Source organism: Chitinophaga caseinilytica, assembly GCF_038396765.1.
Classification (GTDB): domain Bacteria; phylum Bacteroidota; class Bacteroidia; order Chitinophagales; family Chitinophagaceae; genus Chitinophaga; species Chitinophaga caseinilytica.
In genome coordinates, this window is record NZ_CP150096.1 from 5,182,177 (window position 1) to 5,239,847 (window position 57,671).

At 57.2% G+C, this 57,671-nt stretch carries 46 protein-coding genes and 1 pseudogene (2 of these 47 only partly in view); 18 read left to right on the forward strand and 29 right to left on the reverse strand.

Annotated elements, in window-relative coordinates; all coding sequences use genetic code 11:
* On the reverse strand, positions 1-391 hold the 5' portion of the coding sequence (locus WJU22_RS21305) for a serine hydrolase domain-containing protein (RefSeq protein ID WP_341840193.1). 767 nt of this gene lie to the left of the window's left edge; 391 of the gene's 1,158 nt are visible here — the first part of the coding sequence; its start codon is at positions 389-391; its stop codon lies beyond the left edge, outside the window.
* Positions 392-499: 108 nt separating this feature from the next.
* A complete protein-coding gene (locus WJU22_RS21310) occupies positions 500-946 on the reverse strand; it encodes an SRPBCC domain-containing protein (RefSeq protein ID WP_341840194.1) in 447 nt (148 codons plus the stop codon).
* A 287-nt stretch (positions 947-1,233) separates the two neighbouring features.
* Here WJU22_RS21310 and WJU22_RS21315 point away from each other — a divergent pair, with 287 nt between their 5' ends.
* Positions 1,234-1,983 (forward strand): acyl-CoA desaturase, encoded by a 750-nt coding sequence (locus tag WJU22_RS21315; protein ID WP_341840195.1) that lies wholly within the window; start codon positions 1,234-1,236, stop codon positions 1,981-1,983.
* A 33-nt stretch (positions 1,984-2,016) separates the two neighbouring features.
* Positions 2,017-2,289 carry an RNA-binding protein gene (locus tag WJU22_RS21320; RefSeq protein WP_341840196.1) on the forward strand — a complete coding sequence of 91 codons (273 nt, stop codon included), beginning with the start codon at positions 2,017-2,019 and terminating at the stop codon, positions 2,287-2,289.
* A gap of 86 nt (positions 2,290-2,375) precedes the next feature.
* On the opposite strand, the gene WJU22_RS21325 is transcribed toward WJU22_RS21320, so the two are convergent.
* The 9 genes from WJU22_RS21325 to WJU22_RS21365 all read right to left on the reverse strand — a co-directional run bounded on the left by WJU22_RS21325 (position 2,376) and on the right by WJU22_RS21365 (position 19,467).
* Positions 2,376-4,076 carry a GMC family oxidoreductase gene (locus WJU22_RS21325; RefSeq protein WP_341840197.1) on the reverse strand — a complete coding sequence of 567 codons (1,701 nt, stop codon included), beginning with the start codon at positions 4,074-4,076 and terminating at the stop codon, positions 2,376-2,378.
* A gap of 76 nt (positions 4,077-4,152) precedes the next feature.
* Positions 4,153-5,964, reverse strand: coding sequence for a hypothetical protein (locus WJU22_RS21330; protein WP_341840198.1), 1,812 nt, complete (start codon positions 5,962-5,964; stop codon positions 4,153-4,155).
* Between the two features lie 21 nt (positions 5,965-5,985).
* Complete coding sequence (locus WJU22_RS21335; RefSeq protein WP_341840199.1) at positions 5,986-7,743, reverse strand: RagB/SusD family nutrient uptake outer membrane protein; 1,758 nt, start codon at positions 7,741-7,743, stop codon at positions 5,986-5,988.
* Positions 7,744-7,776: 33 nt separating this feature from the next.
* The gene (locus WJU22_RS21340; RefSeq protein WP_341840200.1) at positions 7,777-10,884 is read right to left on the reverse strand and encodes a SusC/RagA family TonB-linked outer membrane protein; all 3,108 of its coding nucleotides are present in this window, start codon (positions 10,882-10,884) and stop codon (positions 7,777-7,779) included.
* A gap of 35 nt (positions 10,885-10,919) precedes the next feature.
* Entirely contained in the window at positions 10,920-12,815 is a 1,896-nt protein-coding gene (locus WJU22_RS21345; protein WP_341840201.1) for a RagB/SusD family nutrient uptake outer membrane protein, read from the reverse strand.
* A 19-nt stretch (positions 12,816-12,834) separates the two neighbouring features.
* Entirely contained in the window at positions 12,835-16,008 is a 3,174-nt protein-coding gene (locus WJU22_RS21350; RefSeq protein WP_341840202.1) for a TonB-dependent receptor, read from the reverse strand.
* A gap of 55 nt (positions 16,009-16,063) precedes the next feature.
* Positions 16,064-17,827 carry a hypothetical protein gene (locus WJU22_RS21355; RefSeq protein ID WP_341840203.1) on the reverse strand — a complete coding sequence of 588 codons (1,764 nt, stop codon included), beginning with the start codon at positions 17,825-17,827 and terminating at the stop codon, positions 16,064-16,066.
* 543 nt (positions 17,828-18,370) lie between these two features.
* Positions 18,371-18,976: a hypothetical protein gene (locus WJU22_RS21360; protein WP_341840204.1), complete on the reverse strand. Its 606-nt coding sequence runs from the start codon at positions 18,974-18,976 to the stop codon at positions 18,371-18,373.
* A 152-nt stretch (positions 18,977-19,128) separates the two neighbouring features.
* Positions 19,129-19,467, reverse strand: a complete 339-nt coding sequence (locus WJU22_RS21365; RefSeq protein WP_341840205.1) for a hypothetical protein — start codon at positions 19,465-19,467, stop codon at positions 19,129-19,131.
* 202 nt (positions 19,468-19,669) lie between these two features.
* Between WJU22_RS21365 and WJU22_RS21370 the strand changes: the two genes are divergently transcribed.
* The 7 genes and pseudogenes from WJU22_RS21370 (at position 19,670) to WJU22_RS21400 (ending at position 26,077) form a co-directional block, all read left to right on the forward strand.
* A complete protein-coding gene (locus tag WJU22_RS21370) occupies positions 19,670-21,067 on the forward strand; it encodes a hypothetical protein (RefSeq protein WP_341840206.1) in 1,398 nt (465 codons plus the stop codon).
* 90 nt (positions 21,068-21,157) lie between these two features.
* Entirely contained in the window at positions 21,158-21,895 is a 738-nt protein-coding gene (locus tag WJU22_RS21375; protein ID WP_341840207.1) for a class I SAM-dependent methyltransferase, read from the forward strand.
* 244 nt (positions 21,896-22,139) lie between these two features.
* Positions 22,140-23,339: an acyltransferase gene (locus tag WJU22_RS21380; RefSeq protein WP_341840208.1), complete on the forward strand. Its 1,200-nt coding sequence runs from the start codon at positions 22,140-22,142 to the stop codon at positions 23,337-23,339.
* Positions 23,340-23,360: 21 nt separating this feature from the next.
* A complete protein-coding gene (locus WJU22_RS21385; protein WP_341840209.1) occupies positions 23,361-24,368 on the forward strand; it encodes a sensor histidine kinase in 1,008 nt (335 codons plus the stop codon).
* Positions 24,365-24,637: pseudogene (locus WJU22_RS21390) on the forward strand (LytR/AlgR family response regulator transcription factor); the annotation flags it as partial. The gene WJU22_RS21385 and the pseudogene WJU22_RS21390, both read left to right, overlap by 4 nt.
* A 179-nt stretch (positions 24,638-24,816) precedes the next feature.
* Positions 24,817-25,068, forward strand: coding sequence for a LytTR family DNA-binding domain-containing protein (locus tag WJU22_RS21395; protein WP_341840210.1), 252 nt, complete (start codon positions 24,817-24,819; stop codon positions 25,066-25,068).
* A 199-nt stretch (positions 25,069-25,267) separates the two neighbouring features.
* Positions 25,268-26,077, forward strand: a complete 810-nt coding sequence (locus WJU22_RS21400) for a methyltransferase domain-containing protein (protein ID WP_341840211.1) — start codon at positions 25,268-25,270, stop codon at positions 26,075-26,077.
* Positions 26,078-26,090: 13 nt separating this feature from the next.
* On the opposite strand, the gene WJU22_RS21405 is transcribed toward WJU22_RS21400, so the two are convergent.
* Complete coding sequence (locus WJU22_RS21405) at positions 26,091-27,359, reverse strand: hypothetical protein (protein ID WP_341840212.1); 1,269 nt, start codon at positions 27,357-27,359, stop codon at positions 26,091-26,093.
* A gap of 155 nt (positions 27,360-27,514) precedes the next feature.
* Here WJU22_RS21405 and WJU22_RS21410 point away from each other — a divergent pair, with 155 nt between their 5' ends.
* Together WJU22_RS21410 and WJU22_RS21415 are read left to right on the forward strand one after the other, a co-directional pair.
* Positions 27,515-28,564, forward strand: coding sequence for a hypothetical protein (locus tag WJU22_RS21410; protein ID WP_341840213.1), 1,050 nt, complete (start codon positions 27,515-27,517; stop codon positions 28,562-28,564).
* Between the two features lie 111 nt (positions 28,565-28,675).
* Positions 28,676-28,990 (forward strand): DUF1905 domain-containing protein, encoded by a 315-nt coding sequence (locus WJU22_RS21415; protein WP_341840214.1) that lies wholly within the window; start codon positions 28,676-28,678, stop codon positions 28,988-28,990.
* A gap of 6 nt (positions 28,991-28,996) precedes the next feature.
* Here WJU22_RS21415 and WJU22_RS21420 read toward each other — a convergent pair whose 3' ends face one another.
* Positions 28,997-30,031 (reverse strand): linear amide C-N hydrolase, encoded by a 1,035-nt coding sequence (locus tag WJU22_RS21420; protein WP_341840215.1) that lies wholly within the window; start codon positions 30,029-30,031, stop codon positions 28,997-28,999.
* A 111-nt stretch (positions 30,032-30,142) separates the two neighbouring features.
* On the opposite strand from WJU22_RS21420, the gene WJU22_RS21425 reads away from it, so the two are divergent.
* Positions 30,143-30,514, forward strand: coding sequence for a DUF1801 domain-containing protein (locus tag WJU22_RS21425; protein WP_341840216.1), 372 nt, complete (start codon positions 30,143-30,145; stop codon positions 30,512-30,514).
* 3 nt (positions 30,515-30,517) lie between these two features.
* Here the strand turns inward: WJU22_RS21425 and WJU22_RS21430 are convergent, their stop codons facing one another.
* Positions 30,518-31,153 (reverse strand): (Fe-S)-binding protein, encoded by a 636-nt coding sequence (locus tag WJU22_RS21430; protein ID WP_341840217.1) that lies wholly within the window; start codon positions 31,151-31,153, stop codon positions 30,518-30,520.
* Complete coding sequence (locus WJU22_RS21435) at positions 31,042-33,345, reverse strand: FAD-binding and (Fe-S)-binding domain-containing protein (protein ID WP_341840218.1); 2,304 nt, start codon at positions 33,343-33,345, stop codon at positions 31,042-31,044. Before WJU22_RS21435 ends, WJU22_RS21430 begins: the two co-directional genes overlap by 112 nt.
* Positions 33,346-33,547: 202 nt before the next feature.
* On the opposite strand from WJU22_RS21435, the gene WJU22_RS21440 reads away from it, so the two are divergent.
* The 3 genes from WJU22_RS21440 to WJU22_RS21450 all read left to right on the forward strand — a co-directional run bounded on the left by WJU22_RS21440 (position 33,548) and on the right by WJU22_RS21450 (position 38,860).
* Positions 33,548-33,904 (forward strand): DUF3088 family protein, encoded by a 357-nt coding sequence (locus WJU22_RS21440; RefSeq protein ID WP_341840219.1) that lies wholly within the window; start codon positions 33,548-33,550, stop codon positions 33,902-33,904.
* Between the two features lie 81 nt (positions 33,905-33,985).
* Positions 33,986-36,424 carry an ABC transporter permease gene (locus tag WJU22_RS21445; RefSeq protein ID WP_341840220.1) on the forward strand — a complete coding sequence of 813 codons (2,439 nt, stop codon included), beginning with the start codon at positions 33,986-33,988 and terminating at the stop codon, positions 36,422-36,424.
* 24 nt (positions 36,425-36,448) lie between these two features.
* Positions 36,449-38,860 carry an ABC transporter permease gene (locus WJU22_RS21450; protein ID WP_341840221.1) on the forward strand — a complete coding sequence of 804 codons (2,412 nt, stop codon included), beginning with the start codon at positions 36,449-36,451 and terminating at the stop codon, positions 38,858-38,860.
* Between the two features lie 236 nt (positions 38,861-39,096).
* Here WJU22_RS21450 and WJU22_RS21455 read toward each other — a convergent pair whose 3' ends face one another.
* From WJU22_RS21455 to WJU22_RS21515, 13 genes are all read right to left on the reverse strand, one after another.
* Positions 39,097-39,900 carry an alpha/beta hydrolase gene (locus WJU22_RS21455; protein ID WP_341840222.1) on the reverse strand — a complete coding sequence of 268 codons (804 nt, stop codon included), beginning with the start codon at positions 39,898-39,900 and terminating at the stop codon, positions 39,097-39,099.
* Between the two features lie 21 nt (positions 39,901-39,921).
* Complete coding sequence (locus WJU22_RS21460; RefSeq protein ID WP_341840223.1) at positions 39,922-40,362, reverse strand: PepSY-like domain-containing protein; 441 nt, start codon at positions 40,360-40,362, stop codon at positions 39,922-39,924.
* A gap of 48 nt (positions 40,363-40,410) precedes the next feature.
* On the reverse strand, positions 40,411-41,025 hold the full coding sequence (locus WJU22_RS21465) for a class I SAM-dependent methyltransferase (protein WP_341840224.1): 615 nt from the start codon (positions 41,023-41,025) through the stop codon (positions 40,411-40,413).
* 23 nt (positions 41,026-41,048) lie between these two features.
* Entirely contained in the window at positions 41,049-42,302 is a 1,254-nt protein-coding gene (locus WJU22_RS21470) for an MFS transporter (RefSeq protein WP_341840225.1), read from the reverse strand.
* A 38-nt stretch (positions 42,303-42,340) separates the two neighbouring features.
* Positions 42,341-42,850: a hypothetical protein gene (locus tag WJU22_RS21475; RefSeq protein ID WP_341840226.1), complete on the reverse strand. Its 510-nt coding sequence runs from the start codon at positions 42,848-42,850 to the stop codon at positions 42,341-42,343.
* Positions 42,811-43,383 carry a hypothetical protein gene (locus WJU22_RS21480; RefSeq protein ID WP_341840227.1) on the reverse strand — a complete coding sequence of 191 codons (573 nt, stop codon included), beginning with the start codon at positions 43,381-43,383 and terminating at the stop codon, positions 42,811-42,813. Before WJU22_RS21480 ends, WJU22_RS21475 begins: the two co-directional genes overlap by 40 nt.
* Positions 43,384-43,446: 63 nt before the next feature.
* Positions 43,447-44,955: a LamG-like jellyroll fold domain-containing protein gene (locus WJU22_RS21485; RefSeq protein WP_341840228.1), complete on the reverse strand. Its 1,509-nt coding sequence runs from the start codon at positions 44,953-44,955 to the stop codon at positions 43,447-43,449.
* Positions 44,956-44,959: 4 nt separating this feature from the next.
* Entirely contained in the window at positions 44,960-45,922 is a 963-nt protein-coding gene (locus WJU22_RS21490; protein WP_341840229.1) for a dihydrodipicolinate synthase family protein, read from the reverse strand.
* 17 nt (positions 45,923-45,939) lie between these two features.
* The gene (locus WJU22_RS21495; protein WP_341840230.1) at positions 45,940-47,088 is read right to left on the reverse strand and encodes a sialidase family protein; all 1,149 of its coding nucleotides are present in this window, start codon (positions 47,086-47,088) and stop codon (positions 45,940-45,942) included.
* Between the two features lie 79 nt (positions 47,089-47,167).
* Positions 47,168-48,256 carry a sialidase family protein gene (locus WJU22_RS21500; protein WP_341840231.1) on the reverse strand — a complete coding sequence of 363 codons (1,089 nt, stop codon included), beginning with the start codon at positions 48,254-48,256 and terminating at the stop codon, positions 47,168-47,170.
* A 10-nt stretch (positions 48,257-48,266) separates the two neighbouring features.
* Complete coding sequence (locus tag WJU22_RS21505; RefSeq protein WP_341840232.1) at positions 48,267-49,745, reverse strand: RagB/SusD family nutrient uptake outer membrane protein; 1,479 nt, start codon at positions 49,743-49,745, stop codon at positions 48,267-48,269.
* Between the two features lie 25 nt (positions 49,746-49,770).
* Positions 49,771-53,118: a SusC/RagA family TonB-linked outer membrane protein gene (locus WJU22_RS21510; RefSeq protein ID WP_341840233.1), complete on the reverse strand. Its 3,348-nt coding sequence runs from the start codon at positions 53,116-53,118 to the stop codon at positions 49,771-49,773.
* 590 nt (positions 53,119-53,708) lie between these two features.
* Positions 53,709-54,389 carry a FadR/GntR family transcriptional regulator gene (locus WJU22_RS21515; RefSeq protein ID WP_341840234.1) on the reverse strand — a complete coding sequence of 227 codons (681 nt, stop codon included), beginning with the start codon at positions 54,387-54,389 and terminating at the stop codon, positions 53,709-53,711.
* 132 nt (positions 54,390-54,521) lie between these two features.
* On the opposite strand from WJU22_RS21515, the gene WJU22_RS21520 reads away from it, so the two are divergent.
* From WJU22_RS21520 to WJU22_RS21530, 3 genes are all read left to right on the forward strand, one after another.
* Positions 54,522-55,295, forward strand: coding sequence for a hypothetical protein (locus WJU22_RS21520; protein ID WP_341840235.1), 774 nt, complete (start codon positions 54,522-54,524; stop codon positions 55,293-55,295).
* Between the two features lie 65 nt (positions 55,296-55,360).
* Positions 55,361-55,552 carry a TonB family protein gene (locus tag WJU22_RS21525; RefSeq protein WP_341840236.1) on the forward strand — a complete coding sequence of 64 codons (192 nt, stop codon included), beginning with the start codon at positions 55,361-55,363 and terminating at the stop codon, positions 55,550-55,552.
* Positions 55,553-55,763: 211 nt separating this feature from the next.
* The gene (locus WJU22_RS21530; RefSeq protein WP_341840237.1) at positions 55,764-57,167 is read left to right on the forward strand and encodes a DUF4157 domain-containing protein; all 1,404 of its coding nucleotides are present in this window, start codon (positions 55,764-55,766) and stop codon (positions 57,165-57,167) included.
* Here WJU22_RS21530 and WJU22_RS21535 read toward each other — a convergent pair.
* Positions 57,164-57,671, reverse strand: partial view of a DUF4349 domain-containing protein gene (locus WJU22_RS21535; RefSeq protein WP_341840238.1) — the 3' portion only. 365 nt of this gene lie beyond the right edge of the window; only the last 508 of its 873 coding nucleotides appear in the window; the start codon falls outside the window, past its right edge; its stop codon occupies positions 57,164-57,166. The two genes, WJU22_RS21530 and WJU22_RS21535, sit on opposite strands and share 4 nt — an antisense overlap.

Genomic DNA, 57,671 nt, shown 5'->3' on the forward strand with positions numbered 1-57,671 from the left:
CCCAGCGCGCGCCGAGCTGAATGCCATATTTATTGATGGGATCGTTGATGGACAATTTGCCTTCGTACGCCAGTTGCATGAGGATCACCGCACCGAAGGTCTTCGTCACGGACGCCACCTGGTAATTGGTGTGCTCATCTGGCACGATGCCCCTGTCGATATCGGCGAAACCGAAGCCCTGGCTCCAGGCGAGCCTTCCGTTGGCCACAATGCCCACGCTGAGACCGGGGATGTGGTACCGCGTTCTGTACTGTTCGATTTTTTGGCGGAAGGAGGTCATGAATGCGGAATCCCCCAGGCGGGAAAGCCGGTCGTTGGCAGGCTGCTGTCCCGCCGCCGCGAGGGCGACGAAGAACAGCAACTGGATAGTCAGGATGGAACTGCGGAGCATACGGTCAATCTTTTTTGACGCAAACATCCGTATCCACCGCATGAATAACTACTCAAATCGCGATTTGATCGTTCAATTTGCGGGATTTGAGTTTAAATAGTATGCAGATCAGTTCTTTTCGGAAATTTCCTTCACCGCGGCCAAGGCCTTGGGCCACATGCCGGCGAACATTTCAGCGTATTCGCTTTTATCGTCGATGTCCATTTCGATGAGCAGGCGCGTGCCACCGTCGATATCCTGCAGCCGGTAGTTTTCATGTGCGCCGTTCCATTGCTGTACTTCGGGGCTCGTGGTGTCTTCCACGCCGCCCATGATGGTGCCGAGGTGCTCGATAGACATGAATTCGTTGGGGATGTTCTCCGCGATCCGGGAAACCATGCCATCGCCGTTACCGTCGGTGAACAGGGCGCGGCTGCCTTTTTTCCAGTCGGTCGTCACCTGGGAGTTTTCGTTGAAGGCTTTGGTCCATTGCGGATAGGTTTCAACGCCGAACAGCGTTTCCCATACTTTTTCGCGGGGCGCATGGATGTCGATCTGGTGTGTTTGCTTGTTCATGACTTTGGATTTTTTTGGGTGAATGGATACTGGATTCAGCACAACAAAGATGCCGAACAAGATCAAAACTGCCGCGGTGCGCTTACGACAAAAAAGGGGGGATTTTCGCCACAAGCGGGGATTGTGCTTTTCTTAACATAAAAAAACCTACCTTTAGGGCGATAGAAACTCACTGAATTCTCCTCTTATCACCGTCTCTTTTAGTGCTCTCTCTCTTTTCCTGACGGTCTTATCTTTTGAATTTGCTGCTTTTCACCGCATCCAATCATTAAACGGTAGGTTCAAAAATGCTTTTCATATTAATATTTTTCGTGCTGCATTGGTATTTGTCGCTGTTCTCTCAGACGTTTTTCCAACACAGATATGCTTCTCACCGCGCGTTCCACATGAACCGTTTCTGGGAGAAGTTCTTTCATATTTTCGCTTACCTCACACAGGGATCTTCGTACATGAGCCCCCGCGCCTATGCCATTATGCACCGTATGCATCATGCCTATACGGACACGGAGAAGGATCCGCATTCCCCGCAATATTCACCTAACGTGTTTGCCATGATGTGGCGCACCCGCCGTGTGTATCTCGATATCGTTGGAGATAAGACGGAAGTGGAAGAGCGCTTCCTGAAAGGGTTGCCGGAATGGCCGGCGTTCGACCGCTGGGCCGGCAGTGCTTACAGCCGCCTGTTATGGGTGGGTATTTACATTACCATCTTTGCCCTCTTGGCTACTTCGGCCTGGCTCTGGCTGTTACTACCGATCGTAATCGCCATGGGCGCCGTGCATGGGGCCATCATCAACTGGTTCGCGCATAAATACGGCTATCATAACTTCAAGCTGAAAAATACTTCCCGCAACCTGTTCAACCTCGATATTTTCATGCTGGGAGAATCTTATCATAACAATCATCATAAACGTCCTTCCTCCGTCAACTTCGGTTTTCGCTGGCACGAGCTAGACCCGGTATACCCGGTGATCAAGCTGCTGGCATGGCTGCGGGTGATCCGGCTTAACAAGCCGCAGCTGGTGGAAGCGCATTAATCTTTTTTCTTTTAATTCAAAAATAAGTTCACTATGAACCTGTATGTTTCCAATCTCATGTCGTCTCTGCGCGATGAAGACCTTTTCGATATTTTCTCCGCCTTTGGCCGTGTGGAATCCTGTAAAGTGATCGTTGATCGCTATACCGGTGTATCCCGCGGGTTCGGGTTCGTGGAAATGCCCGAGCGCCAGGAAGCCCTCGACGCCATCCGCGAGCTGGAAGGCCGCGACATCGAAGGCCGCCAGATCAGCGTATCCGAAGCCAAGCCCCGCGTAGACCGCGACCGCGGCGACCGTAGATACTAGCGCTTACTATTCCGAAGCAATAAAAAATCCCTTTGCCGCCAGCTCGTCTGGTAGCAAAGGGATTTTAGTTCGTATAACCTGCCCGGTCAGAGATTCCCTTTCTTCAGCTCCTCCACCGCATGGTTCGCCGCCCTGGCCGTGAGCGCCATGTACGTCAGCGAAGGGTTCTGGCAGGCGTTGGAAGTCATGCAGGCGCCATCTGTCACGAATACGTTCGGCGCGGCATGCACCTGGTTCCAGGCGTTGAGCACAGACGTTTTCGGATCGCGGCCCATGCAGGCAGTCCCCATTTCATGAATGGCCTGCCCCGGGAAAGAGTCGCGGTTGAAGGGTGTAACGTTTTTCAGTCCGGCCGCTTCCAGCATCGCTACAGCTTCCCCGTCCATATCCTTGCGCATTTTCTTTTCATTTTCCTTGAATTCGGCATCGAACTGCAGTACCGGCTGGCCCCAGGCGTCCTGCTTCGAGCGGTCGAGCACCACGCGGTTGTCGTAATAAGGAAGGCATTCGCCGAAGCTCATGAGCCCCATCTGCCAGGGGCCCGGCTCCGTCAGGTAATCTTTGAAAGCCGCGCCTACGCCCAGTTCCGCCACGCCCCTCGCCCAGTTGCCCCGTGCGCTGAAGCCGGTGTACTGGAACCCGCGGAGGTAATCGCGCTTGTCGCCATTGAGGTTCACGAACCGCGGGATGAAGAACCCCGCAGGCCGGCGGCCGTAATAATATTTATCGGCGAACTCTTCGGAAGTGCCGCTGGCGCCGGCGTGGAAGTGATGATCCATCAGGTAGCGCCCCACGATGTCATGATCGTTGCCCACGCCGTGCTGGAACCTCGTGGAAGTGGAATTCAGCAGTAAAAAAGTGCTCGCCATGGCCGAGGCGTTGAGGAACACGATTTTGGCGTAGTATTCCGTCATCTCCTTCGTGTGCTTGTCGATCACGCGGACGCCCGTGATTTTTTGCGCCTTTTCGTCCCAGATGAGGGAATTGACGATAGCATCAGGCCGGAGCGTGAGGTTACCGGTTTTGGCAGCTGCAGGCAATGTCGAGGAATTGCTGGAGAAATACGCACCGAAGGGGCAACCGCGATCGCAGAGGTTGCGGTATTGGCAGCTGCCGCGCTCGCCGATGGGCCGGGTCAGGTTGGCGGTGCGGAACATGGTCATCTTCCTGCCGGGGAACGCTGTTTCGATCCTTCCTTTCACGGCTTTTTCGAAGCAGTTCATTTCCATGGGCGGCTGGAAAACGCCGTCGGGCACCTGCGGGAGGCCTTCGGCCTGGCCGCTGATCCCGGCGAAAGCTTCCACATAGTCGTACCAGGGCGCAAGGTCTTTGTACCGGATCGGCCAATCGACCCCGATGCCTTCTTTGGCGTTGGCTTCGAAGTCTTGCTCCCCGAGCCGCAGGGAACCGCGCCCCCACATAATGGAACGCCCGCCCACGATGTCGGCCCGCGTCCAGTCGAAGCGTTTGGATTCCGTGTACGGGCTGTCCGTATCTTTTATCCAGTATTTGTCGTTGAACCCGGAGTACACCCGTTCGCGGGTGAGGTAGGGATGGTCTTTGACCTGGCCGGTCGTGAGCCGGCCGCGGTGCTCGATTTCCCAGGGGTCTTTCGTCGCGTTTTCGTAATCCTTGACGTGCTCGAATTGTTTACCGCGTTCCAGCACGAGGGTTTTCAGGCCTTTTTCACATAGTTCCTTCGCGGCCCATCCGCCGCTGATACCGGACCCCACCACGATGGCGTCGTAGGTATTGGCTGCTTTTGCTGTCAGATTCAGGTGGATCATCGTCGTATAGTTAGGTTTCTGCTTCCTAAACAACTAAAAATCCCCAAAAAATCCGCACCAGCCATCACATTTTTGGTTATTCATGCACATACCGCCAGGCGAAACGCGCGTTGGGCGCAGCGTCTCCGTTATCCAGCCAGCCGATGCCGCCAGCGCTCAGGGGAAAATTATCCGCCCATTTCAACTGCAATGCAAATTTGCCGCCTTTGATGCCCAGCATTTTCTTCGGGATCACCAGTTCCATTTCGTTGCCTCGCTGCCGGCATTTTATTTCACTGCCGGACGACCAGCCACCCGCGCCGGTAAAGCGTTGCAGCGTAGCTACGTTCGCGTTGTCCGGCTGGTGCTGAACGGTAAAGCCGAACCCCTCCCAGGTGGCGCCCTGCTGGCCTTCTACCTGCAGAAACAACCGCATCCAGTCGGGATCTGTGCGGGGCGACATACCCTCCGCCGTTCTCACGTAGCAGTAAATATTTTTCCCGTCGGATGCAACCGCCGCGGCGATGATGTCGTTCCTGCCGGTAACGTTCGTATATGACCGTATGCGGCCCCAGCCGGGATGATCGCGGTGCAGCACATCGCCCCGGTCGTCCGTATAATGCGTACCGGCATCCCTCCAATCCGAAAAATCCCCGTCCACCGTAATCTTATCCGCTCCCGTTGCCGCTTCCGGCTTGCGAACACCTTTGTATTGCCGGATGAACGACGCCAGCTGGTAATAATAATGATCGGCCGTGACGGCATTGGCCGGCTCCGCATCCCTGCTGAATTCCGCGTTGTAAAGGTCTACGAAAAACGTCTCCCCTTCTTTCGCTTTCTTCCCCAGAAAATCCTGTCCCGCGCTTCCGGCCTTGAACCGCATCGCCACCCATTCGTTCCAGCCCGTTACGAACACGAACTCAGGATCTACTTCCAGCGCGCGTTTCCATTGTTCTTCGAAATACAGTCCCTTTTCGGTGGAAGGTTTCTCCGGCTGTTTCCAGTTATGAAAACTCCGCCCGATGTTGGACACAGGATGTTCCGCCACGGCCACGCTGATCTGTTCCGGCCTGTTTTTCGACTCATGCCAGCCGTACGATTGCGGCGTATGATCGAGCCAGGTCCATTTGTCTTTCCCATCGCCGAACCATTTCTGCCCTTTGCTCCAGGCCCACGATTGCCGCACGCTGAAAAACGCGCCGATCTCCGGCGTCACCGCTTCCGGCGGACACAGCAGCAGGGGTTTGCCTTTCCAGTAAAACCACAGGTCTTTGAACAGTTCCTTTTTATAGATCGAATTGTAAATGTTCTGCACCGTTTGTTCCGGCGCGCTGTTCACGATAAACGCGATCGACGGTGCCGCTTCGCCTTCCGCCCGAAGTTTCCGGTACGTTTCCGCGATTTTGGTGACCTGCGGCAGGTAAATGGGCCCGTTGGTGACGTCGAAGATGATCACGTCGATGCCTGCGTCGGTAAGCATTTGCGCGTGTTTCCGGATGATCCACTCGTCGTCTGGCAGGTAATACCCGAAGTAAGGCTCGCCCCAATGGTGGAACGCGTGCACCGGGCCGTATTGCGGATTGGCGGGATTCGCTTTCAGCAATTCCGTGATGTCGTACGGGCTCACCGTATCTCCCGGCGATTTGGGGACCACGCCGCCGCCCGGGCCGCCGGCAACGTGCCGGTCGTAGCCGTGCGCGCCTTGCCAGATGAAATAGAAAATTCCCACGTACCGGTCTTTTTTCGGGGCGGGATAGCTCCCCGGCGCAAGGGTCCTTCCCAACCCGTCGGTAGCCGCCCATTCATCGGCCCGGTGCGGCGGAACGGCCACGGGCGTTGTGCCCTGCTGTGCAAAAACCGCCTGCGCGGCCATGATGGCGGCGCAGGCGGTGAAAATGATTTTATTCATGATGCGATTGCATGGTTTTCGTTATTCGTTCCATCCCGGGTTCTGCCAGTTCACGCCGGTCAATTCACGGATTTTGTCTGCCTCGCCCTGGTCGAGCGGGTACAGGAGGAACCGGTCTTCGTTAGAGGAGCGTGCGGTAAATTTAAATCGCTGGTAAGACAAAACATCGTTGACTTTCGTGATCCGCATGCCGGTCACGAACTGGTCTGTCTGTTGCAGGATTTTCCATCGCCGCACATCGAAGAATCGATGTTCCTCGAAAGCCAGTTCCACCGCGCGTTCGTTCCGGTATTTCTTCTCGAAGGCTTCCTTGTTCATGCCGGCCGGGAACGCTGGCATACCGGCCCTTGCGCGCACGGCGTTCACCGCTTCGCGGGCGCTCATGCTGAAAGCACCTACCGTCACCTTGGCATCCGGCCCTACGGCCTGGTTGGCGGCCTCGGCGAAGTTGAGGTACAGTTCTGCGAGGCGGATGAGGCGCACGGAGCCGTCGGCATTCGCGTTCTGGGCCGATTTCCAGTTGTTGAACTTGCGGATGTAGTAACCGGTGCGGGTGTTGCGCCGGTTATCTTCACTGATCCCTTCCGTGCCGCCAACGAACGTTTCGATCTTTTTTCCGGCGGGCTGATCGAGCCGGCGTACAGCGCCGTTGTACCAGATCGACGCATAAAACCTGGGATCGCGGCCGGTGTAGGGGTTTTGCGGATCGTATCCGGAAGCGGGATTGACGATGGGCACCAGCCTGTCGGCATCGCTGTAGCCGAGGATGGGCGCTTCGCCGTTGGCCATTTCGTACCGGTCGATCATCTCCTGTGTGGGATTGGGCCCGGATTTGGTCATGCTCGGCGTGCTGGGCAGGCCGGCGTTTTGCCACATGGCCATCTGGCCGCCAACGTGGTAGATGGTTTCCTTGTCGCGGGTGCGCATGTCGTTGGAAGTCGTGAAATGGTACAACGCGTACCCGTTCTGCGCGATGGCGGCATCGGGCACTTCGCTGAAGAGGCTATAGCCGTTGGAAAGACAAGCGCCCAGTGCTTCTCCGGTTGTGTTGGCAACATCCTGCCAGGAATATGAACCATCGTTCCATAACGGGCTCGCGGCATAGAGCATCGCCTGGGATTTGACGGCGTAAGCCACCGCCCGGGTCATGATGCCGTATTGGTTTTCGTAGATATCCCAGTTGAAGCCCGGCCGGCCGGGAGGTACCATCAGCGCCGAATCGCATTCCTTCACGATGAACGCTACCACTTCGGAGAACTTCGCGCGGCGGTCTTTCGAGAAATCGTACCCGATGGGCAAAGGTTTATCGAAAATGGGCACACCGCCGTACCGTTTGATGAGCTGGAAGTAATACAGTCCCCGCAGCGCATGGGCCTGCGCCACCCAGGAATTCCGTTCTTCCGGCGTAGCCACGATATTGGCGGAGCGGATGCCGCTGAGGAATACGTTCGTTTTGCGGATACCTTCGAACAGGCGCTGCCAGGGCTGCCCGTCGGACGATTGCCCCCCGTAGCTGGAGGCCGTTACATCGCCGGCGTACCAGGCGCGGTAGCGGGAATTGGCGGTGATATCGTCGCAATCCTGCGCTTCGTCGGTGAACGACGAGCGGTCTACATGCGGCCCGGGAACAAATCCGTAGCAGGAATTAAGGTACCCGCGCGTGTAGTCGTAATCGTTAAAAACTTCTCCCAGTGTGATGCGGCCGTCTTGCGGCAGGTCGAGCTGCTTGTTGCAGGCCAGGGCTGCGGCGGCGAGGAGGAATGGGAATATTTTTTTCATGCCGTTATTTTTAACATGTCAACGTCTCGGTGATTAGAATTGCAGCTGAACGGCCGCGTTATACACTTTGTACACGGGGAACGAGCCATAGCCGCCGCTTTCGGGGCCGAAGTCGGAAGTGGGGAGCTTATCCCAGGTGAGCAGGTTCTGCCCGCTGAGCATGACCTTCACTTTCTGCGCCGCGAGCCTCCGGGCCACGGATTCAGGCAACGTCCAGGCGATCTCGGCATTTTTGAGGCGGAGATAAGAACGGTCGTAGAAATAGAACGTGTTCGTTTCATGATTGACCGTTTTCACCATGGAAAGCGCGGGGTAATAAATCGGCTCCCCGGCGGCGAAACGCTCGGCCGTCCAGGCATTGCGGTGGAGCGAACCATACACGCCGTCGAACTCCGTTTCCCGGACGCCCAGTCCGGAGTAGGACGTAGCGTATTGCCCGGTGCCCTGGAACAGGAAGTTCAATTCCACCGAACGGAACTTCACCCCGCCGTTGATGGCGTATTGCTGCCGCGGCGTGTTGCCGTAACCCATGGGCGCTTTGTCTTTCTGGTCGATGATCTTGTCGCCGTTGAGATCGGCATAGCGCAGGTCTCCCGGGCGCGGGGTGCCGAAAGTATACGTCAGCCCGCTTTGCGTGATCTCGTCCTGCGAGTTGAAGTAGCCGTTGCCGTTGGAGCGGTCTACTACGTACCCGAATTCCGTTCCCAGCGAAAATCCTTCTTCCCAGTTGCGGTATGCGTAATCTACCTGGCGTTTGGCCTCGTTCCAGCTGATGATGGTATTTTTCGCCTGGGCGAACCATCCGCCCAGGTTGAAGCTCCAGTCGCGGTCCAGTTGTTTGTAGAAGGATGCGGTGATCTCGAATCCTTTATTTTCGAAAACGCCCATGTTCGTGCGGGGATAATTGCCTAACGGGATGCCCTGGTACTGGGGGATTTTGTTCACGGCGCCCACCACCATGTTCGTCATTTTTTCCTTGAACACGTCTGCCGTGATATGGACCATATTGAACAGTCCCAGGTCGATGCCGGCGTTTTGTTTGGTAGAAACTTCCGCACGGATGCCGGGGTTACCGACGAGGTTTTCGGTGATGTTGTACTGGAGGTAGCCGAGCGGGCCGCCGCCGCCGAACGTCACGTTATCGAGATAGGCGAACCGGGGCAATCCCGTTCTGTCGTTGGCCGTTTTACCCCAGGAGCCACGCAGCTTGAGGAGGCTCAGCCACTTCGCCCCTTCCATCCACCGCTCTCCCGTCAACAGCCAGGCCGCGGAAACCGCCGGCATACTGGTAAACCGCGCATCGCGGGCGTATTGCTCGGAGCCGGAACGGCCCAGATCGAGCTGCAGGAAATATTTATCGGCGTAACTGTAAGCCACTTCCCCGCCCAGGCTCAGCCGGTTGTACGGCAACATGCCCGGCGCGCCGTTGTCTGCCGTGGTAAGGTTCTGGAAATACCCGAACGCCACCGCGCCGATGTGGTGGCTGCCGAAATCGCGGCTGTAATCGAGCTGGCTGTGATACGTGAGGTGATAATAGTAACTGTGCGTTTTTCCGTATCCGAGCGGCGTATTCGTTTCACCGCCTTTCTTCTGGAACGCGAGCGTATCGCGCCGGTCGGTGCGCATCCAGCGTTCGTAGTTCTGGGTGGTGGAAAGACTGCCCACGGAATTGGTCTGGTAGGCGAAGGTGCCGGTGAGCGACAATCCCTTCGTCAACCACGACAGATCGGCTTCCACGCCCACCTGCGAGTTGATGTTTACCACGGTATGGCGGTAATACCCGGAACGGTTGAGCATGCCGTAGGTGGGCGATCCGATTTTGTCGGTCGTGATCACCTGGCCGCCTGCCGGGGAACTTTTGCCCGAGGGGTCGGTGATGGCGGGTGTGAGCGGCCCGTACACCGTTGGCGCCATCTGGAACAGGCTCGTATACACCGTGGCGTTACCGGAGCCGGGCGTGCGCTCGCGCTTGATGTTGCCGCTCAGGCGCAGGAAGGCTTTGATGTATTTGTGCAGGTTCATGTCGAGGTTAGACCGGTAGTTCACCCACACGTTGTTGGCGTCTGATTTGTATTTATCGGTATCGGTGTTCCATTGCCCGCCCTGGTGCATGACGTTCAGGTTCGAGAAATACTGCACGCGGTCGTTGCCGCCGGTCAGGCTTACATTCACCCGTTCCATCCGCGCAAAGTCGCGCATGTAGCGGTCGTACCAGTTGTTTTCCGGGTACAGGTTGCGGTCGGAGCCGGTGCGGAACCCTTCTATCTGCGTTTCATTGAATATCGCGAAATCGCCGCGGCCGTCGTTTTTCGCAGCCTGGTTGCGCATGGTGGCGTAGTCGTAGGAATTGTACCAGGTGGGCCGGGTGCTCACTTCCTGCAGCGACTGATCTAGCCGCACATCCACTTTCAACGGCCCCTTTTTCCCCCGCTTCGTTGTTACCACGATGATGCCGTTGGCGCCCTGGATGCCGTACAGGGCTTGTGCCGCCGCGTCTTTCAGCACGGAAACGGATTCGATTTCCGCGGCGGTGATGTATTCCAGCGTTTGCTGGCTGTTGTAGGAAACGAGCGTGCCGTCCATGATCACCAGCGGCCCCTGTTTGCGGGCGGAAGATAATCCGCGGATGAACATATCGGTACTGGCGCGCGAAAGTTCCGAGCCGGTTTCCTGTGTGAAAAGGCCCGGCAAGCGCCCGGCGAAGGTCATGCTGAGATTGGCGACCGGCGAGCGTTCCAGCTCTTCGCCCGATACGGTGGACACGGCCGCGGTGAGCGACCGGCGATTGGGAGAAGTATATCCGAGGAACACCGGCTCATCCAGCTGATGCACGTCTTTTTCCAGCACGATGTCCGTTTCGGTGCCAGGCTCCACGGTATCACGGCGGTAACCGCGCATCCAGGCGGTGAGGGTAGCCTGGGCCATATCTGCCGGTAAGGAAAACCGCCCGTTGGCGGCGGTGGAAGTGCCGGTGCGCCCGTCCAACGATTGAATGGTAACGCCTGCCAGCGGACGGCCCTGCGCGTCTGTCACGCGGCCGGTGCGGAAAACGCCTGCCTGCTGGGCCGAAGCGGGGATCGCAGCGGAGGCGAAGAGCGCCGCCATCGCCAGCGAAAGTATATGTTGATGTCGTTGTTGCATGTGATTGAGGTTTCAGTCAGAAAACGATCCCGCGCTTACCAGCCGGGGTTTTGCCAGTTTTGCCCGGTGATGGAGCGCAGGCGGTTGGCCTCGTCCAGCGGCAGGGGCAGGTACAGGAACTTCGTCGTATAGTTCTTCCGTTCCACTTCCCGTACCGGGCGGCGCTTGTAGGTGTACGTCCCGTTATCGTTGCGGGTGATCTCCATCGCCGTTACCCATTTGTCGGTTTTGGCGAGATCGCCGCCGGGGGCCGCCCATCGGCGCACATCGAAATACCGGTTCTCTTCCAGCGCCAGTTCCACTCTTCTTTCATTGCGGATGCGGGTGATGAGCTGTGTTTTGGACAGTGAGGCCGGCAGATCGGGCATGCCGGCGCGGGCGCGGATCTCGTTCACCGCGGTCCTCGCTTCGTCGAGCTTACCGGCTTCTGCCGCAGCTTCCGCAAAATTCAGTACCATTTCCCCGAGGCGGTACCATTTATGCGGGGCGCCGGCCACGCCGTTATCGTCGCCCGAAGTCGGGTACAGGAATTTGCGCTCGTAATAACCGGTGCGGGTAGCACTTCTCACCGACGCGTGAATGCCGGTAAAAGGCTCGCCCACGTAAGTCGTAATGATGCGCGTACGGTTCCCGATGCCGGCGGGATAGTTTTCCGGCGAAGCGGCCGTTTCCGCAAAGCCCCATCTCGCTTTCCGTTTGGAGCCGTTGTAGTAAATGGTGGCGTAGAAACGGGGATCGCGGTTGGCATACGGATTGGCCGCGTCGTACAGCGTATTGTCCGGGTTATAGTTGGGCTGGGTATGCTTTTCGTCGAGATAGGGATTGTCGAGGTTGAGGACGGGCTTTCCGTCGGAGGTCTCGTAGGCATCCACCAGCTCCTGGGTAGGACAGGTACCTGATTTGTACCCGTTCTGCGCCCCCACGCCGTCTACGTGATAGATGTTGCCGGTATTGCTCCTGTGCTGGTAAATGGTTTCCTTGTCGATGGGATTGTCCTGGTGCTTCATCGGCTGCGTGAAATATTCGTTGTACAGCGCGGTGTGCGGGTTGAGGTTTGGCCCGAGATAGGCGTCGGGAACGAGGTAGAGATGCGGCAGGTTCACTTTGTTGTACAGTTCGTACCCATTGGCGCGAAGGCTGGCGAGCGCCTGTTTGGTGACGTTGTAGGCCTCGTCCCAGTGGTTCTGCCCATTATTGTAGAGCGGACTGGCGGCGAACAGCATCATCCGGCTTTTGATGGCGGCGGCGAGGGCTTTGGTGAAGCGGCCGGCTTCCGCATCTACGGTGATGCGCCAGGGAATTTCGGGCGTAGCCAGGGCCGCATCGCAATCTTCCATGATGAACTTCGCCACTTCGTAATAGGTGGCTTTTTTCAGGTTGGAGAAATCGTCGGTGAATTTGTGCGGCGCTTTTTCGATGGGAACGGCCGGCCCGTACCAGAGCAGCAGCTCCGTGTAGTAAAACGCGCGGAGCAGTTGTGCTTCCCCTTTCCAGCGGCTGCGCTGCGCCGGATCATTGACCGTGGCGGTATCGATGCGGCTGAGGAAAAGATTGAGGTTGCCGATAGAATTCCAGTAACGGTTCCAGTAGTTGCCGTTGTTCTGGTCGATGCTGGCGGGATTGTCGACCGGATGTGCGCCGGGTGCGGCGTCGCCGTTATACATCCTTCCGGAAATGAGCGTGGGCTCGGCTTCGGCGTCGGTGTCCCAGGCATCGTCGCTGAGGTTGACGGGCCCGCGGGAGGTGAAGAAATATCCCAAACCCTTGCTGGGCACGTTGGCGTAGCAGGAATTGAGGAATGCCGCCACTTTATTGTTGTCGCTGAAGATTTCGTCCATAGTCAGCTTCCCGTCTGGCGCCATATCCAGCGCCTTGTTACAGGATATGGCCACTATGGCGCACATCAGCAGAAAGGCATATTTCGATTTCATGTTAGACAGGTTTGAATGATCAGAATGAGGTGTTGAAACCGACGCTGAACGTCCGGGTGATCGGGTATCCGATGGCGTTGTTCCCTTCCGGGTCCAGGTGCGTCATGACGAAGTTTTTGGACAGGGTCATGAGGTTCTGTCCACCTACATACACTCTTGCGGACTTCAACCCGATGGGGCTGATCCAGGATTTCGGGAGGTTGACGGCCACTTCCGCATTTTTCAGGCGGGTGAAAGCGCGGTCGGTAATGAAGAAATCGTTGGCGGTGAAGTTGGTGTTGGATTTGGTGCTGAGGGCGGGATAGGTGATCTTCTCCCCTGACGCGTACCGCTCTGGCGTCCAGGCGTTGCGGTGGAAGTCGAAGAACGTGCCTTGTTTGATGATCTCATACACCCCGTTGTCTGCATACCGGCCCGTGTATTTGCCCACGCCCTGGAAGAAAACGGTGACGTCGATCATTTTCCAGGTGGCGGCGAACGTAGCGCCCCAGGTGAATCCCGGGATATGGCTGTAGCGGAGCGGCTGCATGTCTTTATCGTTCACGACGCCGTCGCCGTTAAGGTCTTTGTAGATGAAATCCCCCACGCGCGGGCTCCCGAAGCCGTACGTCGTTTTCGACAGATAAGCGTCCAGCTCCTGCTGCGAATTGAAAAACCCGTTGCCGTTGCTGCGGTCAATTTCATATCCCCAATGCTGCCCCAGCATGTAGCCCGTGCGGCGCAGGCGGTAGGCGTAAGATTCGTCGTTGATGGCTTCGTCGACGAAGCGCACTTCGTTGCGGTTGGTGCCGTAGTTGCCGCGGAACTGCACGAACCAGTCGCGGTTCAGCTGCCGGTGATATTCCAGTTCGATTTCGAAGCCGCGGTTTTCGATCTCGCCCAGGTTCACTTTGGGGATATTGCCCAGCGGTACGCCCTGGATGGCGGGGATGGTACCGCGGGTGATGAGGATTTTGGTGCGGTCTTCGGTGAAGTAATCGAAGGTGATGCTGAGGTCGCGGAAGAGCTGGAGATCCAGGCCCACGTTCCGTTTCAGCGCCTCTTCCCATGTGATGTCCGGGTTGCCGAGGAGGCCCTGGCTCACGCCCTGGCCCAGGCCGAGGCTGCCCAGCGGCCCGCCGCCCATCGTGATATTGCTCTGGTACAGGAACCGCGCGCTGCCGATCTTGTCGTTCCCCACTTTACCATACGAGCCGCGCAGCTTCAGGTTGGTGATGATATCGTTCCCTTTCAGGAACCGTTCGTTGCTGATCACCCATCCCACGGAAGCCGCCGGAAAGAAACCGTACCGTTTGTTCGGCGCAAATTGCTCGGAGCCGTTGTAACCGGCGTTCAATTCCGCGAAATAACGGTTATCGTATCCATAAGTTGCTCTGGCGGAAATGCCGATCACGTTGAAAGGGATTTCGCCGCCGGTGGATTCCCAGTAATCCCGCTGCGCGAGCACCATCCCGGTAACGTCGTGCCGGCGGTTAAACTGGCGGGCGTAATTGATCCGCCCCTGCATGTTGATGTTGTAGCGGGAATCGGCGCCCTTGGCGAGCGACAACCGGTTTTGCCCCGTGCGTTTCACTGAATAGATCAGCTCGTCCGTTTCGTAATTGACCTGCGCCAGGTACAGCGGTTCCAGTTTGGCGCCCTGCATGGCCGTGGTGCCGCGGGAATCGAACGAGATCATGCCGCGCATGCTCAGGCCGGGCGTGATCAGCTTGCCGAGGTCCCACTCAAGGCCGAGCGAGCTGTTGAGATTGGAGCGCACTTCATGCCGGTAACCCTGCCGGTTCATCACTTCGAAAGCCGACCGGTCGAGATACCCGGGATCGATGATCGCCCCTTCCGCCACGCCGAAACCCGGCAGCGCCGTGGGCCCGGGCGTAATGGGAAGGATGGTCTGCGCCTGGTAGATGAGGTCGGTGATCATCCAGTCGGTACTGCTGCCGGGATAAACGCCTGCCGAAGGCATATTCACCCGTTCGATATAGCTGCCGATGTTCAGGAAGCTTTTCAGGGAATTGGTGATCTTGTAATCGAGGTTGGAACGGAAGCTCCAGCGGTCCATCTTCGCCGATGGGTCGTAACCCAGCTTCGATTTCGGTTCCACGTTGAGGTTGCCGCCCTGGTGGAGGTAGTTCGCATTGGCGAAATAGCTCACTTTGTCCGTGCCGCCACGGATCCCCATATTCACCCGCGTCTGCGGCGCAAATCGCTTGATGAGCTCGCGGTAATAGTCGTGATCGGGGTACATGTACCGGCGCACTTCCGCTTTCCTTTCATAATCCGGATCGTTGGGATCGAGCCCGGCGAGCGGGTTTTGGTATTTGGCGATCACTTCTTCGGAAAATGGTGGTGTAGTGATGCCGTCGTTCTTCGACGCTTCGTTGCGCATGCGCATGTAGTCGACCGAATGGAGCCGCGCGGGCTCGTGCGTGAACGATGCCCAGCTCTGATCTACGCTCAGGCTCAGTTCCGCCTTTCCGGGCAGGCCGCGTTTGGTGGTAATGAGAATAACGCCATTGGCGCCGCGCACCCCGAAAGCCGCGGTAGCCGATGCGTCTTTGAGAATGGTGATGGACGCTACTTCGTTGGGGTCGATGGTACGGATATTGTCCCGCGGAACATCGTCGATGAGGATGAGCGGGCTGGCGCCGTTGGTGGTGGCTACGCCGCGAAGGTACATCGTGGCATCGTCGCGGCCGGGCTGGCCGCCGGCAGACTGGATGGATGTAAGGCCGGGGAGTTTTCCCGCCAGGGCCACGGCCAGGCTGGCGGAGGTGGTCATCCGCAGATCTTCGGAAGTAATGGAAGATACCGCGCCGGTTACGGACAGTTTTTTCTGCTGGCCGTAACCTACCACTACCACTTCGTTGAGGCTTTCGTTGGAAGCGGCGAGGCGAACGGTGAGCCGTTCCCTTCCGTTGACCGGCACCTGCTGGCCTTTGTAGCCGAGGAAGCCGAATATCAGCACGGCATCCGGCGGAACGTTGAGGGAGAAACTCCCCAGTGCGTCCGTCTGCGTGCCGATGCCGGCGCCCGCCACGCGAACGGTGACCCCGGGCAGCGGCGTGGCGCCGGCGGAGTCGGAGACCGTTCCCTTAACGGTTATTTTGTTTTGCGACCGGGCCGGTAAGGCAAATAGCATCACCGCCAGGAACATACAGCATGTTACCCGGATTCGAGTATTCAGTTTCATCATGACGTGGACAGTTTTTTCTTTTACATGTTGTGGATTTGTTGACGATATACGTGGATCATTCAGAGAAAGCGTAATTGAAGCGGCCGGCGGGCGCTACGTCGCCGTTGACGAGGAAGTCCATGATGTTGCCTGATTCCTGCATATTGTCCGACCATTTGAACTGGAACCGCAGCGGCCCTTTGCCGAAGTGTTTCCTCGGGATGCGGACTTCCATCCGGTTGCCTTCATACCGGAATTCCACCTCCGCCGTTTTCTTCCAGTTCCAGCCGGCCACCGATTTTTCCAGGATGGCTTTTTTGCCCGGTGCGTTCCGGTTCAGGACGAGATCATATCCCTCCCAACCCGTTTTCGCATCGGCGTCCGTATCGATGAACAGGCGCATCCAGGCGGGATCGGTATGCGGCGTGATGGGCGCGGCCGTTTCGATGTAGAAGTACACGTTTTGCGCGTCGCGGGCCACGCGTGCGGCCACGAGATCGTTCCGACCGGTGTTGTTCGTGTAATGCATTCCCTTGAAACCGTCGGAATCGCGGTGCACCGTGCTGCCTTTGTGGGCGCGGAATCGGGGGGATACGCCTTCCCAGTCGGAAAAGTTGCCGTCGATTTGGATAGACTTCGGTGCGGAGGCTTTCTCTTCCGCGGGCATGCCTTTGAATTTGCGGATGTTGGCAATGAGCTGATAGTAATAGTTATCGCCATGGCCGCCTTTCATGGGCTCGATGTCTCTGCTGTGCTCGGTATCGAACTGGTCGGGGAATGCGTTGGGCTGTTGCTGCCAGACGTCGTACCGCCCGGCGATCCATTCGTTCCAGCCCGTTACGAAAACGAGCTCAACGTTCTGGCCGAGGGCGCGGTCCCACTGTTCCTGGAAGTTCAGTCCATATTTATGCGCGTCCGGCCTGGGGTCCTGGCCGTTTTTGTCGGTATAGCTGCGGCCGAACGAGCCGGGCATGTTCATGGCGCTGAGACCGTTGTGTTTGGTCCAGTTCTGCGACACGCCAACGGTCATCTGTTCGAAGCTGCCATCGCTGTTCTGCGCGAAACCGTGCTGGGGAAAGATTTCCAGCCAGCCCCAATGGTCCTTGCGCTGGGGGCCCTTATCGTAGACCGGTTGCCCGGGGCGGAAGGTGAAGAAGTTGCGTATTTCGGGATCGTCGATATTATCGGGGTATGCCATGATGAGGGGTTTCCCTTTCCACTGGAACCATAAATCCTTGTAGAGGCCTGGTTGATAGAGATCGCGGTAGATCTGCCGGATGGCGCTGAGCGTATGTTGGCTGGCGCCGAAGCCGAGCATGAACGCGATCTGCGGCGTGCGTACACCGTCTTTGCGGGCCTGGTCGAACACTTCGCAGAGGGCCATGTAGGCGGGTTTCCAGACGAGGTCGCCGTTGGTGCAATCGAACATGATCATATCAACGCCTGCGTCTGCGAGCATTTCGGCGTGTTTACGGATGACCCATTTGTCGGTATTGGTGTAAAATCCGAACAGGGGCTCGTTCCAGAAGTTCATGATGTTGGCGGGCCACTTCGGATGATGATAATCATGAAGGGCTTCCGGGTATTTTTGCAGGAACGCGGTGGTGTTGTTCGGTGCGAGGTGGGCCTGGTGGTAATGCCAGGTCCAGTAAAAAATACCGACGTACTTCCCTTTCTTTTCCGGGCCCGTTGCTGCGCTGACGGGGAGTTTCCGGCCGAGGGCGTCCGTTGCGGGCAGTGTGGCGGAATAGTTGCGTAAGGCATCCTGTGCGCGGAGCGGCTGCAGGAAAGACAATAGCAAACATAAACCGGCTGCGTGCCGGAGAGCGGATATATACATACTAAAAGAATAAGCAATAGTTGGTGACGCCCCTTTAGCTATTCAGGCGCACTGTTTTTCAAACGTGGCAAATCTGTACTCTGCTGATAAAATCCGGCGGCGACAGTTTTTGCGCGTGGTGATGCATGTCTTATGTAAGGGATCGCGATGCTGCCCCACCTGTCCTGCTTCGCTGCCAAACCATTGTCTACAGGGTTTCCGGGCCGTTTATTTTATTATCAAGTCCGCATCCGTCTCTTGCTGTCTACTCATTAACGAATCAATAATACTCGAATAATATTTTCCCTGCAACCTGCTCCATCCTGCCCTCCGTCCTGCACCGTCCTGCATGGAACGCCGGAACAGGCCATGGCAGCCGATCACGAATCAACGTGGGTAGAATTTTTTTTCGGGGGAAGGGAGATTATCGCCACGGGGCATGCGCGCGGTGGCGCGGCCGCAGGGTTCAGCGAAGGAGGAAAAACAGAGGAAATTAATTACGGGACAGCCTGTACGAATGCATCATCCATCCGAAATACTAACGGAAACAATTATACGAATGGCTTACTGCTGCGGGCCGGATTTCACGGCGCCGGGGAGGAAAGGCAGGTAGGATGCGGAAGGATCGGCGCCGGGCGCGTGAACGATGAGGCCGGTACAGAACATTTTCTGGTTGACTTCAAACGTGATCCCTTCCGGCGCGGTCAGTACCCGGATGGTGTCTGCACCTGCACGGTACCAGGCGGTTTGTTTCAGCTCGAAGCTGCGGGTGAGATCGGCCAGCGCGGCGCCGGTGCCGGCGTTCCCGGAAGTGCGGTAAGATGGATCGGTGGTGCGGAACATCCTGATGCGGGCGGTATCGTCTACGCCCATATTGCGCTCGGTGTACAGCGAAGTGAGGGCCCCATGTGTTTTCCAGATGGCCATCGCTTTGCCCATGGCGGCATCGCCGCTGTCGGGCTTTCCCATTTTCGTGAACGCAGGAGCGGCATCGGCGCCCAGTACGAACGCACCTGCGGAAACGCCGGGCTTCACGAGGCTGTCGGCCGGCACAACGTCTGCCGCAACGGAATCTTCCAGCGGGGGAACGGCATCGGCGTTGCTGGTGTCCGGGCCGGCATGGCAGGCGGCCACGAAGGCCATGGCAAAAATGGGAAGCAGGTTTTTCATGAAGGAAATAGCAGCAAGAATCCTGCCATCTCCAGCGTGACTTTCGGCGGAAATCGATGACGGCGGGCCCGTCCGGCAGATGCCGTTCCCCGGTGCGAACAGCTATAACGAATATATCCGCCAATAATTAGTGTATTTCCGGCAAGTGTGCGTCAATCCACGTTCCAGTTTTCCAGATCGTCTACTGGGTTGGGAAGCCGCCCTTCCAGCCATTCCAGGGCATGGGCCGGGGAAAATGCCCGCTCGGCAGATGCGATGATCCAGTACAGGAAATCTTCCGGTCCTCCATTCAAGTACGGCGGCGCGGACACGGGGTAGAACCGGGTCGGCAGCCGTTCATCGACCGACAGCCAATTGCATACATGCCCCAGTTCCTGCACTACATTCCAGGCCAGATCGTGCCTGACGTCCAGCGAAAATTTGATCCACCACGTGCCGTCACCTTCGGTACCGCTGGCGATTTCAGGGCGTACGGCAGGTATTCTTTTCATGAAATCCAGAAGCGTTTGCATAGCTGTGCAAATGATGAGTTTGCAATGTACGATACGGCTTTTCAACCTACAAACACCCCATCCGTTTCCCGGCTGCTGTAAAACCCCGTTTCAGGCAGGTTATCCTCCATTTGGGGGTTTGGCGTTTTCCATCCACGGCCCAACCCGGTAACTTCGCAAACGGAACCAAGCAATAACCCCTATGATCCGCTATGCAATCTGGGCATTAGCCCTCATCACCCTTGCAGCCTGCAAGAAAAAGTCTTCGACCGAAGCCCCCGGCCCCGGGACCCCGCCTCCGGCCGTCACAGGCAAACCCTTTACAACGTCCAAAGGCGCCGTTGCCGGCAACCCCACCACCGCCGTGATCAACGCCGCGGGAGGCAACCTCCATTCGCCGGGATCCGATATCTCCGTAAGCGTGCCCGCCGGCGCCGTAACCGGGAACCAGACCTTCAGCATCCAGGCTGTGTCTAACACCCTCCGGCCCGACAAACCACTGACCGCCTTCCGGCTCCTGCCCGAAGGCGTCAATTTCCAGCAACCCGTGACCGTGACGCTCCGCTACGACGACTTCGACCTTACCGACGGTGCCGAAGAGATGCTCATGCTCGCCTGGCAAGACAACAACGGCACCTGGCACCCGCTGCCCACCACGCTCAACAAAACGAACCACACCGTTTCCGCGAACGTGACGCACTTCTGCGACATCGCGTTCTACGAACAGTTCGAGCTGTTTGCCGCCAAAACCCGCGTGAAAGCAGGCGAAGAACTCCAATTCCGCCTGGGTGTGCAGGAAATCAGCGTCAACCAGGATTCCCTGCTGGCGCCGTTGCAGCACCGGATCGACGATAACGGCTTCGGCCGCGCCGTGGCCAGCAATTATTCCATGCTGCACGACAAATACGCCGCCCGCGCCACCGGCTGGAAAGTATCCAGCGGGCCGGGTGAGATCACCGTGCAGAAAAACCCCTTCAACCTCGACGGAAACGCCGTTTACAAAGCCCCCGCCACCGTAAACACCATCACCAACGCCGAAGTGGAAGTGACGCTGGAAGGGCTCCTCGGGCTGAAAGACCCCGCCGCGCCCAACGGCACCCGCAAACCCGAAAAGCTGGTGCTCCGCAAAAAATTCGAAGTGGAGCCCACCGGCAACGCCACCTTCATGAAAATCGAGGTCGATTACGAACAGGTAGCTCTCCACGCCCCGCAGGAACCCATGTACGCAGTGTGGGACGATGGCGAAGTGGCGGTTTTCGAGACCGGTGCGCCCAATAGCGTAAACTGCAAACTCGTGCTCACCAAGCCCCTTGCAGGAAGCTGGCCCTGCGGCGCCGTGGCAGGCAATGCCACAGAAGCTTCCGTGGAACTGCATTTCGACGCCACCCGGTTTGCGCTGTCGAGATATTGCAAGAAGACAGGCGGCGTCAGCACGGAACAATATTCCACCGGTAAATTGACGATCACCAAAGTCGGCAATGCGGGTGAACCCATTGAGGGCGTTTTCGAAGGGAAAGTGTATCAATCTATTAGTCCCACCGAATGCGCCTTCCAGGTGTTCCATCTGAAAGTGACGTTCCGCTTTTTGCGGTTTGCGTGATGTGAATGGTATTCGAATAGACGGCGGCTCCCGGTACGGGAGCCGTTTTTCGTTCCGGATGGTTTAACTTTAAGACAAATCGCGGTCACCATGCAACAGAATAAATACGACGATCCTGCATTTTTCCTCGAATACAGCCAGATGCCCCGTTCCGTTCACGGGCTCAACGCCGCGGGCGAATGGAGCGTTTTCCGCCGGATGCTGCCAGACCTGGAAGGGGCGCATGTGCTCGATCTCGGATGCGGGTTCGGATGGCATTGCCGGTACGTGCGGGAACAGGGCGCGGCTATGGTGACGGGGGTGGATATTTCGGAAAAGATGCTGGAAAAAGCCCGTCAAACCACCAACGACGCCGCCATTCAATATCTCCGGATGCCGATCGAAGACATCGGGTTTCCGGCGAACAGCTTCGAAGTGGTCTTCAGCTCGCTGGCATTGCATTATGTGGGGCCTTACACGGAAGTCTGCCGCAAGGTATTCAACTGCCTCAAGCCAGGCGGTGCATTCGTTTTCTCCTGCGAACATCCCGTGTTTACTGCGCTGCCGCAGCAGGACTGGTTCACGGACGACAACGGCGACCGGCTCCATTGGCCTTTAGACCGCTACCAGGACCAGGGCCTCCGCGAAACATCGTTCCTGGGCCATTCCGTCGTCAAATACCACCGCACCCTCGAAACGCTCCTGAACGGTTTGACGAACGCCGGTTTCCGGATACAATCCATCGCCGAGCCGCAGCCCGCGGCAGACGTCATCGCCCAATACCCCGAAATGATCGACGAAACCCGCCGGCCCATCTTCCTCCTCGTTTCCGCACAAAAACCCGGATAATGTGTTGCCCTTTTTACGGACCGGCGTATGCGTTTGCGACAAATAGGGTCACGTCCTAAAATAGGTTTACAGTATAGATACAGTAGGGACTTAGTAGGGATACCGTACTGTAACCGTACTGGAACAGTACCAGCTTCACATATTTATGCAGCGGCCTGCAGTTCGTCAATTCACAGCTGCCGGTGGTCAATCGGCGGAAACACCCAAACTTACGCTCCATTAAGTTTGTGGTAAATCCTCCCACATGGCCTCACACATCCGCCAAACCTACCTCGACTGGCTCCGCGTTTTCGCCATTTTCGGCGTATTGCTGTACCACGCTGCCCGTCCATTTATGGTCGACGATCCCTGGCATATCAATAACGCCACCAGCAGCGAAGTGCTGACAGAATTCGCGTTCTGGCTGAGCCGCTTCCGGATGCACCTGCTTTTCTTCATTTCCGGCGCGGTTACCTGGTACATGATGCGGCGGCGTACGGCCGGGGGTTTTGTGGCACTGCGTTTCCGGCGGCTGTTCATCCCGCTCGCCGTGGGCATGTTCCTCATCGTTCCCCCTCAGGTGTATATGGAGCGCGTGGAGCATGGCTTCAAAGGGAATTTCCTGGACTTCTACGGACAGGTGCTCCATTTCCAGCCATACCCCAAAGGCGATTTCAGCTGGCACCATCTCTGGTTCATCGCTTACCTTTTCCTGTACGACATCCTCCTGGCGCCGCTCTTCGCCTGGGCGGCCTCGCCGAAGGCCAAAGCATTCACCGAAAAACTGCGCTGGTTCGCGGCCGGAAAAAGGGTGTACCTGTTGATGCTGCCTTCGGTGATTTGGTTTTCCGCGATGGTAATGCGGTACCCCGGCACCAACGATCTCGTCCATGATTACTGCTACTTCCCTTACTGGATGCTGTTCGTGGTGGCAGGGTTCCTTTTTATGATGCAGCCCGCCCTGATGGACAGCCTCGAGCGCAACCGGCGCACCTCCCTTACGTTCGCGTTTGCGCTCCTGCTGGGGATCAATTACCTCCGCTGGAACGACATCGAGCTGGAAAACTGGCTGCCGGATTGGGAGACCAACCCGTTAACCTATCTCTATATCGCCCGCTGGCCGCTGCTGTCGTGGTGCTGGGTGATGGCGCTCACCGGTTACGGGAAGCGTTACCTCTCGCGCTGGCGCACAGTTCCGGATTATGTGAACCAGTCCGTCTACCCGTTTTACATCCTCCACCAAACCATCATCGTCATCATCGCGTTCTACGTCGTAAAAACGGGCGACACCATCGGGATGAAGTACCTTTTCATCACTATCACGTCCCTGCTGGCATCGGTGTTCATCATTCACCTGTTTATCCGGCCGTTTGCGTGGGTGCGGTTCCTGATGGGGATGAAAACCGGTGCGGTCAAAGAAAAGGCGGCGGCGCCGGAAGTGGCGCCCCTGCCGCAGGTATCCTGAATTTTGGTTAACTTGAAAGATATGAACGGTAAACGCTGGCGCTGGTTGTTCCCTCCCCTGTATGGGCTTTGCATTTACGCGAGCATCCGGCTGGTGAACGACGTAATTTCCGACACCCGTTTCTGGGAGCGGCACTGGAGCATCAATGCATGGGAAATTGCGACCTGCTTCACCGTGAGCTATGTGTATTTCTTCGTGCTCATGTGGCTGCTGCGCAAGCGCCTGAGCACCACCCGGCCCGCATCGCGCGAGCTGCTGGAAGCCGCGTTCTACATTGAGCTGATCTCCACTTTCACCCTCATGCCCCTCGCCGCATTCACGGACGATGGCTGCCAGTGGTACGACGTGGTGAACCTGTACCTCATCCCGCTGCTGTACTGGCTCCTGTTTTACGCCTTTGCGCGGGGGAACGCCTGGGTGCGGAAAAGCTACGAACAGCAACTGCTCATCGAGCAGATCAATAACGACCGGCTGCAAACGGAGCTAAGGTTCCTGAAAGCGCAATATCACCCGCATTTCCTTTTCAACGCGCTCAATACGGTGTATTTCCAGATGGATGACGATGTGCCCCAGGCCAAGCGGACCATCACCTCCCTTTCCGACCTCCTCCGCTACCAATTGTACGACCGCCAGCAAACCGTGCCCGTCCACCGCGAAATCCAGCACCTGGACGCCTACATCGGGTTGCAGCGCGAGCGGATGAACGCGCACCTGCGCCTGGAGGTCTATTTCAGCGATCAGCTCCGCGACCAGCCCGTTTATCCCCTCCTACTCCTGCCCCTCGTCGAAAACGCATTTAAATACGCCGGCGGCGATTACTGGATAAAGATCGAAGCCTTGCTGGAAAACGGGCAGCTCGTTTTCAAAGCCGCCAACGCCAAACCGCCCATCGCCACGGTGGTGAAAGACGGCGGCATCGGGCTGGAGAACCTCCGCAGAAGGCTCGCATTGCTGTATCCCGGCCGCCATTCCCTCGAAACCGACGATCAGCCCAACGCTTATTCCGTGACTTTAAAAATCGACGTATGAAGATCCGATGCGCCATCACCGACGATGAACCACAGGCCCGCAAAGGCCTCAAAGGATATGTGGAACAGGTGCCGTTCCTGGAGCTGGCCGGCGTTTGCGAAAACGCCATGGCCCTGAACGAGCTGCTGCGCACCACCGACGTAGATCTCGTTTTCCTCGACATCGAAATGCCCTACCTCAGCGGCATCGACCTGCTGAAAAGCCTCCAGCGCCCGCCGAAAGTCATATTCACGACGGCTTTCGAGCAATACGCGCTGAAAGGTTTTGAGCTGGAAGCCGTGGATTACCTCCTGAAGCCCGTAACCTTCGAAAGGTTCCTCAAAGCCGCGAACCGCGCGCACGATCTTTTTCCACACAGCCGGCAACACCTGCCGACGATCATCTTTTCATCCGGACAGACGACAAGTTCGTCCGCATTCAGTGGACGGACATTGTATATGTGGAAGGCATGGAAAACTACGTCCGCATCCATACCCTGCAAGGCACGCACATTACGCATGCCACGCTCAAATCCGTACTGGAGCACCTTCCCGACCCTCCTTTCCTGCAAACCCACAAATCCTACATCATCAACACGTCCAAAATAACCGGCATCGAAGGCAATGTCATCGAACTGGGAAAAATGCAGGTGCCGTTGTCGAGGTCGTTGCGGGATGCCGTGCTGGAGCGCCTGCTGCGCGACAGGTTGCTGAAGAAGTGAGCGTTCATACACATCCTAACTTACTACCATACCGCAATTCGGGCCGCCATTTGCCGATAATCTCCTATTTTTACGCCTTCCTTGCACTTTCAGCCATCACGTTCCTGGTGATGGCAGGCATCTGGATGATCAGTCGGCCACCCGGGCAGAAACCGGGTAATTTGCGGAAAACAGTGTAATTTGACGCAAACCCTTATTCATGAGTGATTCCGTAGCTACAGACAGGGCCCGTATGCCCGAAGGTACCAACTCCGTCCTCGACCGCAGGACCGTCGAAACAGACAACCGCAACCTCCTGCCGCTGCTGCGGCCCGGCCTCCGCGTGCTCGACGCCGGATGCGGGACAGGCGCCATCACGGCAGGGATCGCAGGGCGCGTTGCGCCCGGTGGCAGCGTTACAGGCATCGATACCGGCGAAACCCTCATCCAGCAAGCCCAACAGCAATTCGCCGGAGTACCCGGACTGCAATTCGAAATCGCCGACATCCACGACTACTCGCCCGCCGAAAAATACGATCTCGTTTCCGCCGCGCGCGTTTTGCAATGGCTGCCCAATCCGCTGCAAACGCTCCGTTGCATGAAGGAAGTCCTTCAGCCCGGCGGCATCGTTTCCATCCTCGACTACAACCACGAAAAAATATCCTGGGACCCCGCGCCGCCGCCATCCATGCGCCGGTTCTACGACGCGTTCCTCCAATGGCGCAAAGACGCGGGCTTCGATAACGGCATCGCCGACCGGCTGGTGCATCTCTTCCGCGAAGCCGGGTTCATCAACATCACCATCCAGCCCTTCCTCGAAACTTCCACCGCCGGCGAACCGCACTTCGAAGCCACCGCCGGCATCTGGACAAAAGTAGCCGCCACCCGCGGCGTGCAACTCGTCAACGACGGTTATATCACCGAAGAAGAGCGCCTTGCCGCGATCGCTGATTATAATGCCTGGCTCGCCGGACCGGGGAAATCCATGCAGCTGTATTTGCTCGCGGTAAGCGGGAAAAATCCGGAATGATGCGTTGCTTCCATTAAAACGTTTCCGTAAGCACCGGCGTACCGTCGGGCCGGGCGAACGCCACGGAGTCTACGGCGCCGGTACCATCGAAGCGGATGCTCAGGCCCACAAGATCGCCCGCGGTTTTGACGTACGTATGCCGGAAGGCTTCCTTGCCGTTCACGAACACCTTCGCCTGGCGGTTTTTCACTTCATACCGCAGCTTCACCCATTGGCTCACGTCGCAGCCCAGGCGCGAAAGATCGGCGTTGGTGGCCATGAACGACGTGTCGCCCACCATGAGGAACATTTCGCCTACGCAGCCCGGCTTCGCCAGGGGAACGATGTGCGCGCTTTCCGTGCCATGCAGCACGATCCTGATGCCGCCGCAGATCGCCGAGCCCTGCACGTATTCGTTGCGCAGCGTGGCTTCGAAAGTGAAATCGTCGGCGCTGAGGCCTTTCATATCTTCGATGTAGAACAGTTTGGTAACGGGCGGTTTGGGTTGAAGGGGGATGTTGCGGGCCTCCAGCTGCCGGGTCGTCAACCGCCAGGCGCCGTCATGGACCGTTTCGGCTTTCGAATAATATACCGGAACGGGATGGTCCTGCTCCACGGCCGTGAGCCATCCGCCGGAACGGATGAGCAGTTCCTGTTCCTTTACAATGTCTTTCCCCACGATGAGCTTGGCCTTGAAATGACCAGGATAATAGTAGATCGACGTATACACATTCCCGGTAGCCGGCACGGCCACGCGGCGGCGCGGGTCCCACGACTGCTGGAAAAATACCGAATCGTCGCCGGCGGCGCGGGCATCGTAATGGAACACGACGGAATTGGGGATCCCATCGGCCAGCGGCTCCATGGAAAAAGTATAAATTCCCCTCGCCCGCACCGGTTGGCCTTTCAGCCAGCGGATGCCCATCCAAATGCCCAACAGCACGAACAGGCAGCCGAGCCCGGCCCATAACAGCCTGTTGCTGCGCCGGGGCTCCGTCTCCCGCACAGGCAGTGCATTTTCTTCCGCCTCGCCATCCGAAAACTGCTGCTTCAGCTCCCGCCATCCGCCATGGCCGGCAAACCGCGCCAGGGTATTGAGCGTGGTGAGCGACGGCAGGCTGTCGTATTTCACTTTCCCCCACACCCGTTTGAGCGTGCTCACGCTGAGGAGCACACCCGTTTCCTCCTGGATCCGGGACGAAAGGGTCTCAAAATCTCCCCGCTGCCATTCGGCGCTCCGGCCCCAGCCCATCCGGGCTTCAATCTGCCGGCAACATTCCTGCAAAACCTCCTGGTTATTCACAATTGATAATCAATTAATTAAGTTCTTGGACCTGTTTTGAACGCGATTGATCCGAGGCTGCTCGGGTTGCATCTTTCGGGGAATCTATCTTGCCGGTAATCGCTATCCCAATATTACAAATTTCAACACATGCATCGTATCCTCCTTATTTTTCTTTGTCTCGCCGCGCAGGCCGCCGTTGCCGGAACACCGGTGCCGTTCGACTCCCCCGCTGGAAATTTTACGGTAAAACCACCGTCCCGGAAATCCGGATGGGCAAAAACGCGCTCCGCCTGAACCAGGGCAGTGCCGTGCTGGCCGACGCAAATTTCACGAACGGCACCATCAGTTTCGACATTTCCATCAAGCAAGCCCGCTACTTCCCCTCCATCCGGTTCCGCATTCAGGGGCAGGATGATTTCGAAGAGTTTTACATCCGGCCGCACCAAAGCGGCAACCCGGACGCCATGCAGTATATGCCGGTGTATAACGGCCTCGGCGGCTGGCAATTATACCATGGCCCGGGGTTTACGAATGCCGCGCCACTCCCGTTCGACCGCTGGCTGCACGTCACCATCGTGGTGAACGACCGGCAGGCAGAAGTATTTTTCGACGATAATCCCGAGCCCGTGCTTTTCATTTCCAAACTGAAACGCTCGCCGGCGGCGGGCATGATCGCCCTGACGAACCTCGCGCCGGAAGACGCCTGGTACGCCAACGTCAGCGTTACGCCGGAAAACGGACTGCCCATCAAAAGCAAGCCCCGCCCCGTTCCACCCCTTCCTGCAGGTACTATTGCGGGATGGGAAGTCTCGTCTCCCTTCCCCGAAAAACTGCTCGCCAGCGAAACCCGCCTCTCCTCCGCCCTTCATGCTACACTTTCCTGGGAAAAACTGGCCGCAGATGAAATGGGGACGGCAGACCTGTCGATCCTCCACCGCATATCCAAAGACACCAACACGGTATTCGTGAAAACAGTGATCCATGCCGACCGCGACACGGTCCGGAAATTCGCATTCGGGTTTTCGGACCGGGCGCGGCTGTTCCTGAACGGGAAACTGCTGTATGCCGGGGCAGATAATTTCATGTCGAGGGATTACCGGTTCCTGGGCACCATCGGCTATTTCGACGCGGTGTGGCTGGATCTGAAGAAAGGCCAGAATGAAGTGTGGATCGCGGTTTCGGAAGATTTCGGGGGATGGGGCGTGAAAGCCCGGCTGGAGTAACGGCAAAATCGCGGGCAGTGGCGCGATCAACCACGAGGATTGGCGCGTTCCGCCCGCGTTATAGTTCAGAAATGCGGTAATTTCGGAGGGAAGCGATAAAAAACTTTCGTCATGAAAAATACCGCATCTTCTTTCACCCAACCCGCTCCCAAAAAAGGGAAGATCGACGCCCGTTTTACCGGAAAACTGCTAAAAAGTGAGAACAAAGGCGGCTGGACGTACCTCGTCTGGCCGGATTCCGTTGCGTTCTTCGGTACGCGCGGACTGGTAAAGGTCAGCGGGAAGATAGACGGGCACCCGTTCCAGAGCGCCTTCATGGCGCTGGGGAACGGTACGCACAAACTACCGGTCAAAGCCGAACTGCGCGATGTGCTGGGCAAATCTGCCGGCGACACGGTGACCGTAGTGCTGGAAGCGCGCCGCTGACGCGGATCAAATTCCCATGAACTTGAACGGGCCGGATTTGACGAATTGCCTGCCCGCGTCTCCGGCGTAGGTTTCGTCTTTGGTAAGGGGCAGCTTGCGGACGGGAGAACCCGGCGAAAAATCCACTTTTTTCAAATCCACCCAGAATGTATTCGGCGTGCGGGTGGTCTCGAAATAATACACGAGGTTTTTGTGGTCGGAAACCGAGCGCCAGCGGGTAGAGGAAATGTTGGGCTGCCCCGGCGTCGAAATGCCCAGGGGCACGGAACAATTCCGGATCACGCTGAACACGCTGGCAACGGCTAACCGGGTATCGTCCGTTTTGGGGATGGCCTGCGCGTAGAACGAGGCGCGCACGAAGCGGTCGGCCGAGCGGTTGGTACCTGGCAGCATCACCGTGCCGCCGATCTCCTGCCAGTATTCGTTCAGCGCCAATTGTTTCTGGAAGATGGGAGAATTGGTCATCACGTTGTAATCGTGACTGTGGTGGATATCGAGTTTACCGTTGATGAACTGGAAAATAGCGTTATCGCCCGAAGGGTCAGACACCGACATATGCAGATTGGCGAGCCTGTCCATCCCCGGGATTTTATCGGTAACGATGACGAATGTTTCCGCGCGCATGGCATCCACACATTCCTTCACCGTCGCAAAATTATCGAGGAGGTACTGGCACCAGGCCGCGATGGAAAGGCCAGGCTTCGCTGCCGAAAACGGCGGGTACTGCGACTCCGCAAGAAAGAGCAGGTTAGCCACGAGCCCTTTTTCATTCATACCATCCGTCGTGGAAATATCGTACCCCGAAGCGATCACGCTGCCATATTTCGATGTCCATTTTACCGTGTTGGATCCCGTTTCACCGGTGCGCTGCATCCCCCGGGGAAAAATCCAGAGATTGGTTTGAATGTCTTCCTTCCAGTCCATCGACCGGGCCGTGAGCAACGTGCCGTTCAGTCCTTTGTACACCACACGGGTACAGGCATCCGCATCCGCCAGCGGCGTGGCCACGGCCAACAATCCCGCCATCATAAGGGTCCGCATAGAAAAAACCATATCGCGCTTTTTCCTATACAACAGCCCCAGCCCGCAAATGTTCAACCGCCGCTCATGGGAATACCTTAATTTACGCCCCGTAAACTTCCGGCCCGCCCCATGAAACAAGTCGACAACTACTTCCAAAGCCTTCCCGAACCGCAAAAAAGCTGCCTGCTGGCCGTGCATTCCATCATCATGTCGCAAGACCCGCACATTACCGCCGAATGGAAATACGCCATCCCCATGTATTGCTACAAAGGGAAAATGTTCTGCTACATCCGCGCCGACGCTAAAACACAAACGCCCTACATCGGCCTGGTGGAAGGCAACAGACTCGATTATCCGGGTCTCGTGCAGGGAAACCGCTCGCGGATGAAAGTCATGAACTTCGACCCGGAAGCCGACCTTCCCATCGAAATTTTGCAGGACATGCTGAACGAAGCTCTCGATTTTTACCGCAAAGGCATCATTCCCATTAAAAAGAAATAAGGATTAATCCACGCATTCGTCGAGCAGATAAACGATCGACTCATAATTTTTCCCCACGGCTTCCGACATGGCCATTTCACAGGTTTTGGCGCTGGAGTAATACCCGTCGTGGCAACCTCCCTTTACGTCTTCGGCTTCCGGGCGTGTGGCCGATGCCGTTAGTTCCGGGAAGAGGAATCCCCGGTCGCCGGCCATGCCGCAACAGCCTGCATTTACCGGTACCATCACGTTTTCCGCGAGCTGTTTCGCCACCTGCGTGAACTTGCTTTCGATGCCCATCTTCTGCAGCGAGCACACCGGATGCAGCGCGATGCTGGCTTTGCGGCGTTTCACGTCTACCCGGGGCAGCACTTCTTCCAGCAGGTATTCGATACTGTCGAGAATGCGCATGGCGTCGAACTTCGCCTTGTTTTCGGGCGTGAGCGCCGGGCGGCAGTCGCGCAGCGTATGGGTGCAAGACGTAATATCCAGTACCACCGCCGATTTGCCTTCCTGCGTCCATTTCCAGAGCTTTTCCACGGTGGCGTTCACGGTATGCGTGTAGGCGGGGCCGTAGCCTTTGGAGGAATAGATCTGTCCGCAGCAATTACCACCGATATCGTTGGGTTGTATGAGGGAAATGCCCGCTTTGCGGGACACGGAAGCGAAAGTATCGGTGATGTTCTTTTTCCTTTTTCGGAGCCGCCCATGATCCGGTTGATGCACGACGGGAAATACACCACCCGCGGCCCGTCGCCTTCGGCCACCGTGGCCGCCGGGGAAGGCTTCCAGCTGGAGGGCTTCAGGTGCGGGCTCCACAACGGCATGGCGGGTACCACCTTGCGCATGCCTTTGGTGAGGCCCGTCATGGCATGGTCCCCGAACACCGCGTTCACCGCAGACCCGGCTTTGAGGCCTACCCACACGGCTTTGGACACGAAGTTGAAATTCTTCGCTACCTGCAATGCCACTTTATTGGCGAACCCGCTGTGGTTCTCCCGGCGGAGGCGCTTCACGAGCATGCCGGTATTGATGTCTACCGGGCAGGCCACGGCGCAGAGGCCGTCTACCGCGCAGGTATCGAGCCCGTCGTATTGATATTCCTTCAGCAGTTGGCGGTAATCCTGCTTCCGGTTCTCATGTTTCAGCTTCACCAGCGCCCTGCGCACCACGATGCGGCGGCGCGGCGTGAGCGTGAGCTCGCGGCTGGGACATTTATATTCGCAGAACCCGCATTCCATGCACTTATCCACTTCTTCTTCCACCCTCGGCAGTTCTTTCAGGTTTCTGATATGCGCCTCTTTGTCGGCATTGATGAGCACGCCCGGATTGAGGAGGTTTTCGGGGTCGATGGCAGATTTCAGCGTCTTCATGACTTCGTAAATGCCCGGCCCCCACTCTGTTTCCACGAACGGCGCCATGTTGCGGCCTGTGCCGTGCTCGGCTTTCAGTGCGCCGTCGTACTTCCCGGCGATGAGCTGCACCACTTCGCGGATAAACCCGTCGTACCGCTGTATTTCGGCGGGCGTATCGAACGCCTGGGTCACCACGAAATGGATGTTCCCGTCTTTCGCATGTCCGAAAATGATGGCGTTTTCATACCCGTATTTCCCGAAAAGCACCTGCAGGTCGAGGATGGCGTCGCCCAGGCGGGCCACCGGCACGGCGATGTCTTCGAGGATCACGGTGGTGCCGCTCTGGCGCACGGCGCCTACCGACGGGAACATGCCTTTGCGGATTTTCCAGAGATAGGCCTGCTCCACGGGGTTTTCCGTGAAACTGGGCGGCACGATGAGGGAAATGGCGCCCGACACCGCGAGGAATTTCTCTTTTTTCGCTTTCAGTTCTTCCTGCGTATTGCCCTGGTACTCCACCAGCAGCGCCGCCGCCGGTTCAGGCAGCGTTTTCACCAGCTCCGGGATGCCGGGCAGGTGCTCTACGGAACGGAGAGACGCCCTGTCCATCAGTTCTACCGCCTCCGCACCTGATTCCGTGAGGGGAACGATGGCTTCACAGGCCGTATGGATGTCGGGGAAATACAGCAGCCCGGTGGATTTTTCCGGGTAATCGGGTACGGTGCGCATCACCGCTTCGGAAATAAAGCCCAGCGTACCTTCTGCGCCGATGAGCAGATGCGCCAGTATATCCAGCGGATCGTCGAAATCCACGAGTGCGTTCACGGAATAGCCGACGGTATTTTTAGTGCGGTATTTGGCCCGGATGCGCTCGCGGACCTGCTCGTTGTTGCGGACCTCGTCGCGCAGCTGCAATAAAGTATCATACAGTTCTGCGCATTGCTCGCGGAACCGTTGGTAATCATCGGGATTTTCGGTGGTGAAGGTCAAACCGTTGGGAAGGATGAAACGGATGAACTGCACGGTGTGATAGGAATTCTTGCTGACGCCGCAGCACATACCGCTGGCGTTGTTGGACAAGATGCCGCCCATCATGGCGGAGTTGATGCTGGCCGGATCGGGACCGATCTTTTTGCCGAACTGCCGGAGCCTTGCGTTCACGATGCCGCCGGTGATGCCGGGTTGCACGCGCACGGTGGCGCCGTCGTTCTCGATCTTCATCGACTGCCAATGCCGGCTGAGATCGGCCAGGATACCGTCTGTCACCGATTGGCCGGAAAGACTGGTGCCGGCGGCGCGGAAAGTGAGGGGGATGCGGTGCTGATGGGAAAAGCGGAACAAAGCTTTCACTTCGTCTTCGCCCACGGGCTGCACGACGGCTTTGGGTTCCAGGTGGTAAAATCCCGCATCTGCGGCGTACGACAGGATGTCGATCAATCTCGTTTTAATGCGATCTGCCGGGAGAATCGCTTCCAATGCGCGTCCGATAGCCTCCATTCCTTCAGGTTTGTTTCCGTGGTTGAAATAAAAACACCCCAAGGTACGGGTTTGGCGGAAAAATGCCAATGCCCGCGGCACGAAAGCGGCCTTTAGCCGGCAATTCCTTCACCCCGGCCGGCCGGACGTACAGTACAGCGCCGGGGATTTGGCGGAAGGCGGTCCCCACGGCTAATTTTCGGGGAAGAGACGTTAGACGACTATGATCCAATTATTTCTGTTGAGACCCGGCTACCGGGATGAAAACATCGATCCCGCCTGGCAAACCTGGTATTGCCCCGATTGCGCCTGGATCGAAGGTATCCTGCATTATTATCCTTCGCTGAGAGGCCGGATGGAGGTCATTTATGTAGACTTCCCCCGCCCCAGGCCCGCCCTGGAAGCCGTATTGGGGCCGCAGCACACCGCCTGTCCCGCGCTGGTGTTCAGTCCGGAAGAAGATCCCTGGCCATTGAGCGGGCAGTTCACTTACGCCGCGGGGCGTCATTTCACGAACGATAAAATGGTCATCGCCCGGTTTTTCGCGGAGAAATGGGGGATTTCGCTGCCGCATCCCTGACCGGGTGATTGTCCGCCGGTGTACGGCGATTGTCCGATTCCGGACACCTGCCACCATCGCCCTTCCGCGAAAAGCCCGTCTGTGCTGCATGTGGCGGATTGGCATGCCGCTTGCGCCCTGCCCGGCATGCTCAAGAATTACTTTCGGACGGCCTGGAGGAACCTGCTCAGGCATAAAAGCATCGCGGTCATCAACCTGGCCGGGCTCAGTATCGGTTTTACCTGCTGTATGCTGATTGCGCTGTACCTGCAGCATGAGTTGCGGTACGAGGATTTCCAGCAGAAGGGGGACCGTATCGCCCGGGTGCTCATGGAATACCAGTTCGGATCTGAAGGGCAGCCAACCAAAGGCGACTACACCAGCGTCCGGGTTGGACCGGTGCTCCAGCAAAACTTCCCGGAAGTGGAAACCACCGTCAGGATGAGCAAATGGCCGCAGATCGTGCGCCAGGGAGACAAAGTTCTCAACGAGCAGCAATTTCTGTTCGCCGATTCCACTTTTTTCCAGGTATTCTCTTTTCCGTTGCTGCAAGGCAACCCCAAAACCGCCCTCGCGGGGCCCAACAAGATCGTGCTCACAGAATCGGCCGCCAAAAAGTATTTCGGCAGCACGAACGTGCTGGGAAAAACGCTCATCGTAGGCACAAAGGCCCAGGCTTTGGAAATCACCGGGATTACGGCCGATTGCCCTTCCAATACGCAGATCCGGTATGATTTCCTCGCGTCTTTCCGGACCATGAACATTTCACCGGAGGGCGAATCCACTTACTGGAACGCCAATTACAATACGTATGTGCTGCTGAAAGATGCGGCTTCCTTCGCGCCGATGCAGGCCAAGATCGATCCTTTCATGAAAGAGGAGTCGAAACACTACGGTGCCACCATCCGGTTGTTCCTCGAGCCTTTCCGGAACATCCACCTGCATTCGGAATATGCGGCTTTCGAGCCGAACGGCAGCATCATGGCCGTTTATGTAATGGGCGCCGTGGCCCTGCTGATCCTCCTCATCGCCTGCTTCACCTATATCAACCTCAGTACCGCCCGCAGTATGGAAAGGGCGCGCGAAGTGGGCGTCCGTAAAGTGATGGGCGCCGGCCAGCACCAGCTTTTCGGGCAGTTCATGACCGAATCCGCCATGCTTTGCGCCGTGGCCGTAGGCGTTTCCGCGCTGCTGGCCGCCATCCTGCTCCCGGGTTTCAACAACCTGACGGGCAAAACGCTCTCGCTTACTTCTCTCCTTTCCGTCCCCTTCATTACCGCATCGCTGGGCGTTGCGCTGCTCGTCAGCCTCGCGGCCGGCAGCTATCCCGCACTCATCCTCACCGGCTACCAACCCGTGAAAGTGCTGAAAGGCGCCTTCCAGCGCACGAATTCCGGGCAATGGGTCCGCAAATCACTGATCACATTCCAGTTTGCCATATCGGTGTTCCTCATCGCCTGCACCTTCATCGTTCGTCAGCAATTAAAATTCATCCAGGAAAAGAAACTGGGGTACGACCGCGATCATATCCTCGTTTTGCCGCTCGACAACAAGATGCTGGACCAGTTCGACGCGCTCAAGCAATCCCTGAAATCCGGGCCGGGCGTGCAAGAAGTATCCCGATGCGTGCGTACGCCCATCGAAGGCGGCGGCGGGTACAACATGCGCTCCGCGCAGATGCCGGCAGACCAGCAGATGAACGTGACCGCCAACCCGGTAGACGAAGATTATATCCGCGCATCCGGCATGCGGCTCATCGCCGGGGAATCATTTTCCGCGCAAGACGTTAAAAATGCGGAAGACACATCGATACAGGACCGCTACCGGTTCGTACTCAACGAATCCGCGGTCAAACAACTGGGCTGGACGCCCGAGCAGGCCGTAGGCCAGCGTTTGTGGCTCGACGATTCGCGTCCCGGTTATGTAAAAGGTGTGGTGGCCGATTTCCATTTCGAATCGTTCCGCCATTCCATCCAGCCGTTTGTGCTCTTCCCACCGGACTGGTCGCAGAAAATGATCGTGAAGCTGGACGGGAACAACATGCAGCAAAGCATTTCCCACATCGAAGGCGTCTGGAAAAAAATGGCGCCGCACCGGCCGTTCGAATATACTTTCATGGACCAGGACTTCAACAATTTGTATGACGCCGAGATCAGGCTGGGCCGCAGCATGGACGTATTTGCCTTCGTGGCCGTGGTGCTCGCCTGCCTGGGGCTTTTCGGCCTGTCGGCATACACCGTTCGCCAGCGGTTCAAGGAAATCGGGATCCGGAAAGTACTGGGCGCTTCGGCAGGCAGCATTTTGCTGATGCTGTCGGGCGGGTTCGTGCGGCTGTCGCTCGTCGCCATTTGCGTAGGGCTTCCCCTGGCCTGGTGGGCGGCGGATTCCTGGCTGCAGGATTTCAGTTACCGGACGCCCGTCAGCTGGCTGCTTTTCGCCGCGGCGGGAGGTATCTTGATCGGTTTGACGATGCTCACGGTAGGCCTGCAGGCGCTCAAAGGCCTCGCAGCCAACCCTGTCAACAGCCTGCGATCCGAATAATGTTCCATCCCGCAACCATCCAATATGTTCGCTAATTACGTTAAAATAGCACAAAGGAACCTGGTCAAATACCGGTTCCATTCCATCCTCAACATTGCCGGCCTGGCAACGGGCATTGCGTTTGCCATGCTCGTGCTGGCGTACGTCTGGAGCGAGTTGCAGGTGAACCGGGATTTGAAGCACGCATCGCGCCAGCACATCCTGCTCAGTAAATGGAAAGATCCCAATTTCGGGTTCGAACTGGCGACCTTCGGGAATCTGCCGGTGGCTTTGAAGGAGGAATACCCCGGGCTGGTGGAAAATTATTACCGTTGGGACGGGGTGACGGGACAGGTGAATGTCGGCGAAAAGGCTTTCCGGGAAGGTTTGCAGATCGGCGACAGCTCGTTCCTGAAAATGTACGGGTTCAAAGTGCTTTCCGGCGATGTGGCCCATGCTTTGCAGGCGCCCACTTCCGCGGTGATCAATGCAGACATCGCCCGGAAATTCTTCGGAAAAACGGATGTGGCGGGCAGTACGATCGAGATTTCCAATTTTGCGGGAAAACGGCTGCAGTTCATGATCGATGCCGTGATCGAAACACCGGCGCAAAATACCGTTACCCGCCTCGATTCCCGCAACCAAAACGGCATTTACCTCCCTGCTTCCGCGATCACGTTTTTCGGAAGGGACATGAATAACTGGACGAGCCCCTACATCGTGGGCCTCGTGGAGCTCCGCGAAGGCGTAACCGCCGCCGACCTCGAGAAACCGCTCGCCGCGCTGCTGAAAACACATACAGACGCCGCCGTGGTGGCCAATCTCCGTGTGGAAGCCGTTCCCCTGACCGAATATTACCTCAACAGCGGCAACGGGCTCGTGCGCCGCATGCTGTATACGCTTTCCGGCATCGCGCTGTTCATCCTGCTGATGGCGATCGTCAATTTCGTGAACCTTTCGGTAAGCAGGGCTTCGTCGCGCCTGAAAGAGATCGGCGTACGGAAAGCGTTGGGCGGCCGGCGGAAACAGCTCATCTGGCAGTTCATGCTGGAATCGGCCATGCTCGTGGTAGCGGCGGCCGTGGTGGGCGCGGGCTTGTATTTTGCCCTGAAAGTGCCGTGCGGCCAATTGCTGGGCAAGGAATTGCCCGGTCTGGGCGACTTCCCCGCGTATTTCATCGCTTTCCCGCTGGCGCTCATCGTTTTCACGGGGCTCGCGGCGGGGCTGTATCCTGCATTCGTCTTGTCCGGCTTCCGGGTTACGGATGCCCTGAAAGGCAAGCTGAAAGCCACACACGAAAAAGTAGACCTCCGCAGATCGCTCGTCGGTTTTCAATATCTCACGGCGGCGGTGGTGCTCGTGGCGGCGTTTATCATCAGCCGGCAGGTGCAGCTGTTCTTCAGCGATGAATTGGGGTACGATAAAACCCGGCTCGTTTCGCTCCCGCTTCCCCGCGACTGGACGCCCGAAGGCCTCGCCCGGATGCAGAACGTCCGCGGACAGATGGCGCAATTGCCGGAGGTGCAATCGGCGGCCGTGTCTTTCGAAATCCCCGACGGCAACAATGGCGGCAGCATCAATGTGTATGGCGCGGGGAGGGATTCTGCAAATGCAGTTACCACTTTACAATTGTATACTGACGAATATTTCGCGCAGACCTACGGCATGTCTATGGCGGCGGGCAGGTTCTTTTCCGAAGCGGGGCAGCAATTCCCGCAGGGAACGATCGTCATCAACGAATCGCTGGCGCGCCTTTTCGGCTGGGAGGTTCCGCAATCCGCCGTCGGCCAACAGATCCGGGTGGCGGGTTTCAACGCGGTGCTGACGGTAGCCGGTGTGGTGAAGGATTTTCATTTTTCGTCGATGCAACAGGCGGTGCAACCCATCGTGTTCATCCATCCTTCGGCTACGAATATTTATAGGTATATGTCGCTGAAGCTCGCGCCCGGGAACGGGATCGCCGCGCAGATGCAGGCCGTTCGCGCGAAGTGGGAAGAACTGATGCCCGGAACGCCGTTCGAATACAAGTTTACCGACGACATGCTCGCGCGGATGTACGACACGGAGCTTCGGCTTAAATACGCCGCGTATGCCGCCACGGGGCTCGCTTTGGTGATCGTGCTGCTCGGAGTGACGGGCATGATTTCGTTCAGCATTCAAAAGCGCACGAAAGAGATCGGGGTGCGCAAGGTGCTGGGGGCATCCATCCCCGGGATCATCGGGCTGTTCGTGAAGGAATTCATGAAAGTGATCCTCCTGGCAATGCTGGTCGCCTTCCCTATCGCGTATTTCATCATGCATCAGTGGCTGAACGACTATACTTACCGCATCCATATTACACCATTGCCTTTCGTTATGGCATTCGTGTTGCTGGCGGGCACAACGGCCGTATTGATTTTCGTGCAAACGTTCCGTGCGGCGAATGCCAACCCTGTAAAGAGTTTGCGGACGGAGTGATGGATAATATTATCGGTGGATGCGATTTTTCATCCTGCAGATATTAACAAAACATCCGGTCAGTTTTGACCGGATGTTTTGTTTTGGGGGGCGAAGTAAAATTCCAATACGAATTTCCAAAGGTTGATGCTGCTTTAAGCAAGCCTACAATCTTAAAATGTCATTCCGATCACTGCGGATTTACCAAATTCATATTTCTTCAAACCTGATCGAAAACATGAAACCCGATCCGTGTATCATTTCCGTTTCCTGATTTCCTGCAGCATCAATGGATACGCGGGGCCGGGCATATTGCCGTGCTCATAGCCGTCGAATTCGTAGAGATGAGTGTTTTTGTGGCCGGCGAGCTGCATCATCCGTGCCCAGTAGGCGTTTTCTTCGTAGCGGCCCATCATTTCCTTTTCGCGGTCGCCGGTGTAGAGGAAAAGCGGCGGCGCGTCTGCACGAACGTGGTAAAGGGGCGCGAATGCGTCGATGATGGGCGTCAGTTCGGGGATTTTCCGTTCGTTCCTGACGGTAAAATGCGTGATGGCCTGGGAGCTGAAGGGGAAAAGTGCTGCGATGCGGTTGGCGTCTATGTTATAGCGGGCGAGCCATTGTTTGTCCAGCCCCACCATGGCCGTGAGGTACCCCCCGGCCGAATGTCCCGCCACGTAAATCCGGGAGGTATCGCCACCATATTCCGCCGCATGCCGGAAAGCGAAGGCCACCGCGGCCGCGGCGTCTTCGATATACGCCGGGCAATGCACCTTCGGGCTCAGGCGATAGTTCACCGCCATCACCACAACGCCCTGTTTCATGAGTTCTTTCGGGATGAATTTGTTGCCACCCGTGATCCCTCCGCCATGAAACCACACGATCACGGGGAGTTTCGCAGGGCGGGAAGGGTAATACACATCCAGCACACAGCGTTCCCGCATGTATGCGTCCTGCTCACCGGTGCGGTAAGGAATATTGTCTTTGCGCTGATATGAAAGGGTATCCTGTGCGGAAGCGGTAACGGCCAGCAACAGGAACAGGAAGGATAACAGGTGTTTCATGCGGGTTAAAATAGAAAATTATCACCACCAATCCGCGTTCTCGATCACCTTTCCTTCCTTGTCGAAAACAACTTTAAGATCGTCCGGCTTGCCGTCCAGCTCCACCTGGTAGAAAATCTCCTTGCCCCGGGTGATCATTTCGGCATCGTCGACCTTAAAGCCTTTGTATTGCGTGCGGATAGCGCGCGTCACCGGCGCCGGGAGCGCCCCGGAACGGACGTCGTACTTCCAGGCCAGGAGCTTGCCGTTGGCCTCGTACAGGGCTTTATGGTCTACCCGGTTCACATCGAAATCCGCCTGCACCCGGTCGCCTTGGCGATGCCACTCCACATCCTTGGCGGCGGGGAACTTCTTCTTGAAATTTTTCTCCACAACCGGAGGGATGGATTGCTGCACGCGGACGTCCTGCGCAAAGGCGCTTCCGGAAATGCACAACACCAACATCAGCAGTAATGACTTCATTATCAATCGATTTTATCAATATTAACAAAATCTGCCGGCAAAGGTTGCTCAGGCTGTTTTCGTGAAGATACAAAATCTGAAATCCTGCGTGGTGCCGAAAGGTGTGGTATGCACGTGTGTGAGGCATTCGTTTTTACGGAAATGCGGCGCGAAGGTTTCCGTCATTTTTGTTTCGGAATAGCGCGTCACCGGCAGTCCACTGCATTTTTCGGGGCCGGTTTCGGAAAAAGTACCGATGATGAGCGTGCCGGTTACGGAGCGACCGGCCGTTTCCACATATCGGGCGATCTGTTCGGGCGTGGTGAGGAAGTGGAATGCGGCCCTGTCGTGCCAGATATCGTACGATCCCCCTTCGAAGGCGTCGATGTCGGATGCGATCCATTTCACGCCGGCGCCCTTCTCCCCCAGCCGCGCTTTCGCTTTTTCCAGCGCCGCTGCGGAAATATCGAGCACCGTGATGTTGGTATACCCTTCTTCCAGCAACCAGTCGGTCAACCGGCTGTCGCCCCCGCCGATATCGATGATGGCCGCGTCTTTCCCGAGGCCCGTCTGCCGGATCAGCTCCAGCGAAAGTTCGGGCTTGTCCTGCGTCCAGCTCACGTCTTGCGGGCCTTTTTCACGGTATACCTTTTCCCAGTGCGACTGTTTTTGCGATTGGTCCATTTTCCGTTGATTGAACGGCAAAGTTACGGATTTGAAGCATCTGCAGTTTCGTCCTGAAAATCCCTGGATTTGGGTTTGAGGGTAACGAGGAGCATGATCACCGCGGCGAGGATCACGACAGACATGAGGGCGAAATCGCGCCCGAGGTTCCCCGCGTCGGTAGACCGGCCCAGCCAGCCTGTGATCAGCGCGCCGGAGAATACGCCGCCCATGTTCATGATCCCGTATGCCGTGGCGCGGTTGCGCGGACTTACGAACTGGCAGAGAATGGGCATGTTGTTGGCGTCGAACATTCCGAAGCCCGCGCCGAAAAAGAACGCCGCGGCCACGAGGAAGAACACCGAATTCCCGAGTCCCAGGAACAACAGCGCGGGAATGGTGAGCGATAGCCCGATGGCGCTGGTATACACGCGCCCCCGGAGGTTATGCTGCACCCAGCGGTCGCTCAGCATGCCGCCCGCCACCACGCCGATGAGCGACGAAGCCGCGATGGTAATGGTAGCCAGCGGGCCGGCTTCGCTCATGGGCACGCCCAAACTGCCGGAGAACAGCGTCGGCAGCCAGTTTTTAATGGCCCATCCGGGGATGCTGGGAATGGAAAAATACAGGAAGATGACCCAGAACGGCAGCAGGCCCAGCAGGCCTTTCAGCCCGCCGAACAAGGGTTTGCGCTGTCCGGAAACCGGACTGGCCTGCATTTCGGGCCTTTTTTCATGGAGGAAAGCCATCAGTACAACGGCATACGCGATGCCAATAAGCCCGAACCAGTGGAAAGTGGCCTGCCAGGAAGCCACCGCGGCGATGGTGGCGCCGAAGCCGCCGAGCGCCTGACCCATGTACAGGCCCGTCATATGAATACCCACGGCCAGCGATCGTGTTTTCCCGGTATGGTAATCCGCGATCATGGAAAGCGCCGCAGGAATGTAAAGCGCTTCGCTCACGCCCATGACCGCCCGCAATGCGTAGAGCTGCCAGAAATCGCCGGCATAGCCCATCAGCAGCGTTACGGCAGACCAAACGAAAAGACTTCCGGTGATGAGCCATTTACGGTTGAAGCGGTCGGCCGCGAGGCCCGACAGGGGCGACATCAACCCGTAAATCCACAGGAAAACCGCCATGAGCCTCCCGAAGTTGGTGGCACTTTCCAGCTCGTGGATGTCTATCTGGATGGCCGGGCGCATGGTAGACAGCATCTGCCGGTCGAGGTAATTGAGCAGCGCCACCAGCCAGAGGAGCGCCACAACGAGCCATGGGTAATATTTTGCGTTTTTCATCATTCCTGGTTCCGTGGATTTTTAAAACTAGTCAAATATTGTCACTCCGCCGTGCGAACGCGGGGCGTCCGCGTTCCCGGGCGAACTTCGCCGCCGGGCATCACCAGCAGGCCATTCCAGCGTGTGAGCGGCGTGGTTACGGGCGCCCAGAGGCTTTTATCCGGTTGGGCCGCAGCGTCGGCGAGGTGTTCAGTAGGGATGCGGCCACCGGGCGACCAGGCATCCTGCTCAGGATTATAAACATAGATGGAATCCGAAAACCCGGGATGGCGTTCGCGGAGCGTGGCGGCGTTGGCCGCGTCGGCACCATTGTCTCCCCCGAAAATCCGGATCGTACCTTGCTCGTCGGTAGCTGCGGGCGTGGGGGCGGCCACCGTTGGCGCCGGCATGGGCGCGCAGGATTTCCAGCCGTCTGCGGGACTGTAGCGCCAGGCGTCGGTGAGGTAGCTGCGCGCGCCGTTCTCGAGGCCCGCTCCACTGAAAACGAAGAACGATTCCCCCGAAACACCGGCTACTGCCAGCATCCGCGGCGCGCCGGGCCAGGTGGGCAATTGCTGCCAGTGTAATTTTTCAGGGGATGCGGAAAGGTCGAGCAGGAAGAAATCACTGGCGGCATCCATGCTTCCGGGCGAACGAAGCCCTCCGGCCACGTATATTTTTTCCCGGCCATCGCGCCGCAGGAATTGGCCAATGGAAAGGGCAACGGCGGAAAAGGGATCGTTTCCAGCGCACCGTTCTTCCAGCGGAGGAGGAACACATCTGCATAATGCCCTTCGGCATTGCTACCGCCGATGCACAACAGGCCGTCGTCAGTAGTGATGGAAACGCCGTAACCCAAAGGCCGCGGCAGTTTTCCGGCTTCCTTCCAGCCGCCATTCGCATCTTCCAGCACAAACACTTTATCGTACCAGGTTTTGACGCCGCCGTTCCAGGGCGTGCCACTGCCGGGGAAATTACTTCCTCCCGCCACCAGCAACGCACCGTTCGAAACACCGGCAAATGATCCCGCGAAACCCTTTTCGTCCGGGATGGCCGGCAGCGTATCCCAATGATACGCCGACCGGCCGGTTTCCGTTTTACGCATACTGCAACTTGTTGCCATACAACACATCGATATGATCAAAAGAAAGAGAGAATTTTTCATACGCTATAGTTGGTACAATGCCAGCACTTCCGCGTCTGTCAAAGCTTTGCGGTAGATGATGACATCGTCGAGCTGACCGGAGAAATAGCTGGAATTGGCCGCTGCCCCTTCCTGAAAGCCGATCTTGAAATCCTGTCCGTTAGACACCGTCCGTAATGCGGGCGCCGTGGCCGATCCAACTTTCACGCCATCTACGTACACCGCAGTGGTAGTACCGCTGCGCACGGCCACCACGTGATGCCACGCATCGTCGCTCACATTGCCCGCAGCGCCCAGGTTCACAAACGTGGAGCCGACGCCGTCTTCGATGCAGAACCGCATCCGGCGGTCGCTGGTATTGTCGTTGAGGCGTATCCAGGTCTGGTTGTCTTTGCTCCCGTTGCGCCCGGATTCCTGCCAGAGCATCATTTTGCTGTTCGAGCCGGTTTTCACCCAGAGAGAAACGGTATAATCATCCGCGCCGAAGTTCGTTGCGGCATGATCGGCGAGCAATACGCCGGAAGCGCCGTTGAACGTAGCTGAAAGCCCCGTTCCGCCGAACCGGTCCTGCCCGAAAGCGACGCCGCCGCCAACGGCCGACATGGCAATGCCGTTCGGCCCCGCATCGATCGCCGAATGGTTGAACGGAACGAAGGCCGACAAGTTGCCGGAGGGGATCACGAGCAGGAATTTGTCCATCGTTTTGACATGGGAATTGTAAGGATTGCTCACCTTGAGCGACACCTTATACCTTCCCGGCAGCGTGAACGTGAATTCCGGGTTTTGGTCGGTGGACGCATGCGCTTCGGGGCCGCTGATCGTCCATTCCCAACCGGTTACCGCGCCCATGGAAACGTCTTTCAACTTGATTTTCCCACCTGCGTACGTGGCGGGCTGATCGCTGGTGAAATCGGCGCTGATAGACGCGGGGTCCAGTATCCTGATGAAATTCTCTTTCACCACCTGGTCCGTAAACTGCGGATTGGATGCCGTGAGCGACACGCGGTAATAGCCCGTGTCGGCAAACTTCATTACCGGGTGCTGTTGCGTAGAACGCAGCGTGGCCCCGCCTTTCAGGGGCGTAAACTCCCAGGCCCAGGTCTGCGGCTTGCCGGCGCTGGTGTCTCTGAATTTTACGTCTTCGTGCTGGAAATAAACCGCGGCGGCCGTTTTGAAATCGGCACGCACGCGGTTGTAATCCACTTTGATATACGCTTTTCTGGTGATGGACTTTTGTGTATGGGCGTTCTTCACTTCCAGCGTCACTTCGTAAGTGCCGGGCTGGGAGTAGATCACTTTGGGGGCCGACAAAGTGGAGGATTCCGGCTGGCCGCCCTGGAAGTTCCACTGCCAGTGGGTTACGTATCCATCGGTAAAATCCTTGAACACGATGCTGTCTCCGGCGCTGATCTCCTGCTTGTCTGATTCGAACACCACTTCGCGGATCACGGTATCGTTGGGATCGTCGTCTTTCTTACAGGCGGCCATCAACAGGGCTGCGAGGCAAAAAAACAGGTAACGGGAATGTTTCATGTTGTTAGCTTTTGTGAGGGGAATGATGGCCGGCTGCGACGTTCCCGGGCAGGGAAGCCCCCGCGGCCCGCAACGTTTCGGCAAACCGGATGTCTTCGAGATACTGACGGATGTCTTCCGTCTGCAGCGGGCTCAATTGCGCCAGCGGCAACCTGCACGGCCCGAGGTCCGTACCGAGGATTTTCAGGATCGCTTTCTGCGTGGGAATGGCCGAAAACCGCCCCAGGCAACGGATCATCCGCACCGCTTCGTACTGCCACTTTTGCGCCCCGGCCATGTCTCCCGCTTCGAAACACGCCACCACCTTGCGGTAGAGCGGTGCGGCAAAGGTGTACGTGCTACCAATGGCGCCTTTCGCGCCAACGGCCAGCGCTGGCAGCAGCAATTCGTCGTACCCGAAAAGGATATCGAATTTGCCGTTGCCGTATTGCACGCATGCCTGGTATTCATGCAGGGTAGACGCGGTGTATTTGATGCCTGCGAGGTTGGGGATCGCGGGTTCCGCCAGTTGCAGGAACTCCAGCAAATCCATGGCCACGCCGGTGATGGCGGGAATGTGGTAATAGTAGAAAGGCATCTGCGGCGCCGCCGAAGCGATCTGCGCCATGCAATCCACGAGGTTTTGGGCAGACGATGGCTTGAAATAAAACGCGGCTACTGCCGAGATCGCGTCTGCACCGATGCGTTGCGCGTGCTCCGCAAGCTTGCGCGCTTCCGCGATGGCGGGGTGGCCAACGTGTACCAGCACCAGGCAACGCTTGTTCACGGCTTTCACATACGCTTCCGCGATCTGCATCCGCTCTTCGATCGTCAGGTTCGGCCCTTCGCCGTTGGTACCGCAGATGAAAACGCCCTTCACGCCATCGGCGATGAGCTGGTCTACCAGCGAAGGGATGCGGGTGAGGTCTGGCGAGCCGTCGGCATGGAACGAGCTGAATGTGGCGGCGATCAATCCTTGTATTCTCATGGTGTGGTGTGTCGGTTTTAACGGGTTATCCAATTGGTGTAAAATTTTTTGAGCACGAGGCTGTAATTCCAGCCTTTGTTGTCTTTCGTATTGGTTTCGTAAAGGCAATAGATAATGTTGCCGGGGCCGGCGGCCAGGTCGCTGTACCCGGCGGCACCGGGGTCGAGGACTTTGGAGACGGGCCAGGTCTGCCCGTTGTCGAACGAGGCCTTGGCCACGAGATTCTTCCGCGGATTTTTCTCGATGTCTTTACTGTCCGGGTTCACGAACACCAGCGCGTTCTTTCCGTTGGCAGACGAGACGCTGACGATGGAAGCCATACAGGTGGGATCGAAGAGCTCCTCCGCAAAGCGGACTTCGCTCCAGTCCGAAATCCCGTTGGCGCTGACGCTGAAAGCGCGGCGCTTCACGGCCGACGGGCTACGGATGCTCATGAGCACTTTCCCGTCGGGCAGTTGAACGGGCTGGCTTTCGTTGGGATTGGAAATGAGGGCGGAACTGTCGGCCACGATGGCGCCGCGCTCCCAGGTTTTGCCGTAATCATCGCTGTACACGGTGGTCATGCAGGAAGGATGATGGCTCCTGCGGGGCGTGAGCTTCCGGGAATCCGCCAGCCAAACGGCCGACAGCAGCCTTCCGTTCTTCAGCTGGATGCCGTGCCCCGGGCCGGGCGCCAGTACTTTCCAATCGTATTCGGGCTTGAAGCGGTCGAACACGGGCGTGATGTCCCGGGGTTTCGACCAGGACTGCCCGTCGTCTTCGGAAGAAATATAAAACGCGTCTTTATAATCTTTCTGGTAAAGCAGATGCACCGTCCCTCGATCGTCTACGATGGGAACGGGATTGCCCACCGGCCCTTGTTTGAAGCTATCGAGCACATGGATGGGGCTCCAGGTCTTCCCTTCGTCGGTGCTCCGGCGCAGCGCCAGGTGCATATCCGCCCAGTCGCTCGCCGTGCCGATGCGTGCTTCGCAGAAAGCGAGCAGGGTATGCTTTTTAGTGACCACCAGCGCGGGGATGCGCATGGAAGCGTACAATCCGCCCGGCTCAAAAACGACGTGCGTCTCCTCCGCCGGCGGCTGCGCCACGGGCCGCTGGGCGCTGCATGCCGCGAGCCCGATCATCGCCATGGCGGCCGCTATCGGTAAACTTCGGTTCATTCTCATATATCCGTTTCTTTATTTAATGTTGGAAAGTGCGACCGTCCGGAAAGCGATGCCGTTGAAATATTTCGCGAGCCCGCCTTCAAACAGCAGCCCGATTTTCGAATCGTCCAGCATCACGAGGTCGGAATAACCGGAAGGCCCTTCGAACACGAGGTTTTTCTTGTCCCATTTCGCCCCGTCGTCGCCGCTCATGCGAACGGTCATATTCGTGCGGGTGGTGGCGCCGGGGTTCGAAAAACAGCCGGTGGCTGCCTTTCACCATGGCCGACAGCAGGGAGCCCTGGCACACGGGGTCTGTCAGCATCGCTTCGTCGTATGCCGCGCCCCAGGTGAGGCCGCCGTCGCTGCTGATGCTGGCGAGGCGTTTGTAATCGTTGCCGCCTACGCGCATGTTGAGCATCAGTCTACCGTCAGACAATTCCGCCACGGTGCTTTCGTTCGGGTTGAGGCCGGAGATCTGCGGCACCTTGCCGCCCAGTTTCCAGGAAGCGCCGGCATCGTCGGAGTAAATTACGTGGGAATTCCCTCTTCGCCCCGCTCCCACTTCCATATAATCGCACGGCACCACCATCCGGTTTTTGTATTCGCCCTGTGTGATCTGGATGCCGTGGCACGGCCCGGTGGCGTACCAGCCCCATCCGGGGGCTTTTACGGTGGTGGTGATTTCCTTTGGCGCGTCCCAGGTATTGCCGTTGTCTGTGGACGATGTGAGGTACACGCGGCGGGTGTCTTTGCTGGTACCGGCGTTGATCTTGCCGATATCGTCGTGCCCGAAATTCCAGGTCATGAGCAGCCGGATGGTACCGGTATTGCGGTCTACCACGGGGGCCGGGTTGCCGCAGGTGTTGTCCGCATCGCTCCAGACCAACTGCAGCTTGCTCCAGGTTTTACCGGAATCGAGGGAGCGTTTCATGACGAGGTCGATATCGCCTTCATCGCTGCAATCGTTCTTCCGGCCTTCCGCGAACGCCAGCAGCTGGCCGTTGTTGGTCATAACGATGGCCGGGATGCGGAAACAGCTGTATCCTTCCGTTCCCTGCTGGAATACGTAGGGAAGCACGGTAGATGGCGGCTCGATCTTCGGGAAAACCTTCTCCTGCCCGTCGTTGCAGGCCAGCGCCATCGGTGCGATGCAAACGAGTGCCAGCAGCTTTTGTATATATTTCATCTGGATGATTTTATGGTTGATATCCTTCCGTTTGTTTGATGTTGGGATTGTTGGCGAGCACCGTGCTGTTGAGCGGCCAGAAAAGCGGCGTGGTCTTGCCGGCGAGGTTGGGCACATACTGGTAGATGTCCAGCGTACCGCCTTTGTGGAACCGCACGAGGTCGAACCAGCGCTTGTTCTCGAAGAACAGCTCGCGGCCGCGCTCGTTGAGGATTTCCTTTTCGAGGCTCAGCTTGTCCGTAGCGCCGGAATATACACCGGTTGCGGTACGGGCGCGCACTTTGTCGAGGTACAGTTTGGCGTTGGCGCCATCGTTCAGCGCGGCGTACGCTTCGGCTTTCAGGAGGAAAATATCGGCCAGTCGCCAGAGCACCACGTCGTTGTCAGACACGCGATCATCGAGGTACCTGGTGCCGGGGAGCTTGTTGATCCAGGCTACTTTCGGGCCGGTAGCCTGCATTTCCACCACCCAGGTGTCGCGGATGCGGACGTCGTTGGCGTTGGTGAACAACGCGCGGGAAGCCGGGCTGATCTGATAGGCGCCCTGGCCGTTGACGGAAGTGGCCGTCCAAGGAAGGGAATCCTTGTTGAGCGCGCCTTTGATGCCTTCTTCGAACGGTAGCGCATTTTTGGCGTAATTGCCGCCGGGCGTTTCGTCGCGGTGGTAATAAGCGGCCATGAGCACTTCCGGGTTATCGGCGGCGCGTTTGCCGGCTACGTCCGCGAAATCGGCGTTGAGGCGAACGCCGGTGGTTTCGATCTCGCTGATGGTTTCCACGGCCAGTTGCAATGCCGCATTCCCGCCGCCGAGCACTTTGGCTTTCCATAACAGGGCGTCTGCTTTCAGCGCCAGCACCGATCCGTAGGAGAAGCGATAGCGGGAAGGATAGGCGGTTTTGGAGAATTTGGAGGATGACCGGTACAGTTCCAGCGAAGCTTCCACATCGGCCAATACCTGCGTCATCACATCTGCTGCCGGTGAACGCGGCAACTGGGGCACATTTTCATCTACCACCGCTTCCAGCATGATGGGCGCATCGCCGATCACGCGCAGGAGGTGATAATAGAACCAGGCGCGCTGCGCGTAGGCTTCGGCCTGGATGGTCTTTTTCAGATCGGGATCGGAATTGAAAGGAAAGGGCTGTATTTTCTGCAGCAGCAGGTTGCAATGCCCGATGCCACGGTACCATTCGGCGTAGTTCACCGCGCCCGACGTGGGCGACAAAGTATGCGACCAGGCCACGGTAAACCGCGAGTTCAGCGCGGAAATCAGTTCCTCGCTCCGTTCCGTGCCGTAGGTGATGTTGTTGGCCAGACTGCGGACCACGGTGTAAATACCGATCACATTCGGTTCGAAATCGCCCTCATCGCGGAAATACACTTCATCCGTGATACTGGATTGCGGCTTCACTTCCAGGATGGCATCGCAACCGGAAAGGAGGAACGCGGCCGTGACGGCAGACCAGATTCGTATCGTCCATTTTTTCATAACTCTGTGTTAATTCGTTAAGCAATCAAAACTTCAGGTTGGCACCCAGCGAATACTGGCGCGGGCGCGGATAACCGCCCGGATCGAAGCCGCTGTACACCTCGGGATTGAGCCCTTTGTAAGCCGTCAGGTAGGCCACGTTGTACACGGAGGCATACACATTAAGGCCGGTGGAGCGGAACTTTTTCACCCAGGTGGAAGGGAGATCGTACGACAGCGTGATTTCCCGCAGCGCCAGGAAGTCGCCCTTCTGGAACATGACAGACACATCGGAATTGTAGCTGCTGTTGTTGCCGAGGCTCCCGTTGCGGAGGTAGTTGCGTTGCCCGAAATCGTAGTCGGCGAAAGAGAAGCGCGCATATTTGCGGCCCGCATCGCCCTGGTTCTTCCAGACGTTTTCTGCGAGCGCTTCGGAAGGCGCGCCTTCGTTGAACGCCCTGCCCTGCCCCATCGAGCGGGCCAGCGCGCCGTTGCTGATCATATGCCCCATGGCATAGTCCGCATTCACGCGGAGCGAAACGCCTTTATAGGAAAACGTGTTTTGTATCCCGCCGATCTTGTCGGGATTGCGGTAGCCGATGAACACCTGGTCTTTCATGTCGATGATGCCGTCGTTGTTCACATCCTCGAAAATGAAATCCCCGCCGCGCTTCCCGACGATGATGCCCTGCGGCGACGCCAGGTTGTCCTTGATCTTCGAGTTCCAGGCCGCCGCTTCCGCGTCTGTCGCGAAAACGCCGAGCACGTTGAAGGCATACACGCCGTAAGGCCGCTCGCCTTCCGCCAGTCCACCCGCTTCTACGAGCTGGCCCGTGGTTTTGTCGAACACCATATCGCCGCCCTGGCGGTTCTTCGCGCGGCCATTGTCCGGCAATTCGGCGATGGTGGTGCGGTTGAACGCGAAGGAGAAGTTCGTGTTCCAGCTGAAATCCTTGTTTTTGATGATATTGGCGCCGATTGCGATTTCGATGCCCCTGTTGCGGAGGGCGCCGTTGTTGTAGGCGATGGAGGTGAAGGGCGATTCCGACGGGAGGGGCTTGGAGGTGAGGCGGTCTTTCGTCAGCTTGTCATACACGTCTACGGAAAGATTGATCCTGTTCTTGAACAAACCCGCTTCCAGCGCAATGTCTGTCGTAACGGTAGACTCCCAACGCAGCCGCGGATTGGCCAACCCGGATCGCACTACGCCTGCATAAGTAGCGTATGCCACACCGGTATATTCACCGTAGGTGTCCACGATGCTCAGTCCGCTCAGCCCGGCCATGCCCCAGCTGGCGCGCAGTTTCAGGGCGCTCACGGTATTGCTGCTCCAGAAGTTCTCCCGGTCGATGTTCCAGCCGGCGGAAATGGAAGGGAACAGCGCGTACTTGTTTTCCGGCGCGAAGTTCGAGAAACCGTCGTACCGCAACGTGCCGCCCAGCATGTATTTCGCTTTGTAATCGTAACTGAACTGACCGAAAAGGCTCGCGGAGCGCGATTCTCCCAATGCCGTCCGGAAATCCGCCACGTTGGTGGTGGCGTTGCCGTTCACCGTCGTCAACGGCGGTTCGTCGATCGTGTAAATGTAATCCGTGATGGCCCTTTGCGAGCCCATATCCTTGGAGTGGTTGGTATTGCGGGTGAAGTTCATGCCCGCGAGCACCGTCAGCCGGTGATCTTTATTAAAATCCGTATCGTACTGCAACACCTGGTCGAGCATCAGTTGCCGGGAGTTGTTGGTGTAATCGTCTTTCCAGCGGCGCATGGATGGCTGGATCTCGTCCGGCGGTGTGGCCCTGCGCATCGTCAGTTCCTTGTAATCGTCGATCACGTAAGAAAGCGAAGGTTTCCAATGCAGGCCTTTGACAATGGTCAGATCGGCCGCCACGCGAGATACCACGCGTTCCGTAGACGTACGGATATCGTCGTATTCCAGCGTGTGGAAACGGTTGCGGACCGTCCAGTTCTCACCGGTGGTGGGCTTTCCATCGTCTTTGAACGTGCGGATCAGCGGTGTGATGCGGATCGCGCGGACCAGGTCGTTCTGGTACGCATCCACATAATTCGGTTTGGTAAACTGGTAGTTGACCATGAAATCCAGCCGGAGCCTGTCCGACGCCTGGTACCCGAAATTGCCCAGCGCGTTGTAACGCTTGTAGCGCGTGCCCACGAGGATGCCTTTCTGATCGGTATACCCCATCGAGAAGTTGTAATCGGCTTTATCGGTGCCGCCGGTCAGCGTCACGTTGTCGGTATTGGATAGCCCCGTGCCCCAGAGTTGTTGCTGGTATTGGTTATCGGCATACAGCAGTTTGGTGCCGGGATTGATGGGATCGTCCATCACGCGCCAGCCGCGCTGCAGCAGGTTGTCTACGTACGCCTGTCCTTCCACCTGCACGATATTGTCGTACAGCGCCGTGAGGTACATGCTTTTGCCGTAATCGCCGCGTTTGGTGAACGGGCGCGTGCCGGCCGAGAACCCGCCATTATATAAGAGGTTGTTCTTGTCGATGGCGTCGGAGGTATTGGCCACCGTTACACGGGCGAGCCGGAGATATTCTTCGGCGGAAAGGTAATCGTAATCCCGCGCCTGCGTTTCCCAGGTGCTGCGGTGCGACAGCGTAATGCTGCCCCGCGTGTTCATCTTCCCTCTTTTCGTTTTGATGACGATAACGCCGTTGGCGCCGCGCGCGCCGTAGATGGCGGTGGAAGCCGCGTCTTTCATCACCTGGAAAGATTCGATGTCTTCCGGGTTGATGTCGTTCATCGTGGAGCGGAAAACACCGTCCACTACGATGAGCGGGTTGCTGCCGTCAGACGAGCCGATAGACGCGCCGTTGTTATTGCCCAGCCCAGCGCCGTATACGTTGGGTTTGGTGCCGCCGCGGATGATGATGTTGGTGGCCCCGATGCCTGGTTGGCCCTGCGTGATGGGGATCGACACACCGGCGATTTTTCCTTGCATGGATTGTACCGGGTTGGGGTTGGGATTGTTCTTCAGTTCCGCTACGTCCAGTTTGGAAATGGCGGCGGTGTTTTTGCGGGTCGATTGCTCGGTGTAGCCGACGATGAGTACTTCGCCAAGTTGGGAGGATGTTTCAGCGAGGTCGACGTTGATCTCGTGGCGATTGCCCACTGTAATTTCTTTCAAGGCATAGTTCATCATTCTGAACACGAGCGTTTCCGTGGCGGCGGCCTGTAGTTTGAAGCGGCCGCTCCCGTCTGTAACGGTGCCCCGCGACGTGCCTTTGACGGACACGCTCACGCCGATCATGGGCTCGCGCGATGCGGAGTCGCGCACCATGCCCGTCACCGGCGGGTCGCCGGCCTGGCTGAACCCCGGCAATGCGGTCAGCAGCAGCAGGAAGCAGCAACATAATCTTAGCAATGTCATGTGTGGAAGTTTTGTGTACATGTGATTGAATGAAAAGTCCGCCCCGCCCCCGTTCTCACAGTGGCGGCAAATGCCAGGCCTTACCGCTCATTTACAGGCAGTACGGCCGCCGGGCGGCGGTGGTTGAATAAAATAATGGTGGGAGGACGCTACAGTTCCTCTAACGCTGGAATACAGTTGATCATAACGTTCATGTCCTATTTAGTAGTTATGTTCTACATATTAAAAGTAGGGATTTTTAACAAAATCTAAGTATTAATTTTTGTGAACGGTAAAAAAAGCGAAAAAAAGTCCGCCGGTTCCGGCGGACTTCCCATTATTTCGATTGGCTGAGCTGGTCGAGATGTGGTTGCAGGTGCGAAGCACACCGTCTTTAAACTCCTGTTGTCCTTTGGAGGACTTCCCATTATTTCGATTGGCTGAGCTGGTCGAGATGTGGTTGCAGGTGCGAAGCACACCGTCTTTAAACTCCTGTTGTCCTTTGGAGGACTTCCCATTATTTCGATTGGCGGAGCCGGTCGAGATGTGGTTGCAGGTGCGAAGCCATGCCGTCTTTAAACTCCTGGACGTCCTTTTGGGAGGACTTCCCATTATTTCGATTGGCGGAGCCGGTCGAGATGTGGCTGCAGGTGCGAAGCCATGCCGTCTTTAAACTCCTGGACACTTCCTTTTTTGAGGATGCGCACCAGGTCTTTGTGCGTGATCTTTCCGGACACGTATTGCTTGTTCTCCAGTTTCATCACATATCCGAAAACGGGGAGCAGCAAGGTCTGGAAGCGTTTCATCGTTTCGTTGCCGGTCATCTGGTACAACTTGCCGTGGAAGGCGATTTCGTTGTTGATCCGGAAGCTGTCGCCCTTGGTTTCGCGGGCAACGATGTCTTCCAGTTCGGCGATGTCTTGCGGGGTTTTGTGGATGAACAGCAGGTCGGCGATGCCCATTTCGAGAACGAGCCGCAGCTCGAAGAGGTCTTGCAGCGTAGATTCGTCGATGATCTCGGGCGTCAATACCTTTTCGAAGGTGCCCATGATATCGGGGTTGCTGATGACCATGCCCGTTTTCTTTTTCGTTTCGATGATGCCCAGCATCTTGAAGCGGCTGAGCGCTTCTCGGACCACGTTGCGGCTCACGCCCAGGGCGGCGGCCAGTTCCAGTTCCGTGGGAAGGGGGTCTCCGGGCTTGAAGTTCTCTTTGGCGAAATACTCGCGCAGGCTCACTTCTACGCGCTCAGCCATGGATTTGGCGGCAATCGGTTTGATACCGTTCAGCATAAATTTTGTTTTTGTACCACAAGTGAACAAATATACTCAATTGCCGGGGATTCTTATCGATAACGAAAAATTCTCCCGCGCCGAAAGGCCAGTTCATCCAATTGGATTAATTTGCAGCCTCTTCCAATATCTATGAAACGGATCTTACTGATTTTTGCCAGCTGCATCGCGCTGCAAGCGCAGGCACAGCAGCTTTCTCCCTCCACTTCCGACATGGCCGGGCTTTCCCGGGCCATCGGGCAGGATTTTCGGGAGCGTGACAGTTATACCGCCAAACAATTGAAACGGCAATTAAAAGGCGCCGAAGATAAAATCCCGAAAGCGGCAACAGATCTCGCCACTTTCATGGAACTGGCCACCGCCGCGTTCGAGATGTTCGGCAACCCGAAGAACCTCGCCGACTATCTCCGCGAAAACGGCATAGCCGATACCCTCGCTTCCCGCATTTCCGAATACGCTTTTTACCTGCATTCCCTCCGCCTGCCGGCCGATGCGAAACAGGCTTCCGGTTTTGGTTATGGCGTGAAGATGTACATGGATACCGCCCGCACGGGGTACTATATCGTTACCATCATGCAACCCCGGATCGAACTGCGGAAATACGCGGCAGGATCGGAACAACCCCTCCACGTCATTTCCGGCCGCCTTACCGGCAATGCCGTAGTACCCGATGTGCGCGATACTACGCTGCGCCTCTTCTTCCTCGATGGTGTTTTGGGTGAATACAATGGCAGCAACGTTGCGCAGGAATACTTCGAATGCAGTCCACAGGGCGCATTTACACTCTCCAACACCGTTTCCGCATTCGACGGCATCATCCCCGAAGATATCCCGACAGCGGTGGCGCAATTGCAGCACATCAAAAACGAGGAGCCTCCGTACTTTCCCGGGGGGATGCCGCACTGAACGAATACCTGCGGAAAAACACCCGTTACCCCGAAGCCGCGCGCAGAAAAGACGTAACGGCCAATATGACCGTATCGTTCGTGATCGGCCCCAATGGAAAGGTCAGCAATGCGAAAGTGATGGGCGAGCCGAGAGGTTACGGGCTCGATGAAGAAGCCCTGCGTGTCATCAACGCCATGCCCGACTGGCTGCCCGGCCGTCAGAACGGACAGAACGTGGCCGTCCAGTTCCGGATGCCGTTGCGTTTCGGGATTTAAGGATATTTAAGGACCGCGGGCGCCGCGGTCCTCTTTTTTGCCGGAACGGATCATTTGGCTTACATTTGGGTACATCAGCCCGGAGCAACCCGTCAGCAGATTTAACGAAACATCAGCCCCCAAAACACGAAACCCCGGCATTACCCTTCGCACATCGCAGACCGATAAAAATTTGATCACCGCCTCCGCCGGGGGCGCAACCTGTTTTGCCATGCGCAGCATCCGCCGCAATCCGAACAACAGTTCGCGGAAACCCTCCGCCCAGCCATCTTTCTTCAATCCGCCGCAGGCTTCATCTACCCAGCACAAACTGGCAGCAACAGCCGGAAAGGGTGAGCCCATCCCCGCCCCCACCCGCCATTTCATGGAAAACGCCTTCGGCGCCGATTTCTCCAACGTCCACATCCACACCGGCGCATCCGCCGCGGAACTGAACGGCGACGTGCAGGCCAAAGCCTTCACTTACGGAAGCGATATCTACTTCGACCATCAACAATACCAACCCCACACGCCCGAAGGCCAGCACCTCCTCGCCCACGAACTGACGCACGTCCTGCAACAGGGCAACACCGCCAAAAGGCGCATCCAGCGGGCGGATATCCATCACCGCAAACTCACCTGGGCCGATTTCACGGCAGACGTCCCCAAGAAAACGACCGGGTTCGAAGCCGCCACGAAATCGGACATCGAAGATTTCGACGTATCGAAATACCCTTTCAAAAAACTCACCGAAACGGAAAACGGCACCTCTTTCCAATCGGGCAAAACGGTGACCGATTGCGAGAAAGGAAAAGACAAAGACAAAAAAGCCGCCGAACATCCAGAAAAATACAAAGCCTATAAAGTGAACATCGAGGGCGATACGAGCAAGCTCAAAGTGAAAGCCTACATGCGGCAGGAAGAATCCTGGGCCAAAAAATGGCTGTACGACCCCAAAGAGCGCGAAGCCCACGCCGATACGTTCGTGCCCGCCTGCGAAAGCCAGTTCAACAAAAGCCAGACGTCTTCAGAAAAAGCGTGCGACAACGACGTGAAGGCCTGCGCCGCGGAAATGAAGAAAAAGAAGCTCGCTTCCTATAAAATCTACAACACCACCGTCACCGATCCGGCCGATTGCGGGAATATCAAGCCCAATTGCGTGAAAGACCGGATGAGCAGTGTCAAATATCAATGGAAAAACCATAACAACGTGAAAGTGGAAGCGTCTAAGCTCGGCGACTGCAAAACCTCGTTCAAGAAAGGCCTCATCAATACCGGTCTGGCGGATTCCAGCACATCGCTCCTCAACCACGAGCAGCGCCATTTCGACATCACGCACCAGGTGGCCGAAAAAATCAGCACCGAAATGCAGACCCTCGCCTCCTCGTTCGCCACGAAGGAAGTGGAAGCCTGCGGAAAAGGAAATGCGCTGGCCGCTGCCGAAAAGGAGCTGAAAAGCCAGCGCAAAAAGCTGTCAGACAAAATGAAAGCCATCCGCAAAACCCTCGGCACTTACCAGAAAAATTACGATAACGAAACCAATCACAGCAAGGTGGTGAAAGCGCAGGATTGGTGGAACCGCAATATCGACACGGGTTTGCCGAAATCGTCCGGGGTGAAGGACAAGTTCATCTAATCATTCCCCTTCACGATCTGCATGATCTTCAATTTGTCGATGATCAGCAGGAGGATGAAGGCCGATAATGTGGCGAAAAACACGATGCCCAGCAGGATGCAATAGTACTGGATCGTCCATTCCAGCGCCACTTTCACGCGTTGCAGGAAAGAAATCCCCTGTTTCGCTTTCCCCTCGTACATTGAGAATTTCACGGTACAGAATTCGTTGTCGGCATTGAAATCGCCCAGCTCCACGCCCAATTCCTGGAGTTTGGATTCTATCTCGAGGATTTTATCGTGCAGCGACACGAAATCGCCCACTTCGCCGCCCTTCGACTTCAGCTCCATCAGCGAAGTCCGCGTATTTTCCAGCGACGCTTTCCTGGCGTTCAGCTGCCGGAACTCGTTGGTCTTATCTTCCTTTACCACAGACATGGAACGGATTTCCCCGATCTTTCGGACTTCCGTGTAGAAAGAATCGAATGCTTCCGGCGCGATGCCGATGAGCAGGTGCAGTTCGCGT

Excerpts from the sequence above, each read along its gene's own strand:
- WJU22_RS21310 (WP_341840194.1), bottom strand. The coding sequence starts at position 946 with ATGAACAAGCAAACACACCAGATCGACATCCATGCGCCCCGCGAAAAA.
- WJU22_RS21315 (WP_341840195.1), top strand. The coding sequence starts at position 1,234 with ATGCTTTTCATATTAATATTTTTCGTGCTGCATTGGTATTTGTCGCTG.
- WJU22_RS21320 (WP_341840196.1), top strand. The coding sequence starts at position 2,017 with ATGAACCTGTATGTTTCCAATCTCATGTCGTCTCTGCGCGATGAAGAC.
- WJU22_RS21325 (WP_341840197.1), bottom strand. The coding sequence starts at position 4,076 with ATGATCCACCTGAATCTGACAGCAAAAGCAGCCAATACCTACGACGCC.
- WJU22_RS21330 (WP_341840198.1), bottom strand. The coding sequence starts at position 5,964 with ATGAATAAAATCATTTTCACCGCCTGCGCCGCCATCATGGCCGCGCAG.
- WJU22_RS21335 (WP_341840199.1), bottom strand. The coding sequence starts at position 7,743 with ATGAAAAAAATATTCCCATTCCTCCTCGCCGCCGCAGCCCTGGCCTGC.
- WJU22_RS21340 (WP_341840200.1), bottom strand. The coding sequence starts at position 10,884 with ATGCAACAACGACATCAACATATACTTTCGCTGGCGATGGCGGCGCTC.
- WJU22_RS21345 (WP_341840201.1), bottom strand. The coding sequence starts at position 12,815 with ATGAAATCGAAATATGCCTTTCTGCTGATGTGCGCCATAGTGGCCATA.
- WJU22_RS21350 (WP_341840202.1), bottom strand. The coding sequence starts at position 16,008 with ATGATGAAACTGAATACTCGAATCCGGGTAACATGCTGTATGTTCCTG.
- WJU22_RS21355 (WP_341840203.1), bottom strand. The coding sequence starts at position 17,827 with ATGTATATATCCGCTCTCCGGCACGCAGCCGGTTTATGTTTGCTATTG.
- WJU22_RS21360 (WP_341840204.1), bottom strand. The coding sequence starts at position 18,976 with ATGAAAAACCTGCTTCCCATTTTTGCCATGGCCTTCGTGGCCGCCTGC.
- WJU22_RS21365 (WP_341840205.1), bottom strand. The coding sequence starts at position 19,467 with ATGAAAAGAATACCTGCCGTACGCCCTGAAATCGCCAGCGGTACCGAA.
- WJU22_RS21370 (WP_341840206.1), top strand. The coding sequence starts at position 19,670 with ATGATCCGCTATGCAATCTGGGCATTAGCCCTCATCACCCTTGCAGCC.
- WJU22_RS21375 (WP_341840207.1), top strand. The coding sequence starts at position 21,158 with ATGCAACAGAATAAATACGACGATCCTGCATTTTTCCTCGAATACAGC.
- WJU22_RS21380 (WP_341840208.1), top strand. The coding sequence starts at position 22,140 with ATGGCCTCACACATCCGCCAAACCTACCTCGACTGGCTCCGCGTTTTC.
- WJU22_RS21385 (WP_341840209.1), top strand. The coding sequence starts at position 23,361 with ATGAACGGTAAACGCTGGCGCTGGTTGTTCCCTCCCCTGTATGGGCTT.
- WJU22_RS21395 (WP_341840210.1), top strand. The coding sequence starts at position 24,817 with ATGGAAAACTACGTCCGCATCCATACCCTGCAAGGCACGCACATTACG.
- WJU22_RS21400 (WP_341840211.1), top strand. The coding sequence starts at position 25,268 with ATGAGTGATTCCGTAGCTACAGACAGGGCCCGTATGCCCGAAGGTACC.
- WJU22_RS21415 (WP_341840214.1), top strand. The coding sequence starts at position 28,676 with ATGAAAAATACCGCATCTTCTTTCACCCAACCCGCTCCCAAAAAAGGG.
- WJU22_RS21420 (WP_341840215.1), bottom strand. The coding sequence starts at position 30,031 with ATGCGGACCCTTATGATGGCGGGATTGTTGGCCGTGGCCACGCCGCTG.
- WJU22_RS21425 (WP_341840216.1), top strand. The coding sequence starts at position 30,143 with ATGAAACAAGTCGACAACTACTTCCAAAGCCTTCCCGAACCGCAAAAA.
- WJU22_RS21435 (WP_341840218.1), bottom strand. The coding sequence starts at position 33,345 with ATGGAGGCTATCGGACGCGCATTGGAAGCGATTCTCCCGGCAGATCGC.
- WJU22_RS21440 (WP_341840219.1), top strand. The coding sequence starts at position 33,548 with ATGATCCAATTATTTCTGTTGAGACCCGGCTACCGGGATGAAAACATC.
- WJU22_RS21450 (WP_341840221.1), top strand. The coding sequence starts at position 36,449 with ATGTTCGCTAATTACGTTAAAATAGCACAAAGGAACCTGGTCAAATAC.
- WJU22_RS21455 (WP_341840222.1), bottom strand. The coding sequence starts at position 39,900 with ATGAAACACCTGTTATCCTTCCTGTTCCTGTTGCTGGCCGTTACCGCT.
- WJU22_RS21460 (WP_341840223.1), bottom strand. The coding sequence starts at position 40,362 with ATGAAGTCATTACTGCTGATGTTGGTGTTGTGCATTTCCGGAAGCGCC.
- WJU22_RS21465 (WP_341840224.1), bottom strand. The coding sequence starts at position 41,025 with ATGGACCAATCGCAAAAACAGTCGCACTGGGAAAAGGTATACCGTGAA.
- WJU22_RS21470 (WP_341840225.1), bottom strand. The coding sequence starts at position 42,302 with ATGATGAAAAACGCAAAATATTACCCATGGCTCGTTGTGGCGCTCCTC.
- WJU22_RS21480 (WP_341840227.1), bottom strand. The coding sequence starts at position 43,383 with ATGCGTAAAACGGAAACCGGCCGGTCGGCGTATCATTGGGATACGCTG.
- WJU22_RS21485 (WP_341840228.1), bottom strand. The coding sequence starts at position 44,955 with ATGAAACATTCCCGTTACCTGTTTTTTTGCCTCGCAGCCCTGTTGATG.
- WJU22_RS21490 (WP_341840229.1), bottom strand. The coding sequence starts at position 45,922 with ATGAGAATACAAGGATTGATCGCCGCCACATTCAGCTCGTTCCATGCC.
- WJU22_RS21495 (WP_341840230.1), bottom strand. The coding sequence starts at position 47,088 with ATGAGAATGAACCGAAGTTTACCGATAGCGGCCGCCATGGCGATGATC.
- WJU22_RS21500 (WP_341840231.1), bottom strand. The coding sequence starts at position 48,256 with ATGAAATATATACAAAAGCTGCTGGCACTCGTTTGCATCGCACCGATG.
- WJU22_RS21505 (WP_341840232.1), bottom strand. The coding sequence starts at position 49,745 with ATGAAAAAATGGACGATACGAATCTGGTCTGCCGTCACGGCCGCGTTC.
- WJU22_RS21510 (WP_341840233.1), bottom strand. The coding sequence starts at position 53,118 with ATGACATTGCTAAGATTATGTTGCTGCTTCCTGCTGCTGCTGACCGCA.
- WJU22_RS21515 (WP_341840234.1), bottom strand. The coding sequence starts at position 54,389 with ATGCTGAACGGTATCAAACCGATTGCCGCCAAATCCATGGCTGAGCGC.
- WJU22_RS21520 (WP_341840235.1), top strand. The coding sequence starts at position 54,522 with ATGAAACGGATCTTACTGATTTTTGCCAGCTGCATCGCGCTGCAAGCG.
- WJU22_RS21525 (WP_341840236.1), top strand. The coding sequence starts at position 55,361 with ATGACCGTATCGTTCGTGATCGGCCCCAATGGAAAGGTCAGCAATGCG.
- WJU22_RS21530 (WP_341840237.1), top strand. The coding sequence starts at position 55,764 with ATGCGCAGCATCCGCCGCAATCCGAACAACAGTTCGCGGAAACCCTCC.